At 42.3% G+C, this 57,671-nt stretch carries 58 protein-coding genes, 1 tRNA gene, 2 rRNA genes and 1 riboswitch (2 of these 62 running past the window's edge); of the genes, 5 read left to right on the top strand and 56 right to left on the bottom strand.

Annotated elements, in window-relative coordinates:
- The 30 genes from pabA to pth form a co-directional block, all read right to left on the bottom strand.
- Positions 1 to 41: the beginning of an aminodeoxychorismate/anthranilate synthase component II gene (gene pabA, locus EHS13_RS01650; RefSeq protein ID WP_155698707.1), read on the bottom strand. It extends 547 nt beyond the left edge of the window; the window shows 41 of its 588 coding nt (coding positions 1–41); it begins with the start codon at positions 39 to 41; the stop codon falls past the left edge of the window.
- 6 nt (positions 42 to 47) lie between these two features.
- Positions 48 to 1,571: an anthranilate synthase component I family protein gene (locus tag EHS13_RS01645; RefSeq protein WP_155698706.1), complete on the bottom strand. Its 1,524-nt coding sequence runs from the start codon at positions 1,569 to 1,571 to the stop codon at positions 48 to 50.
- Positions 1,572 to 1,723: 152 nt separating this feature from the next.
- Positions 1,724 to 2,662 (bottom strand): cysteine synthase A, encoded by a 939-nt coding sequence (gene cysK / locus EHS13_RS01640; protein WP_155698705.1) that lies wholly within the window; start codon positions 2,660 to 2,662, stop codon positions 1,724 to 1,726.
- A gap of 93 nt (positions 2,663 to 2,755) precedes the next feature.
- Positions 2,756 to 3,700 carry a peptidyl-prolyl cis-trans isomerase gene (locus EHS13_RS01635; protein ID WP_155698704.1) on the bottom strand — a complete coding sequence of 315 codons (945 nt, stop codon included), beginning with the start codon at positions 3,698 to 3,700 and terminating at the stop codon, positions 2,756 to 2,758.
- A 30-nt stretch (positions 3,701 to 3,730) separates the two neighbouring features.
- Positions 3,731 to 4,603, bottom strand: a complete 873-nt coding sequence (gene hslO, locus EHS13_RS01630) for an Hsp33 family molecular chaperone HslO (RefSeq protein ID WP_155698703.1) — start codon at positions 4,601 to 4,603, stop codon at positions 3,731 to 3,733.
- A 53-nt stretch (positions 4,604 to 4,656) separates the two neighbouring features.
- The gene (locus EHS13_RS01625; protein ID WP_155698702.1) at positions 4,657 to 5,424 is read right to left on the bottom strand and encodes a type III pantothenate kinase; all 768 of its coding nucleotides are present in this window, start codon (positions 5,422 to 5,424) and stop codon (positions 4,657 to 4,659) included.
- Positions 5,421 to 6,290, bottom strand: coding sequence for a carboxylating nicotinate-nucleotide diphosphorylase (gene nadC / locus EHS13_RS01620; RefSeq protein WP_155705189.1), 870 nt, complete (start codon positions 6,288 to 6,290; stop codon positions 5,421 to 5,423). The genes EHS13_RS01625 and nadC overlap by 4 nt, the downstream gene beginning before the upstream one ends.
- On the bottom strand, positions 6,283 to 7,896 hold the full coding sequence (nadB, locus tag EHS13_RS01615) for an L-aspartate oxidase (RefSeq protein ID WP_155705188.1): 1,614 nt from the start codon (positions 7,894 to 7,896) through the stop codon (positions 6,283 to 6,285). Before nadB ends, nadC begins: the two co-directional genes overlap by 8 nt.
- Positions 7,897 to 7,949: 53 nt before the next feature.
- Positions 7,950 to 8,888 carry a quinolinate synthase NadA gene (nadA, locus tag EHS13_RS01610; protein ID WP_155698701.1) on the bottom strand — a complete coding sequence of 313 codons (939 nt, stop codon included), beginning with the start codon at positions 8,886 to 8,888 and terminating at the stop codon, positions 7,950 to 7,952.
- A gap of 446 nt (positions 8,889 to 9,334) precedes the next feature.
- The gene (gene ftsH / locus EHS13_RS01605; protein WP_155698700.1) at positions 9,335 to 11,368 is read right to left on the bottom strand and encodes an ATP-dependent zinc metalloprotease FtsH; all 2,034 of its coding nucleotides are present in this window, start codon (positions 11,366 to 11,368) and stop codon (positions 9,335 to 9,337) included.
- A 30-nt stretch (positions 11,369 to 11,398) separates the two neighbouring features.
- Positions 11,399 to 11,938 (bottom strand): hypoxanthine phosphoribosyltransferase, encoded by a 540-nt coding sequence (hpt, locus tag EHS13_RS01600; RefSeq protein WP_155698698.1) that lies wholly within the window; start codon positions 11,936 to 11,938, stop codon positions 11,399 to 11,401.
- Positions 11,939 to 11,950: 12 nt separating this feature from the next.
- Positions 11,951 to 13,384 carry a tRNA lysidine(34) synthetase TilS gene (gene tilS, locus EHS13_RS01595; RefSeq protein WP_155698696.1) on the bottom strand — a complete coding sequence of 478 codons (1,434 nt, stop codon included), beginning with the start codon at positions 13,382 to 13,384 and terminating at the stop codon, positions 11,951 to 11,953.
- Entirely contained in the window at positions 13,381 to 14,304 is a 924-nt protein-coding gene (locus EHS13_RS01590; protein ID WP_227013748.1) for a protein kinase domain-containing protein, read from the bottom strand. The genes tilS and EHS13_RS01590 overlap by 4 nt, the downstream gene beginning before the upstream one ends.
- Entirely contained in the window at positions 14,288 to 15,031 is a 744-nt protein-coding gene (locus EHS13_RS01585) for a vWA domain-containing protein (RefSeq protein WP_155705187.1), read from the bottom strand. Before EHS13_RS01585 ends, EHS13_RS01590 begins: the two co-directional genes overlap by 17 nt.
- Positions 15,032 to 15,100: 69 nt before the next feature.
- Complete coding sequence (locus EHS13_RS01580) at positions 15,101 to 15,757, bottom strand: phosphatase PAP2 family protein (protein WP_155698695.1); 657 nt, start codon at positions 15,755 to 15,757, stop codon at positions 15,101 to 15,103.
- A gap of 316 nt (positions 15,758 to 16,073) precedes the next feature.
- Entirely contained in the window at positions 16,074 to 18,482 is a 2,409-nt protein-coding gene (gene spoIIE, locus EHS13_RS01575; protein WP_155698693.1) for a stage II sporulation protein E, read from the bottom strand.
- A gap of 158 nt (positions 18,483 to 18,640) precedes the next feature.
- Positions 18,641 to 18,717 (bottom strand) — tRNA-Met (locus tag EHS13_RS01570).
- 38 nt (positions 18,718 to 18,755) lie between these two features.
- Positions 18,756 to 19,313: a S1 domain-containing RNA-binding protein gene (locus EHS13_RS01565; protein WP_155698692.1), complete on the bottom strand. Its 558-nt coding sequence runs from the start codon at positions 19,311 to 19,313 to the stop codon at positions 18,756 to 18,758.
- Between the two features lie 101 nt (positions 19,314 to 19,414).
- The gene (locus EHS13_RS01560; RefSeq protein WP_155698690.1) at positions 19,415 to 19,741 is read right to left on the bottom strand and encodes an FtsB family cell division protein; all 327 of its coding nucleotides are present in this window, start codon (positions 19,739 to 19,741) and stop codon (positions 19,415 to 19,417) included.
- A gap of 16 nt (positions 19,742 to 19,757) precedes the next feature.
- Positions 19,758 to 20,252 carry a spore cortex biosynthesis protein YabQ gene (gene yabQ / locus EHS13_RS37450; RefSeq protein ID WP_155698688.1) on the bottom strand — a complete coding sequence of 165 codons (495 nt, stop codon included), beginning with the start codon at positions 20,250 to 20,252 and terminating at the stop codon, positions 19,758 to 19,760.
- Positions 20,249 to 20,530 (bottom strand): sporulation protein YabP, encoded by a 282-nt coding sequence (gene yabP / locus EHS13_RS01550; RefSeq protein ID WP_155698687.1) that lies wholly within the window; start codon positions 20,528 to 20,530, stop codon positions 20,249 to 20,251. The genes yabQ and yabP overlap by 4 nt, the downstream gene beginning before the upstream one ends.
- A 103-nt stretch (positions 20,531 to 20,633) precedes the next feature.
- Positions 20,634 to 20,897 (bottom strand): RNA-binding S4 domain-containing protein, encoded by a 264-nt coding sequence (locus EHS13_RS01545; protein WP_155698685.1) that lies wholly within the window; start codon positions 20,895 to 20,897, stop codon positions 20,634 to 20,636.
- Positions 20,897 to 21,172 carry an HU family DNA-binding protein gene (locus EHS13_RS01540; RefSeq protein WP_155698684.1) on the bottom strand — a complete coding sequence of 92 codons (276 nt, stop codon included), beginning with the start codon at positions 21,170 to 21,172 and terminating at the stop codon, positions 20,897 to 20,899. Before EHS13_RS01540 ends, EHS13_RS01545 begins: the two co-directional genes overlap by 1 nt.
- 101 nt (positions 21,173 to 21,273) lie before the next feature.
- Positions 21,274 to 22,758, bottom strand: a complete 1,485-nt coding sequence (locus EHS13_RS01535; protein WP_155698683.1) for a bifunctional methyltransferase/pyrophosphohydrolase YabN — start codon at positions 22,756 to 22,758, stop codon at positions 21,274 to 21,276.
- Between the two features lie 63 nt (positions 22,759 to 22,821).
- Complete coding sequence (locus EHS13_RS01530) at positions 22,822 to 24,471, bottom strand: putative polysaccharide biosynthesis protein (protein ID WP_155698682.1); 1,650 nt, start codon at positions 24,469 to 24,471, stop codon at positions 22,822 to 22,824.
- A 107-nt stretch (positions 24,472 to 24,578) separates the two neighbouring features.
- Positions 24,579 to 25,121 carry a stage V sporulation protein T gene (spoVT, locus tag EHS13_RS01525; RefSeq protein WP_155698681.1) on the bottom strand — a complete coding sequence of 181 codons (543 nt, stop codon included), beginning with the start codon at positions 25,119 to 25,121 and terminating at the stop codon, positions 24,579 to 24,581.
- Positions 25,122 to 25,293: 172 nt separating this feature from the next.
- Positions 25,294 to 26,415, bottom strand: a complete 1,122-nt coding sequence (locus EHS13_RS01520; protein ID WP_162462918.1) for a peptidylprolyl isomerase — start codon at positions 26,413 to 26,415, stop codon at positions 25,294 to 25,296.
- Positions 26,402 to 29,923 carry a transcription-repair coupling factor gene (gene mfd / locus EHS13_RS01515; protein ID WP_155698679.1) on the bottom strand — a complete coding sequence of 1,174 codons (3,522 nt, stop codon included), beginning with the start codon at positions 29,921 to 29,923 and terminating at the stop codon, positions 26,402 to 26,404. Before mfd ends, EHS13_RS01520 begins: the two co-directional genes overlap by 14 nt.
- A 78-nt stretch (positions 29,924 to 30,001) precedes the next feature.
- Entirely contained in the window at positions 30,002 to 30,232 is a 231-nt protein-coding gene (locus EHS13_RS01510; RefSeq protein WP_155698678.1) for an anti-sigma-F factor Fin family protein, read from the bottom strand.
- A gap of 116 nt (positions 30,233 to 30,348) precedes the next feature.
- Entirely contained in the window at positions 30,349 to 30,909 is a 561-nt protein-coding gene (gene pth, locus EHS13_RS01505; RefSeq protein ID WP_155698677.1) for an aminoacyl-tRNA hydrolase, read from the bottom strand.
- Positions 30,910 to 31,060: 151 nt separating this feature from the next.
- On the opposite strand from pth, the gene EHS13_RS01500 reads away from it, so the two are divergent.
- Positions 31,061 to 31,261 (top strand): hypothetical protein, encoded by a 201-nt coding sequence (locus tag EHS13_RS01500; RefSeq protein WP_155698676.1) that lies wholly within the window; start codon positions 31,061 to 31,063, stop codon positions 31,259 to 31,261.
- On the opposite strand, the gene EHS13_RS01495 is transcribed toward EHS13_RS01500, so the two are convergent.
- The 12 genes from EHS13_RS01495 to EHS13_RS01440 all read right to left on the bottom strand — a co-directional run bounded on the left by EHS13_RS01495 (position 31,258) and on the right by EHS13_RS01440 (position 40,935).
- The gene (locus tag EHS13_RS01495; protein WP_155698674.1) at positions 31,258 to 32,208 is read right to left on the bottom strand and encodes a ribose-phosphate diphosphokinase; all 951 of its coding nucleotides are present in this window, start codon (positions 32,206 to 32,208) and stop codon (positions 31,258 to 31,260) included. The genes EHS13_RS01500 and EHS13_RS01495 overlap by 4 nt on opposite strands.
- A gap of 8 nt (positions 32,209 to 32,216) precedes the next feature.
- Complete coding sequence (gene glmU, locus EHS13_RS01490) at positions 32,217 to 33,614, bottom strand: bifunctional UDP-N-acetylglucosamine diphosphorylase/glucosamine-1-phosphate N-acetyltransferase GlmU (protein ID WP_155698673.1); 1,398 nt, start codon at positions 33,612 to 33,614, stop codon at positions 32,217 to 32,219.
- A 102-nt stretch (positions 33,615 to 33,716) separates the two neighbouring features.
- On the bottom strand, positions 33,717 to 34,001 hold the full coding sequence (spoVG, locus tag EHS13_RS01485) for a septation regulator SpoVG (protein ID WP_155698672.1): 285 nt from the start codon (positions 33,999 to 34,001) through the stop codon (positions 33,717 to 33,719).
- Positions 34,002 to 34,131: 130 nt separating this feature from the next.
- Positions 34,132 to 34,521 carry a RidA family protein gene (locus EHS13_RS01480; protein ID WP_155698670.1) on the bottom strand — a complete coding sequence of 130 codons (390 nt, stop codon included), beginning with the start codon at positions 34,519 to 34,521 and terminating at the stop codon, positions 34,132 to 34,134.
- On the bottom strand, positions 34,514 to 35,353 hold the full coding sequence (purR, locus tag EHS13_RS01475) for a pur operon repressor (RefSeq protein WP_155698669.1): 840 nt from the start codon (positions 35,351 to 35,353) through the stop codon (positions 34,514 to 34,516). The genes EHS13_RS01480 and purR overlap by 8 nt, the downstream gene beginning before the upstream one ends.
- Before the next feature lie 151 nt (positions 35,354 to 35,504).
- Positions 35,505 to 36,359, bottom strand: coding sequence for a 4-(cytidine 5'-diphospho)-2-C-methyl-D-erythritol kinase (gene ispE, locus EHS13_RS01470; protein ID WP_155698668.1), 855 nt, complete (start codon positions 36,357 to 36,359; stop codon positions 35,505 to 35,507).
- A gap of 237 nt (positions 36,360 to 36,596) precedes the next feature.
- Positions 36,597 to 36,779, bottom strand: coding sequence for a small, acid-soluble spore protein, alpha/beta type (locus tag EHS13_RS01465; protein WP_155698666.1), 183 nt, complete (start codon positions 36,777 to 36,779; stop codon positions 36,597 to 36,599).
- Between the two features lie 121 nt (positions 36,780 to 36,900).
- Positions 36,901 to 37,176: a biofilm formation stimulator Veg gene (gene veg / locus EHS13_RS01460; protein ID WP_155698664.1), complete on the bottom strand. Its 276-nt coding sequence runs from the start codon at positions 37,174 to 37,176 to the stop codon at positions 36,901 to 36,903.
- Between the two features lie 94 nt (positions 37,177 to 37,270).
- Positions 37,271 to 38,110: a sporulation peptidase YabG gene (yabG, locus tag EHS13_RS01455; RefSeq protein WP_155698662.1), complete on the bottom strand. Its 840-nt coding sequence runs from the start codon at positions 38,108 to 38,110 to the stop codon at positions 37,271 to 37,273.
- 102 nt (positions 38,111 to 38,212) lie between these two features.
- Positions 38,213 to 39,103: a 16S rRNA (adenine(1518)-N(6)/adenine(1519)-N(6))-dimethyltransferase RsmA gene (rsmA, locus tag EHS13_RS01450; RefSeq protein WP_155698660.1), complete on the bottom strand. Its 891-nt coding sequence runs from the start codon at positions 39,101 to 39,103 to the stop codon at positions 38,213 to 38,215.
- On the bottom strand, positions 39,104 to 39,649 hold the full coding sequence (gene rnmV / locus EHS13_RS01445) for a ribonuclease M5 (RefSeq protein ID WP_155698658.1): 546 nt from the start codon (positions 39,647 to 39,649) through the stop codon (positions 39,104 to 39,106).
- A 107-nt stretch (positions 39,650 to 39,756) separates the two neighbouring features.
- On the bottom strand, positions 39,757 to 40,935 hold the full coding sequence (locus tag EHS13_RS01440; protein WP_155698656.1) for a resuscitation-promoting factor: 1,179 nt from the start codon (positions 40,933 to 40,935) through the stop codon (positions 39,757 to 39,759).
- A 242-nt stretch (positions 40,936 to 41,177) separates the two neighbouring features.
- Positions 41,178 to 41,357, bottom strand: a riboswitch (cyclic di-AMP (ydaO/yuaA leader).
- 277 nt (positions 41,358 to 41,634) lie between these two features.
- Between EHS13_RS01440 and EHS13_RS01435 the strand changes: the two genes are divergently transcribed.
- On the top strand, positions 41,635 to 42,378 hold the full coding sequence (locus tag EHS13_RS01435; RefSeq protein ID WP_155698655.1) for an ABC transporter ATP-binding protein: 744 nt from the start codon (positions 41,635 to 41,637) through the stop codon (positions 42,376 to 42,378).
- The gene (locus tag EHS13_RS01430; protein WP_155698653.1) at positions 42,375 to 43,592 is read left to right on the top strand and encodes an ABC transporter permease; all 1,218 of its coding nucleotides are present in this window, start codon (positions 42,375 to 42,377) and stop codon (positions 43,590 to 43,592) included. Before EHS13_RS01435 ends, EHS13_RS01430 begins: the two co-directional genes overlap by 4 nt.
- Here EHS13_RS01430 and EHS13_RS01425 read toward each other — a convergent pair.
- Both EHS13_RS01425 and EHS13_RS01420 read right to left on the bottom strand, forming a co-directional pair.
- Positions 43,584 to 44,351, bottom strand: coding sequence for a TatD family hydrolase (locus EHS13_RS01425; RefSeq protein ID WP_155698651.1), 768 nt, complete (start codon positions 44,349 to 44,351; stop codon positions 43,584 to 43,586). The genes EHS13_RS01430 and EHS13_RS01425 overlap by 9 nt on opposite strands.
- Positions 44,352 to 44,381: 30 nt before the next feature.
- Entirely contained in the window at positions 44,382 to 45,668 is a 1,287-nt protein-coding gene (locus EHS13_RS01420; protein WP_155698649.1) for an HD domain-containing protein, read from the bottom strand.
- Positions 45,669 to 46,008: 340 nt separating this feature from the next.
- On the opposite strand from EHS13_RS01420, the gene EHS13_RS01415 reads away from it, so the two are divergent.
- Positions 46,009 to 46,263 carry an AbrB/MazE/SpoVT family DNA-binding domain-containing protein gene (locus tag EHS13_RS01415; RefSeq protein ID WP_155698648.1) on the top strand — a complete coding sequence of 85 codons (255 nt, stop codon included), beginning with the start codon at positions 46,009 to 46,011 and terminating at the stop codon, positions 46,261 to 46,263.
- Positions 46,264 to 46,406: 143 nt separating this feature from the next.
- Here the strand turns inward: EHS13_RS01415 and rsmI are convergent, their stop codons facing one another.
- The 10 genes from rsmI to EHS13_RS01365 form a co-directional block, all read right to left on the bottom strand.
- Positions 46,407 to 47,318: a 16S rRNA (cytidine(1402)-2'-O)-methyltransferase gene (gene rsmI / locus EHS13_RS01410; RefSeq protein WP_155698646.1), complete on the bottom strand. Its 912-nt coding sequence runs from the start codon at positions 47,316 to 47,318 to the stop codon at positions 46,407 to 46,409.
- Positions 47,305 to 48,024, bottom strand: coding sequence for a tRNA1(Val) (adenine(37)-N6)-methyltransferase (locus tag EHS13_RS01405; RefSeq protein WP_227013745.1), 720 nt, complete (start codon positions 48,022 to 48,024; stop codon positions 47,305 to 47,307). The genes rsmI and EHS13_RS01405 overlap by 14 nt, the downstream gene beginning before the upstream one ends.
- Before the next feature lie 109 nt (positions 48,025 to 48,133).
- Complete coding sequence (locus EHS13_RS01400) at positions 48,134 to 48,469, bottom strand: initiation-control protein YabA (RefSeq protein WP_155698643.1); 336 nt, start codon at positions 48,467 to 48,469, stop codon at positions 48,134 to 48,136.
- Between the two features lie 23 nt (positions 48,470 to 48,492).
- Entirely contained in the window at positions 48,493 to 49,299 is an 807-nt protein-coding gene (locus tag EHS13_RS01395; RefSeq protein ID WP_155698641.1) for a PSP1 domain-containing protein, read from the bottom strand.
- Between the two features lie 2 nt (positions 49,300 to 49,301).
- Positions 49,302 to 50,282 carry a DNA polymerase III subunit delta' gene (gene holB / locus EHS13_RS01390; protein ID WP_155698640.1) on the bottom strand — a complete coding sequence of 327 codons (981 nt, stop codon included), beginning with the start codon at positions 50,280 to 50,282 and terminating at the stop codon, positions 49,302 to 49,304.
- A 142-nt stretch (positions 50,283 to 50,424) separates the two neighbouring features.
- Positions 50,425 to 50,871 (bottom strand): YaaR family protein, encoded by a 447-nt coding sequence (locus EHS13_RS01385; RefSeq protein ID WP_155698638.1) that lies wholly within the window; start codon positions 50,869 to 50,871, stop codon positions 50,425 to 50,427.
- Positions 50,872 to 50,886: 15 nt separating this feature from the next.
- On the bottom strand, positions 50,887 to 51,216 hold the full coding sequence (locus EHS13_RS01380; protein WP_155698636.1) for a cyclic di-AMP receptor DarA: 330 nt from the start codon (positions 51,214 to 51,216) through the stop codon (positions 50,887 to 50,889).
- Positions 51,217 to 51,241: 25 nt separating this feature from the next.
- Positions 51,242 to 51,895, bottom strand: a complete 654-nt coding sequence (gene tmk / locus EHS13_RS01375) for a dTMP kinase (RefSeq protein WP_155698634.1) — start codon at positions 51,893 to 51,895, stop codon at positions 51,242 to 51,244.
- A gap of 19 nt (positions 51,896 to 51,914) precedes the next feature.
- A complete protein-coding gene (locus tag EHS13_RS01370) occupies positions 51,915 to 53,405 on the bottom strand; it encodes an aminotransferase class I/II-fold pyridoxal phosphate-dependent enzyme (RefSeq protein ID WP_155698632.1) in 1,491 nt (496 codons plus the stop codon).
- 114 nt (positions 53,406 to 53,519) lie between these two features.
- On the bottom strand, positions 53,520 to 53,705 hold the full coding sequence (locus EHS13_RS01365) for a sigma factor G inhibitor Gin (protein ID WP_155698630.1): 186 nt from the start codon (positions 53,703 to 53,705) through the stop codon (positions 53,520 to 53,522).
- 188 nt (positions 53,706 to 53,893) lie between these two features.
- Between EHS13_RS01365 and EHS13_RS01360 the strand changes: the two genes are divergently transcribed.
- The gene (locus tag EHS13_RS01360; RefSeq protein ID WP_155698628.1) at positions 53,894 to 54,421 is read left to right on the top strand and encodes a hypothetical protein; all 528 of its coding nucleotides are present in this window, start codon (positions 53,894 to 53,896) and stop codon (positions 54,419 to 54,421) included.
- A 970-nt stretch (positions 54,422 to 55,391) separates the two neighbouring features.
- On the opposite strand, the gene rrf is transcribed toward EHS13_RS01360, so the two are convergent.
- A 5S ribosomal RNA gene (gene rrf / locus EHS13_RS01355) occupies positions 55,392 to 55,508 on the bottom strand.
- Positions 55,509 to 55,617: 109 nt separating this feature from the next.
- Positions 55,618 to 57,671, bottom strand: a 23S ribosomal RNA gene (locus tag EHS13_RS01350); it runs 872 nt beyond the window's last position.

The raw sequence follows: 57,671 nt of genomic DNA, 5'->3' as shown, positions 1-57,671 counted from the left end.
TTGTAAGTAAACGAATCATAGTTATCTATTACAAGAATCATTCCGACTCACCCCTTCTTTATATTGGTTTTAATCCTTTGTTCACTAAATTCAATCGCTTTCCATAATGCTTTGGCTTTATTAATGGATTCAATGTATTCCTTCTCAGGGTCAGAGTCAATAACAATTCCTGCACCTGCTTGAATATACGCCGTTTGATCCTTAACCACCATTGTACGTATAACCATATTAAATTCTAAATTACCGTTATAGTCAATCCACCCGATAGCTCCCGTATAAGGTCCTCGCCTTACTGGTTCCAATTCTTCAATAATTTCCATTGTGCGAATTTTCGGTGCACCGGTTATGGTACCTCCAGGAAATACAGCTGCCAGCACATCATAAGCATCTTTGCCTGCAGCGACCTCGGCTTTCACCCCAGAAACAATATGCATCACATGTGAATAATACTCAATGACCATAAACTCATCCACTTTAACTGTACCGTATCGGGCAATTTTGCCTAAGTCATTGCGTTGCAGATCGACTAACATGACGTGCTCCGCGCGTTCTTTCTCATTATGGATTAGCTCATCTGCAAGCCGGTTATCCTCATCCTCGTTTAAGCCACGAGGTCTAGTCCCCGCAATCGGACGTGTCCGAACTTGATTATTCTCCACTTGAACCAATAATTCAGGCGAGGCTGACACAAGCTGAAAATCTGCAAAACGCAGGATCCCCATATAAGGAGATGGATTCAATAAACGGAGCCATTCATAAATTTCCTCTGGTGTAATCCGCTCCTCGATTTCATTAAGGGTAAGCTTACGGCTTTGTCTAACAGATAAATTAACCTGAAACACATCGCCCTGGCCAATATACTGTTTGACTCGATCTACAGCTCTCATATAATCCAGTTTACCAAAAGCTCGCTCAACATCGGGGATTTTATCCACATCTATTTGTAAATTCCCAGTCTGAATCGCCTCTTGATAAAGTGATTTGCGTGCTTGTGAGTTTTCGTTATTCCCACCTGCTACAATAGTGTCCCATTGCTGCTTCATTTTTTCTGTTTCATGTGAAGCCGTATCATATAGCTGCTGAAGTACATGCTTTTCAGTGAATGTGTAGGTATGACTGGCGCAATATAAGCTTAGTTCCTGATGATCGATGATCCAAAGCTGATCAAACCGCATCATCGCGAAATCAGGCAAATCCAAGTCATCTTCTGCTGTTTGGGGTAACCGTTCTAGAGAACGTACGGTATCATAACCTAAAAAGCCGATACATCCGCCAATAAATTTAGGAGCCCCCTCCACATAAGGAGAGTTAAACGGTTGCATCCATTGCTTAATTTTCATCAACGGGACATCTGTATATTTTCCACGAATGCTTGTTGTCGGTTTGATCCCAAGAAAGCTATATCGCCCGCCTTTTCCACTTTCCAGTACAAAAGAAGCTTCACTTGCTTGCTCCCAAGCCATCTGCCAGTCAGCTACTCGTGTTTCTAATAAATCGTATTTTCTAACAAAAGGCAACATCGTGTAAAGCTCTGCCCATTCTTGCCATTGTTTATATGCTGTAACAATCAAGGGACGAGCCTCCTGGTTCCATACTAATTAACGAGCAACAAACATGTAAAAACTGCCCATTACCCGTACAATTATAGCGAAAAAAAACCAAAAGCAAAAGCCCCTCCATGTCGGAGAGGCTTAAATAAGCTATTTTATAAGGATAAAACCGATTAATCTTCGAATTGATATAGTGCTGTACTAAGGTAACGCTCCCCATTACTAGGGATAACAGCAACTACTCTTTTACCAGCGCCTAATTCTTTAGCTACTTTTAAAGCTGCAAAGATAGCAGCACCGGAGGAAATTCCACCTAGAATACCTTCTTCTTTAGCTACACGACGTGCAGTTTCGAAAGCTTCTTCATTATCAACGGAAATAATTCCATCATAAATCTCTGTATTCAGAATGCTTGGAATAAAGCCTGCTCCAATACCTTGAATTTTATGAGGACCAGGTTTACCGCCAGCAAGTACGGGTGAGTTTGTTGGTTCAATTGCATATATTTTGATTCCTGGAAAGCTAGCTTTTAGAACTTCGCCTGCTCCCGAAATAGTTCCGCCCGTACCAACACCTGAGATGAAAGCATCCAATTTACCATCATAATCATTGATAGCTTGCACGATTTCAGGACCTGTAGTTTCACGGTGAACTTTAACGTTAGCTGGGTTATTGAATTGCTGTGGCATAAAATATTCTGGGTTTTCCGCTTGTAGCTCTTCAGCACGACGAATTGCGCCTTTCATACCTTCTGCTCCTGGAGTAAGCACCAATTGAGCGCCATAAGCCTTCAACAAGCTGCGACGTTCAATACTCATCGTTTCAGGCATAACTAGAATGGCTTTATAGCCTTTAGCTGCAGCTACCATTGCAAGACCAATTCCTGTGTTACCGCTGGTTGGCTCAATAATCGTTGCTCCTGGTTTAAGTAAGCCCGCTTGCTCAGCAACTTCTACCATGCTAATAGCAATACGGTCTTTAACACTTGCTCCTGGATTCTGAAATTCAAGCTTCAAGTAAATTTCTGCACTGCCTTCTGGAACTACACGATTCAAACGGACTAACGGAGTATCACCAATCAATTCTGTAATGTTCTGAACTAATCTTGCCATTTTTATTATCCTCCTCAAACTATTCCCGAGTCTTTTAGTGGGTTTTAACTATAATAATCTTAACAATCCAAGAAATCGTTGTCAACATAAAATTCATTTTAGCTGTGGATCAAGGATGACTGTTTTTCTTTTATTACGTAATTCTTGTGTTAAATCCTTAAGCGGCTGTGCTTTTTGTAAAGCTAATTGCTTGCGGAGCGCTGCATCGATTTCTTCAAGAGTGCCTTTGCTATTTTGTTTAAAATCCACTAACCGCACAATATAGTACTTCTTATCCACTTTAATCGGCTGACTTACTTCACCAACACCTAAGACTTTAGCGGCTTGAAGAATAGGTGCAGGAATGAACGGGTCATCTTCTTCCACCCAGCCCAAATCGCCACCGTCCGCTGCTGTCGCTGTATCCGTTGAGTTCGCAATAGCCACACTTGTATAATCATTGCCATTATTCAAAAGCTCTAAGACTTTTAAAGCAGCTGCCATACTTTCTACTTCAATTTGCTCAATATGAAGCTGCACCGTATTCTTAAACTCTTCACTGTGCTCTTTCTTATAAGCTGCGATTTCTTCATCCGTTACATCTATATCCTTGGTTGCTATTCGTTCAAGCAACAGCTTATAATTCACGTCCTGTCGGAGCTCAAGCTCACTCATCCCAACTTGTTCCTTCATCGATTTGTAGAATAGCTCTTCACTTTCATAGCCTTGCTGCATGCGTTTTAATTCGTCATCAATGTCCGCGCGCGTTAGCTTAAAGCCCAGCTCATCCGCTTCCATTTGAATGGCATAACGGTCTAACATTTGATTGATTAGCTCCGCCCCATGCGTTGTATATAAATTATTAGCCAGCTCACTTTGCTTGATTAACACATCACCAATTTGAGCTACCGTTTTATCTGTTATTTCGTTAGTTTCATGTTGAACAATATCAGGAGCAGAACGAAACAACACTTCGCGATAACCAAAAAGCGCCGTCTCCGCAATAACAACAACTAATAATAAACCAATAGTAGCGCGTAAAACTTTAATATTCTTCATACCTATTCTCCTTATTTACTCCGCGCACTCCTACGATATTTTTGATATTAGCTCTTGCAGCTGCTCTCCCTCAAATACATAAGGCTCATTACAATATTGACACACAACTTCAGCATTCCCATCTTCCAGCAAAATAGCTTCAAGCTCACCTATGCCCAAGCTAATCAGTGTCTGCTCTACCCGTTCTCTAGAGCACTGGCATTTAAATATCACGTCCATTTGATCCCAAATAACAACGTCACTAACGATGGACGTTAAAACTTCTTCCAAGGTTGCACCTTGATCCAGCAACGTACTGATTGGCTTTAATTGACCCAAAACAAGTTCCATTTGAGTGATCTCTTCATCCGTCATTCCAGGCAATAATTGAATAATGAAACCACCTGAGGCTTTCACAGTTTGATCTATATCCACTAGCACACCAAGTGCTACGCAGGATGGAGTTTGTTCCGATTTAGCAAAATAATAAGTAAAATCCTCAGCTAGCTCCCCTGAGATAATCGGTGTGCTTCCACGGTAAGCTTCTTTAAGTCCTTGGTCTTTAATGACATAGATAAAGCCTTCTGTACCTACGATACCTGCTACATCCATCTTGCCTGCTGCATTCAATGGGAGCTCTGCCTCTGGATGATCAACATAACCTCTTACTTCTCCGTTCGCATTAGCATCAACCATAATTTGCCCTAATGGACCGTCGCCTTTGACTTGAATTGTTAGCTTATCATTTCCTTTAAGCATAGCTCCCATCATCAAAGCTGCCGAAACCGTTCGTCCTAGGGCAGCCGTTGCTGTGGGTGAAGTTTGATGTCGTTGCCTTAGCTCTTCGACTATAGCTGTGGTTTGTACAGCAAAAGCACGGACCTTGCCCTCCATAGCAGTTGCCCGCAATAAATAATCATTCATCCTATTCCTCGCATTCTTTATATTCATGTGCAATTACAGTAATACCCGTAATCTCACGCTTGGTTTCGCTCATATATAATTTGTAGTCCTTGTAAGGTCAGAAGAGGATTAACGATCTGGATGGATTTGGATTCGGAAGAAATAAGCTCTGCCAAACCGCCTGTTGCTACAACGGTAGGAGATGAAGCAAATTCTTCACGCATACGATCAACGATTCCATCTGCTTGACCAGCAAAGCCAAATATACTGCCTGCTTGCATGGACGTAACTGTATTACGGCCTACTGTCGTTTTTGGTCGCACGAGGTCAATACGTGGCAATTTAGCCGCATGCTGATAAAGTGCCTCCATTGAAATTCCAATCCCTGGTGCAATAGCGCAGCCTAATAAATGACCCGCTTCATCGATATAATCGAAGGTTGTAGCCGTCCCAAAATCAACAATAATTAACGGAGCTCCGTAAAGCTCGATTCCTGCAATTGCATTTACAATCCGATCTGCCCCCATTTCACGAGGATTTTCAATTCTTATGTTTAAGCCTGTTTTGATCCCAGGCCCAACAATCAAAGGGGTTTTCTTTAAATATTTAGTACTCACTCGCTCCAACGTAAACATGAGAGGCGGCACCACGGAAGAGATAATCACACCTTCAATCTCATCTACACGAATCCCAGCTATCTGAAACAAATTAAAGATCATAATTCCATATTCATCCGTAGTTGCTGAACGGTTCGTGCTTAGGCGCCAGTGATGCAGAAGGTCCTTACCTTTATAGACACCTAAAACAATGTTCGTGTTACCAACATCTACAACAAAAATCATCGTTGTGTCACCTTCTGTTCATTCAAATCTAAACTAATGTCTAATGCATGAACAGAATAGGTTAACCTACCTACTGATATAATATCCACACCTGATGCTGCAATAGCTTGAATGGTCTCCAAGGTAACTGTACCCGAAGCTTCTACAAGAATATGCGGAGCTTTATTTTTAATGATATCTACTGCTTGGCGCATGTCCTCTGGCAGCATATTATCCAACATAATAATATCTGGCCCTGCATTTAAAGCTTCATGCAATTGCTCAAAGCTTTCGACTTCAATTTCAATTTTCATCGTATGGGGAATGGAATTCCTCGCAGCCTCAATAGCAATGGCAATCCCGCCTGAACCTTTAATATGGTTATCTTTGATCATAACGGCATCATATAAACCAAAACGATGATTATGGCCTCCACCTACACGGACCGCATATTTCTCTAACAAGCGGTGTCCAGGTGTTGTTTTGCGAGTGTCGACTAGTCTCACCTTGTAATCCTTTATTGCGTCCACATACTGATGTGTTCTTGTTGCAATGCCAGAAAGACGCTGCATTAAATTAAGCGCTAACCGCTCGCCTAGCAAGATGCTTCGTGTATTTCCTTGAACTTCTGCTATGATAGTTCCTTTTTCGACAAAGCTGCCTTCTTGTACTTTCGCTGTAAACTTCAAGCCAGGGTCAACCACTCCGAATACAGCCTCTGCCACAGGCAAGCCCGCGAGAATTCCCGATTCTTTAACATGTATGATAGCTTTCGATTGCTGGTCGGATGGTATGGTTGTTAAGCTTGTGATATCCCCATTACCGATATCTTCTTCCAACCAAAGACGAATGGATTGTTGAATGGCAGAACGATTTAATTCATACATCATCAATGTGCTCCTCTATAACACCGTGCTCACGGTTAAATACAATATGTTTACGCCAAACCAAGTCATCTCTTTCCGGGAAATCTATCCGGAAGTGACCGCCGCGGCTTTCTTCACGCCTAAGTGCAGCCTGCATCGTCAACATAGCGCATGTCAGCAGGTTAGCAAATTCATATTCTTCACGTTTCGTTAGGATAGATTCAAAAATTTGTAGCTGGCGACACAGCTCTTCATGGCCTTTTTCCAAACCTTTTGCAGTGCGGACCAATCCAGCATAGCGCAGCATAATTTTTTGCAGCTTTAAGCGTTTTTCAACAATCGGCTGTTTAAGCTGCTCTAATCGATGTGTTGTTGAACTAAACTCTGGCGTTTGCCCAACAGGATCCAGCTTAGCGATTTCGTCAATAATTCTTCGTCCGAATACGATCGCTTCTGATAACGAATTGCTCGCAAGGCGATTTGCCCCGTGAACACCCGTGGATGATACTTCGCCGCATGCATACAAGCGATTAACCGAAGTTTCTCCATGTAGGCCCGTTTTTACTCCACCCATCATATAATGAGCAGCAGGAGCGACTGGAACCCAGTCTGTAGTTAAATCGAGACCATATTTCAGACATTGCTCATAAATAGTCGGAAAACGATGCTTTATCTTTTCTGCTGATTCATGTGTAATATCTATGTAAATAAATGTAGATTTGGTAAGCTCCATCTCGGAAACAATTGCAAGGGCAACAACATCACGTGGAGCAAGCTCCAGCTGCGGGTGGTAACGATCCATAAACCGCTCGCCTTTAATGTTGCGCAGTACAGCGCCTTCCCCGCGAACTGCTTCAGAAATCAAAAACCGCGGCGCACCTGGATAACACAATACCGTAGGGTGGAATTGAATAAATTCAACATCGCGAATTTCCGCTCCTGCCCGATAAGCTATGGATATCCCATCTGCAGTCGCGATTTCTGGATTAGTTGTATATCTGTATAGCTGCCCAGCTCCGCCTGAACATAGAATGGTCGCATCGCCTAAGGCAAGCACCTTAGTACCATCTGGCTTCTGCACCAAAGCTCCATAACAATCATTATCCTGCGTAATTAAATCGATAACAAAATGATCATCCCAAACCTCAATATTCGGATGCAGCATAGCTTTCTCGGATAAAGCACGCACAATTTCAAAGCCGGTTGCATCTCCATGCGCATGCAGAATTCGACGTTGGCTGTGTGCCCCTTCTTTCGTTAAAGCAAGCTCACCATTCTCAAAATCAAATTGGGTACCCATTCGAATCAGCTCTCGAACACACTCTGGTCCTTCGTGAACCAAAATTTCAACGGCATCGTGGGAACATAAGCCAGCGCCAGCAATTAGTGTATCTTGTCGGTGATACGCAAAGGAATCCTCGTCAGAAATAACGGCAGCGATCCCGCCTTGTGCATATCGCGTATTGCTTTCTAACAATGATTTTTTGGTAATCATTAATACTTTCTTGGTTTCCGCAGCACGAATGGCGGTAAATAACCCGGCAATGCCTACACCGATAACGATAACATCGGCATAAACACGCGGGGTTTCTTTAAAATCAATATCGGATAAATAACGTGGAATCAAATGCATTCACCATTTTCTATTATTCTCTCTTATAAGTTGAAAAATAACGCATGTTACTTCACAAGTAACATGCGCTCTAAAGATGCTCTAGCTTGATCTGCAACGTGCGGTGGTACATAAATTTGCGGCGAGAGGGTTTCCAAGCATTTCGCCACTTTCTTCAAGTTATTGACCTTCATATTGGGACAGACCAAGTATTTGGTCGCAAAGTGAAATTGTTTATTCGGGCTGTCTTGACGCAATTGAAAACCAGTTCCGTCTTCCGTACCAACGATAAACTCTTGGCAAGGTGATTCCTTGCAATACTTGAGAATCCCGGTAGTACTTCCCACGAAGTCACCTAGCTTAACCACTTCAGGGCGGCATTCTGGATGAACCACAAATTCTGCGTTCGGGTATTGTGCTCTCATTTCAGCAACATCCTTAACTGTAAGCATGTCGTGAGTATTGCAATAACCTTCCCAGAGAATCATCTTCTTTTTAGTGAATTTCTGAACGTAATCGCCCAAATTCTTATCTGGAACCCAAATCACTTCATCCGAATCCACAGACTCCACTACTTTAATTGCATTAGCAGAGGTACAGCATATATCCGTTTCGGATTTAACTTCTGCCGAAGTATTAATATAAGCAACAACCTTTGCGTTCGGGTGTTTCTTCTTCAGTGCGCGCAACCCATCTACATTTACCATGTCAGCCATAGGGCATCCCGCACGTTCGTCCGGAATTAGTACCATCTTATTAGGGGCGAGAATCTTTGCGCTTTCTCCCATAAAATGAACCCCACAGAAAACAATCACATCTGCATCTGTCGTTGCTGCTTTTTGTGCTAATAGAAAGGAATCACCGCGAAAATCAGCAATATCCTGGATTTCATCTCGTTGATAATAATGAGCTAAAATGATGGCATTTCGTTCCTTCTTAAGTTGCAGAATGCGCTCTTTCAGCTCCCGATTTTGTTCAGCTTTTCTTTCCAGTGCTAAGGCTTCCAAACAAATCCACTCCTCTCTGAGCATTGACACTCATTATACCACTTTCATTTTTCATAAGAAAGCCGGATTTCATTAGAATGTTATGGGGGAGCTATAAGAAATTTATATAGCTGGATTTGTTGAACTAAGAACAATCTCACTCTTCGAGTGATTAACCGTTGAGAAATTTTAGATCGTTGCAGATCTACATGTTGGTTCCAGCCGCTCTTGAAATTGCATCCTTTTTTATTGAAATAAAACAAGTGGTAACGATGCAATATTCAAAGGCGGCACGTAAACTTTCCACTCAACATGTAAATCTTCCACTTTTGGTTTCTCAACCGTTTTACTTCGACTAAGTGAGCTTTATTCTAAAGCTCCCCCTTCACTTCATTCTTAGAAAAGTGGTAGGCAGCTAAAATCCGGCCACACAGAATCGTGTTAGCCGGATCGTATTGGAAGGCTTATTAAGCTTCGGTTGGATCTTTATCGTCTTTAGGACCTTTCTCGTCCTTAGCTTCGTTCTCATCTTTCTTTTCCCGCTCGAATTCAAGCTTGTTCGCATCCGCCTGTTGATCTTGGCTTTGAATGGTCACTTTAGGCTCATCTTCTTTCACAGGATCAGCAGCTAATAAAGCTGCTTTTGCGCTATCCAATGCATCTAAGCTGCCTGTTTCGATCAACTGAACGATTTGATCTTTATCCAAAGTTTCTCTTACCAACAAAGTGTTGGCAATCAGCGCTACTTGGTCCGCATACTTAGTCAGAATTTCTCTAGCACGTTCGTAACAAGCACGTGTTATGACTTGCATTTCTTGGTCAATTTCAAATGCAATCGCATCACTGTAGTTCTGCTCATGTCCGAAATCACGTCCCAAGAAAACTTGGCCTTGCTGCGCTTGACCGAATTGCATAGGTCCAAGCTTATCGCTCATTCCATATTCAACAATCATTCTACGTACAATAGCTGTAGCTTTACGGAAGTCATCATGTGCGCCTGTACCGATTTCACCAATGAATAGTTCCTCAGAAACACGACCGCCCAATAAACCAGTAACCGTATCTAACAACTCTGACTTAGTCACTACTAAAGGATCTTCACTGTCTTTAGGAAGCATCATCACATATCCGCCTGCGCGGCCTCTTGGGACAATAGTAACCTTGTGCACCATGTGTGCGTTTCTTTCGTGATAACCAATAATCGCATGACCCGCTTCATGAAAGGCCACTGTCTTCTTATCACGATCGCTAACAACACGGCTCTTCTTCTGAGTCCCCACAATTATGCGGTCAAAAGCTTCTTCAACCTCGCTCATCGATATATCCTTGCGGCTTCTTCTTGCTGCGATAAGAGCTGCTTCATTTAGAAGGTTTTCCAAATCCGCACCTGTAAATCCAATGGTGTAACGAGCTAATGTATCAAGCTTCACATCTTTAGCAAATGGCTTGTTGCGTGCATGTACCTTAAGAACAGCTTCACGTCCTTTAACATCTGGACGATCTACAGTAATTTGTCTGTCGAAACGACCTGGACGAAGCAAAGCCGGATCTAGAATATCTGGACGGTTAGTAGCAGCGACAATAATGATACCTTCATTAGCGCCAAATCCATCCATCTCAACTAGCAATTGATTGAGCGTTTGCTCACGTTCATCATGTCCACCACCTAAACCTGCGCCACGTTGACGGCCAACCGCATCAATTTCATCGATGAAGATAATACAAGGTGCATTCTTCTTAGCATTCTCGAATAGATCACGAACACGAGAAGCTCCCACACCAACGAACATTTCCACAAAGTCAGAACCGCTTATACTAAAGAATGGTACGCCAGCTTCTCCTGCTACAGCACGTGCTAGCAAGGTTTTACCTGTACCTGGAGGACCGACTAGCAAGACCCCTTTAGGAATTCTTGCACCAACTGCTGCGAATTTACGTGGATCCTTGAGGAATTCAACAACTTCAATAAGCTCTTGTTTCTCCTCATCTGCTCCCGCTACATCCTCGAAGGTGACTTTCTTCTTTTCTTCATTGTAAAGTCTGGCTCGGCTTTTGCCGAAATTCATCACTTTACCGCCGCCGCCCTGTGCTTGGTTCAATAAGAAGAAGAACAGGATGAAAATAATGACGAACGGAATGATCGAAGTAAGGAAAGAAATCCAGATGCTATCGCCAGCCATTTTCTCAACATCAATGATTTCGATTTTACTCTCGTCTAGGATATCAAAAACCTTATCTGTAAAGGGTAACCGGGATTTAAAAACCTTTCCAGAATCATATTCCCCTTTTACTAAATAAGTATAGCCTTCAAATTTAACAACAACTTTATGGATTTTCTTGTCTGGCGATGTAGCTGTTGCTGACTCAGCAAGTTGAATACGGAACTCACTATAAGGAAGCACTGTTTCAGCTTCATTCTGACTGCTAATGAACTTGACGATTCCAATCACAACTAAAAAAATAAGTAGATAAAACCCAGTATTGCGGAGGACACGGTTCATCCTCTACCCCCTCTCAAGCGGCGCGCTTCGTTAGTTTGAATACACTTTTTCTTTTAAAATACCGATGTATGGAAGGTTCCGATACTTCTCAGCATAATCTAATCCATAGCCGACCACAAAAGCATCCGGCAGTGTATATCCTTTATAATCCGGTTCAAGATCGACTGTTCTTCTAGCTGGTTTATCAAATAAAGTTACAACAGCAATAGAAAGTGCATTTCTTCTCTCTAATACGTCGATTAGGTAGCTAAGCGTTAACCCGCTGTCGATGATGTCTTCAACAATCATCACATCGCGACCTTCAACTGGAATATCCAAGTCCTTGATAATTTTCACAACGCCTGAAGATTTGGTTGTTACTCCATAACTAGACACTGCCATAAAATCAATTTCAAGCGGAATATCCATCGCTTTAACTAAATCTGCCATGAAAATAAATGCACCTTTGAGTACGCAAATGACGAGTAAGTTACGTCCTGCATAGTCAGCTGTGATTTGTTTCCCTAGCTCCTTGACCTTTAATTGAATTTCTTCTTCTGTGAACAGTATTTCTTGAATGTCTTTATGCAACAATGACGCCTCCTACTTTGTTCTATGAAGCTCCATACATAATAACTGCGTTGTAGTGGATGATGCAATCGCATGTACAGAACGGCGAAAGCCTGGAATCCATAAAACTCGCTTCGCTGCATCTACGATCAGAGGAACCTGATTGCGCAGGCGCAGGGGAAGTTTAGCATCAATGAAGATATCTTTTACTTTTTTGGAGCCATTTAAACCGTGGATCTCCATGCGGTCTCCATCTTGCCGACTGCGTACTTCTAAGGGGAAATTCACTAAATCTAAATCAAAATAAGCTGTTTCATGCGAACGAGATAGCTTTGGTTGGCTTCTATCGGCAGCATTGGAGACCGATACAAAGTAACTTAAAAGCATCCCATCGGGAAGTTCCATCTTGCCTTCTCCCGATTCAAGGCTAAACTGATAACCACTCGACACAGTGGAGGTTAGTCGAAAGTACATTTGCTCATACTCTCTTGTAAATATAATATTAGCACCTAAACTTAAAGATAAAGTTGTTGGAGTATCCTGCGTAATAGCATAACGTACTTTTTCTGTCGTTAAAAAGTCGAATGAACTCGCATTTGGAGCAAGATAGCTTAATATTAATTTAATCAATCGCCTTTGTAAAGCTGGGTGCAATAAGGCAAATCCACTTCTCGGCAATCGTATACCATTTGTTGCTTCGACGACTAGCTTCTGATAAGCCGCATCTACCTCCTGCTTAAGATAATCATCTTCCAGCCCAATCACATCCGCCAAACGATTTAAAGCTTCCGGAAGCTGCGGATTATATTGCTTTAATAAGGGAATCAGTTCGTTTCGAATTTGATTACGAACATATTTATTATGTGTGTTGCTACTATCCATACAGAAGCTTAATCCTTGCTGCTCGCAGTGTTGTAGCACTTCCGACTTGTATATACGTAGAAGCGGACGAATTAGTTCCACATTTTTTACCCATCGCCTAATCGGGATTCCTGTTAATCCTAAAGTGCCTGTTCCGCGTATCATCCGCATCAAAATGGTTTCCGCTTGATCATCCGCATGATGGGCTAAAGCAATACGTCTTGCCTGATATTTATTAGCTACTTCTAACAAAAAATCATATCTTAGCTCCCTTGCAGCAGCTTGTCCATTCATGTTAGTTTCTTTAATATAATCGGGGACATTAATCACACCCATTTCAAATGGCAGCCCCAGCTGTCGCGCATACGCTGCCACAAATTCAGCTTCACCATCTGATTCTTCTCCACGAAATTGATGATTGACGTGAGCCACGACCAACCGCCATTTATTAGCTTCTGCAAGCAAAAAAAGGATATGCAGTAAAGCCATCGAATCAGGTCCGCCTGACACAGCGACAACGATGCTATCCTCCACATCCAGCAAATGCTCATCTTTAATTATTTGATCTACTTTATGAATTAAGGCCATTTCTAGAAATCCCTTCATGAGTAGAAGTACCAGACAGATATGAATAAAACCACAGAAGCAATAAAACCTGCTTGAATCCAAACTAGCGTATTCCCTTTGACAGGCTTTGATGGGAAGGGCTTCCCACGCTTGTAGAATAAAGCTTTCCAGGCAGCATAAGCCTGAATCGATGAAGTAAATTCACCATCTAAAGCCTTGCGTAAAAAAGGCACATACACCTGCAGCTCATTATTCGGCTCCTGCTGAAGCTTCTCTTTAAGCAAATCAAGGGTACGATTCTGTGGCAGCAGATGTCTCGAAAACCAATCATGAGCATGGTCAGAAAGCTGCATAAAAAGGATAGCAAAAGCAAATACATCATAAGCCTCATCGGCAATGCGCGTTCCTGCGCCCCAATAGCCACGGTCATATATCTCTGTAAATTGTTTAACGGCCCGCCCTTTTTGGGTGACCCCGCCAAAATCAATTAATTCTACTGCGCCATAGTCACTCACTAGAATATTTTCCATTTTTATATCGCCAAAAACAAAGCCATTCGCATGAAGGTAGGTCAGCTTCTTTAAGAGATGAAGTCCCAGCAGCCCAAGCCACTTCTCTCCTTTAACCTGCACAAAATCAGTGATCTTCAAGCCTTTTATGTATTTCATTACATAGAAGGGGTAGTCTTTACCCCCGCTATGATAGTCGTCTACATCAATAAGAAAGCGATTAAATGGGCTGTCACTTTTGGTTAACTGCTTCAAAACATTAACTTCAGATTGATGATCGACCGGATCAAATCCAAGCTTCATAGCAAAAAAAGCCGATCCTTTTTTAACAAGATAGACTTTTCCATTCTCGCCTTCGCCTAAACTACGTTCAACGCGATATAGGTTCTCGTTCCATTTCCCTTTAACCATGGTGCCGGTCGTTAGGTTTGCATCAAACGACGTAGTCACTTAACATCCCATCCTTGTCGCTATGCGAAGTATCATCCTTCACATGCTTCGTACTAGAGCGATGCTCTTGAATATATCGAATCACTTGAAGTAATGCGGGTCCCGTAGGTGTCATCCCCTTCATGTTTAATTTATAGAATAAATTCGGCAATTTTGCAAGCTCCTGCGTCCAACCTGTATCCATTTGTGCTTCTTCAGACTTCTCCATTGCTGGAAAGTGAAAGACAGCCAGTTCACTTTTTCCCAGTCTTGCTTGCAAGCTAAGCAGTAAATCCTGCATGGCGTCCTGTACGGCAGGAAGCTTAGATTTCATACTTAAACTCGTATCGATGAGCAAGGCAATTTGCAAATCTGAGGTTTCACTTAACTCATCAATGGTTTGCACTACCTGTGCGCGCTTACTGGGATGCAAGGATTCCAAATCGGGTATTCCCATGATCTGACGCAGCTCTTTATTCACTACCTGCTGGATGGTATGTGAAACTGTTTTTCGAGTCACCATCTGCATAGTCTGCGATAAGAGCTGACTTCGTACAATTCGGCTTATGCCTCCACCTGCTTTAGCGATGTCGCTTATTTCAACCGTGCCTTTTTGACCTAGCTCACCATTATCCATTACTCCAATTACATTTACCACAATACCCTCAGCCAGGGCATGAGCCGCAGCAACAACTGGACTCATCCCCTCGTTGGAGCAACCGTCCGTAACCAAAATGATTTGTCTCATCATACGCTCATCCCTCACCAAAACTAGATTTTTATCTCTAGCTTTCCCGAGAATGCGAGCCCGTAAACGTTAGCCGCGATAAACCTCGCCCAATTTTCTTTGTTTTTCTAAGGATGGGTTCAGCTGATTTTCAATACGCGCAATAACTAGATAAACCATTTCCACTAGAAGAAATCCAGCTAATGCATCCATCATGGCATGTTGTTTCACAAATAAGGTTGATAAAATAATTAAGCTAGACATCCCATAGATAAGTGTTTGATTAATGCGGTTCTTGAATGAGCTTTTGTAAATGGCTTTCATCACTAAATAACAGGAAAAGCAATGAATACTAGGAAAACAGTTATAAGGTAAATCACGGTTGTATACATATTGCGTTAACCGTGTAAATACATCATCTCCAACTAGATTAGGACGAGGGACTGTCGTTTGAAAGAAGGTATAAATAAAATAACATAGGAGTGCACAAAGTGTGTAGATCAATAAGGTTCTATAATAGACTTTAATCTCTTTAATAAAAAAATAAATCAAACAAATATAAATATAAAAAATCCAAATGGAATACGGCAGTACAAAGAAACGTACAAATGGGATGGCATTATCCGCATTAGTCATTAAACTGTATACAGTCACCTTTGGTTGATTGACCCAATGATATAGCATTCCTAAGAATGGAAATATCAGCATAGTCAATATGGGAACTATACGTTTTATAAAGCGATTCAAAACTCACAACTCCCCCTGCTTTAACAAAAAAGCATTTTTATTTTTCTAAAAAAAATCAAACCCCTATGCTTTATTTAATTCTTAAATCCCCCAAAGCGCTACATATTCACCCGAACAAAAATACCAAATTATTCCTAAACACAATTCTATCAAAATCTAACCCGTGTGTCATGTATATTTTATCTCTATATTGCTAACAGACAACAATAATAAGTGGCCCGTTAGCAATCTAATAAATGCAAAAAAAAGCCAACGCCCTCCACAATTTAATGGGACAGCTGCTTGACTTTAATTCCCATACTTATATAAAGTTCCGCTAGCTTACTGTCTTCGGGCGTTCAATTTGATTCATAACAGGCCAGCGAAGCGCCGACCATTCGGGCTGGTAACGCTCTATTTTGGCAACTATGACGGTCATGTCATCGATGATTTCACCATCTAAATGCCGCACAATCCGCTCCAATAAGCAATCCGCCATCTCCTGCGGGCTTTCAACGGCAATTTCTTGAATCATTCGTTTCATCCAGAGATCTTTATTCATCGCGTAGCCCGGAGCATCATAAATCCCATCTGTCATCATGATCAGAATATCGCCAGGCAGCAGCTGAATGCGCAGTAAATCCACTTCAATCTCATGCATAATCCCTACTGGGAGGTTGTTTGCTGCAACTTGAATGACTTCCCCGCCTCTTCTAATAAAGCTTGGAGTAGAGCCAATTTTTAAGAATGTAGTCGATGCATTATATAAATCAATCAATGCCATATCCACGGTAGCAAACATTTCGTCGACCGATCGCAGCATAAGCACTGAATTTACAGACTTTATTGCCAAACGTTCATCCATCCCCGACTGCAGCAGCTGCTGCAGAACAGCTAAGGCCGTACTGCTTTCCATACTGGCTCGCTCGCCATTACCCATCCCATCACTAAGTGCGACAGCAAATTTACCATTGCCCAATTCCTTCGTGCTAAAGCTGTCACCTGACAACAGATCACCACCCTTAGCCGCACCCGCTACTCCTGTTTCCACTCCATATTGTCTCATTGAACCAAACGTAACGGTATAAAAGGCTTCCCCCTTATCGGAGAATTGCTCTTTTTTCACTACAATATTCTCGCCAAGTATATCAGATAATAAAGGGGCAATAATCTTACGGCACTCATCAAAGCCTTTCAAATATTGGTGAACAATCTCAATTTCCACCTTGCCCATCTCCAGGTTAATCACATCAATCCCTGCAATGGCTAAGCCCATCTGCTGCAATGCTTCGCGAATTTGATCCTCCTGCAGTACCATCTCTTGACCTTCACGTTTAATTTCCTTAGCTAAATCCTCCATGACCTGTGAAACACCATCTAGCTGATCCGATACTAGCTTACGACTCTCAACGACTTGTTTGCGCCAATGTAAATTATTGCAGTAGATCTCATATTGCCGCTTCATTTCCACTAGCACCTGATCAGGCTTAATACATGCCTTTTTCCAGCTTGGTTGAATATCACGCTTGTCCAGCTTGCGTCCAGCTTCAAGTCCAAGAATTATTTCCATCATAAATCCATAGGTTTGATTGTATTTCCCTTCCCAGCACTCTTTGCGCTTCCAGCAGGTTGCACATGTCTTATTGGCTACTTCATTCATTAGATGTCCATCTTCGATCTCTCGTTTGACAGCCTCACCTTGGACTGCAATCTGTTTAAAGCTATTAGAAAGCATACGGAATACTTCAGAGAATTGCTCGACCTTACTAGCAGTTAGATCTCTTACCCGTCTCGCATATTCATACTGAGATCTCATATTTTCCTTTGTTCCCGGTATATATTTGGCCAATGTTCGGGGCAGTGAGCGCGACATCAGCATAAATATTACGATAGCCGCCAACGATTCCCAGGTAGAGGCTATGATGTTTGTTTTATCTCCAATGTAAATAGAAAGTATAGATGCCCCTAACAGCATACCCAAGGCGACAGCCAGCTTGCCACCTTCTTTCAATAGACCTGCTAACATGCCTGCAAAAGCCAGCAAACTAATTTGAATGACTGCATTAGTATCTGCCAAGCTTAAGATTAAGCCTGTTATTACACCAACCGACGCACCTAAAGGAGCACCGCCCACAATCGCAAACAATAGGATCAAAAAGCGAGATAACACATGCTCTACGGAGACAGAACCAATCATCCATCCCACAGTCCCCGTCATAACGGAAGCGAGTAGAATAATTAAACAAACAATTTCCTCATTCTTCAAGCCTTGCTTCTTCCAAGAGAGTGTGAATACCGAGACCGCTTGCATAAAAATCAATGTTAAAATTAGGCTTAACAAGCCTTCGACCGTTGTGATCAATAATGTATACCAGCTTAAGCCCACTTGAACCAAATAAGCGAACAGCTGGACTAGAAAAACAGCTACAAACGAGAGGATAGGTACATAGGAGATATCCGCTTTCTCATACTTTTCCAAGCCCTTTTGCAGCAAAATAAACACTAGCATCTCTGTAACAATATAACCGGTATGGATTTGAGGCGAGCATAAACTGCCTACAATAATCGCCATAGTCATCCAATTTAACCAAGCCTTGCGTGAATAATAAACTACCGCGAAGAAAGCTATTGCGAATGGATACAAGTCTTCCAAAATCGTTGCTCTTCCTAGTAAAAACGCCATAACCATCCATAGAATAAAGCCTCTTCTTAATATCCATGTCTGAACTAGCTTGTTAATCTTCATTTTCCTCAAGACACCACCCTACCCATTCGTGTGTCCCTATTATAAGTACAATCTCTTATAAAGTTTGTCGCTTTACGGTTGGTGGCTTAAAGAAACTTTCGACAAAAAAAAAGCCTCCGTAAACGGAGACTTGGTCTAAATATATCATAACGTTATATTGGTAGCGGCAGAGGGGCTCGAACCCCCGACCTTTCGGGTATGAACCGAACGCTCTAGCCAGCTGAGCTACGCCGCCTTATAATGACATGGTTTATTTCATAGCCAAACGTGCTGCTAGTCGCGTCTTGCGCCTCTACCACCGCGTTTGCCTTCCGTATTCTTCTTCAGGGATGAGATGCGTTCTTCGCTGTCTTTCAAGAAACGAGAAACTTTATCCTCAAATGTCGGCTTGCCAGCTGGAGCACCTTTATTAAAGCCGCCACGACCACCACGATCGCCGCCACCTCCACCGCCGCCACGATTGAATCCACCGCCACCACCACCGCCGCCAGAACTGGGACGATCGCTGCTGCCTTCTCTTCTACCTTCTCCACTGCTGCTTGGACGGAATCCAGCAGGACGCTCAGGGCGTGCAGGACGCTCTGGTGCCGGAGGTTTATCAACGGTTTGCTTAATGGATAACCCAATCTTGCCATCTTTATCCACATTGATCACTTTAACTAAAACTTTATCCTCAAGTTTCAGATGATCATTTACGTCTTTTACATAATTATCTGCAATCTCCGAAATATGAACCAATCCTGTGCCGCCCTCAGGAAGCTCTACAAAAGCTCCAAAATGAGTAATACCGGTCACTTTTCCTTCTAACTTACTGCCGACTTCTATTGCCATAAAGTAAAATGTTCCTCCCTTAATTATTAAAAAAGATGGGTACTGCAAATATAGCTGAAGCATAAAACAAGGTCAATCGTGCTTATATGCAACATTTCATTTTAAGGGTTCGTCTTGGGAAGTTCGAACGTCGTTTCCCCCGATTTGCCGAGATTAAGTTGCGTACGCATAATCTCCTCTCTATATTCGGGATCGTTTAAACGTGCAACTTCCTTAATCATCGTCGCTTTCGTTTGCTCCACAGCCGTTTTCTGCACCAGCAGCGCATTCATTTTACCTGTCTTATCGTTAAGTTTACCCGATTGGTCCCATACTGTAATTCCTGCCCATATGAGCAAGCACACTATGATAAAAATCAGCATACGAATACGGCGGCGCATGCCTGAATCCGATGACAGTGGTCTATTAAGTGTCTGGTCTCGAGACATGATTGTGTGCAGCCTCCTACGACAAATGAAATAATCTTTGGATGATTCTGATTAACCTACGCGTTAAAAACTGCAAAGGGTATGACAATTGTAGCATAAGTTTATAAAAGAAAATAGTCAACACCTTGAAAAAACCAAAAAATATCGTTAAGATGCTATAAAATAATTGCACGGGTCTAACTATGAGCAGGTTCCATAGCCATTCTAACCCCTTAATTAGGTTAAAAACGAATTGAATAACCAATTTGCTAAACCACTTATAATATAAATAAATACCCAGGATCAATGCAACAAATATAAAAAATCTAAGTTGTCCATAATTACTGTAATAAAGCACTCGAAATACAGCCACAGCAGCAATTAGCCCATACATGATATCCAAGATGGAGATTATCCAACGACTTAGTTTAAGTTTATCCGTTAGTACGCGATAAATATCAAAAAACACACCTAATCCCAGACCGCAGCCTATCATCAGAGCCATAGTTAAAAACTGGTGGTTTAGATTCATTTAAACAACTTGCCTAGCAAACCTTTGGAGCCACTTTGAGCATTGGTTAGCTGGTAAGCTAATTCATCAATAGTCCCCTCAATAGCCACCAGGCCCTGCTCCAGGCTTAAATTTTTAATATGTAAATTCTGGCCTTTGATTTTCAGGGTTCCACATTCCGTCTCCAATAAAAATTGCACGCTATTGAAGCTTTCTACCTTGGTTACCCCAGATATCTCCAACAGCTTACGATTGAGCATTTTAATTTCCTGTCTCTTGACTTTAACTGGATCCAACATTTCACTCACCTCTTGATAAACTTTATGGGGGGATGTCCAATTTTAGAACAAAAAAGCTGACCTAAGTAGAATAATCTACTTCAGTCAGCTTCCTCCACAAACCTTATTCGGTTTTATGAGATTCTTCCAGCAAGACCGTATACATCAAAGCAGCTTCGTCCTTCTTGGTCGTTTCCACAATACGCTCTACAAGAACAGTAATGCTTTTCTGGCCAAAACGTACTTTAAGCTGATCTCCGACTTTAACCGTACTGCTTGCTTTGGCTTCTCTCTCGTTAATCCACACTCTGCCTTGGTCTGAAACATCCTTAGCCACCGTGCGTCTCTTGATCAAACGAGAAACCTTTAAAAACTTGTCTAAACGCATTATTTTACAGCTTCTTTAAGCTTAGCGCCTGCTTTGAATGCAGGAACGGTTGATTCAGCGATTGTGATTTCTTTACCTGTTTGTGGGTTGCGTCCTGTGCGTCCTGAACGTTTGCGAGTTTCAAAAGTGCCGAAGCCAATTAGTTGTACTTTATCGCCAGTTGATAATGCATCTGTAACTTCACCTAAAAATCCGTTAAGCACAGCTTCGACATCTTTCTTCGACAAGCCGCTTTTTTTTGCAATGTTGTTAACCAAATCCGTTTTGTTTACCATTGAAAAATACCTCCTAGATAATTTAAATTCCTATTGATACAGTGGACATCCCTTATGTATTCTTTATTTTACAAGGAAATCCTGCTAAGCGCCTAGCTTTTTCAAAAAAAACTTTTCGTTTCCTGCCAATATTGTTCCATTTCTATTAAATCAGTTTGGTCGAAAGTTACGTTTTTTAAACGTAATTGCTCCTCGATATAACAAAATCTGCGTATAAATTTATTATTCGTTAAAGCAACTGCCTCTTCAGGATCCAATTTGAGAAATCGTGCTAGATTTACTATAGAGAATAATAGATCGCCTAGCTCCGCTTTCTGAGCGTCCACTTCACTAGATTTGGCAATTTCCGCCTTTAATTCAGCTAGTTCTTCATCGATCTTGGCAATCACGTCATCTATATTTGTGAAATCAAAACCAACCTGAGCGGCTTTCTTTTGCAGCTTCCATGCTTTTAGCAGCCCCGAGAAATCCCGAGGAATCCCGGACAGAATCGAAACATGCTCCAAGTCGATCCCTTTCTGGCGCTTTTCCTCTTGTTTGATTTGCTGCCAATGAACCAAAGCTTCTTCCGAATTGCCTGCAGATCGTGTGCCAAAAACATGAGGATGACGGCGAATCAACTTCTCATTAAGGCCTTGAACTACGTCATAGACGTTAAAAGCTCCTGTTTCATCTTCCAGCTGTGCATGAAGCATGACCTGCAGCAGCAAATCGCCTAGTTCTTCACACATAGCATCAGGATCATCGTCATCAATCGTCTCGAGCACCTCACACGCTTCTTCAATCAAGTTCTTGCGTAAGCTGGCATGAGTTTGCTCGCGGTCCCAAGGACAGCCCTCTGGGCTCCGTAAAATGCTAACTATTTCCTGCAAGCGGCCAAAGGAGCGATTCTGCAAGCTTTCTTCTACACTGCGCGGAATCCAAACCAGAGACAAATTACCGTAGCCCTGCACACGATCTAGCTCGTATAAAGGGATCGTTTGAATACTTTCTTCACCTGCGACCCCCAAAGCATGTCCCACGACCACTGGAAAATCATCCGGATACCAAGCCATTAAGCCCAGCTTAACATCTGACGCGGTAAAAGTATCATAAACTTGGGCGACTATCGTATGGATACGCGGGTTAAAAGGATTATCCAAGGGCTGAGAGCCATCCAATAATTGAAACCCTTCAATAGGATCAAAACCAAAGCGTAAAAAGGCTTGGTCCAGGAAGCTTTCACCCCCGAGGAATTGAAGCTCAATGCCTTCATCTGGACACTTCTGTTTAAGTAATTGCGAGGTCTGTTCGGCAACCATTGGGTGACCCGGTACCGCGTATATTATTTCCTGCTTATGCTCATGCACGGCTGCAATTAACTTATCTGTGATGGTCTCATAGACATCTGAGAAAGCATTATTTTGCTCGTAAATGTGATCAAATGATTGGAATGGGAGATTATTCTCTTGCAGCAGCCGAATAGCAGGATGTTCAGCCGTTCTAACATAAATGTGCGAGCTTATCTGCAGTTTGCGCCAAATCCCTAAGGTAAGCTGGTCTTCACTGCCTGAACCGAGACCGACAACTGTAATCTTCAAAGACATAAGTAATAGCTCCTTTTTATTTAAATTAACATATATGAACACAGTGTTCGCGATGCTCTAAGGTTAGAGCAAGCGAAGCCTTTGAATAAACGGAAGCACCTTCGATTCAAAGCCTGGGATTAGCAGAAGGTCCATCTTGGTAATTGCCTTTAATCGCAGTAACATTACAAAGTAAGTAATGGCTGCTAAAACAATTGCAACCAGCCCCACTAGCGTCTCCATGATCCGGTAAGATAAATCTACGAAAATGTGTGTAAAGAGCCATTCCAAACCTTCTATGGAACCCCACAATACCGCACACATGACGCCAATAGCAATTAGCGGACGCTTTAGCTGCACAAGTGCTAGCCCCGTTTGCGTACTCTTGCGTAAATCCCATAGATTCAAGAAGCATGCAGCTCCAAAAGCAATCACAGCGGCAATTGCGGCTCCCCGGATACCGTATATGGGCACGAGAACTAGATTTAGAATCACCTTAAGGACTGCCGCGATTAATAAATTTCTCACAGGTGCCATAACTGCTCCTAGCCCTTGCAGTATACTGCCAGATACAACGTTGATGGAGCTAAGCACTGCTGTAAAGGCAATAATCGATATCACTTGCCAGCCTTCCGCTGACTTGTAAAGCATCACATTAATCGGCAATGCTGCTGTTGCTAACCCAAAGGATGCTGCCAAGCCGATCAGCCATGTCATTCGTAAGGCCTGTTCCGTACGAGTACGAATTGCTAGATCCTGTCTTCGGAGTTTGGCTTCTGCTATCGAGGGAACCAGCGCAACAGACATGGAGGTTGCAATCATCGCAATGAGCTGGACAAGGGGTAATCCGTGATTATATATACCGAAGAGATGCATGGCACCACTTTCTGAAAGCCCATCTGATTTCAACAGACGCGGCATAGTAAAGGTGTCCACTAAGGTTAGAATGGGTAGTACGATCGAACCTAAACAAATAGGCAACGCATATCGCAGAAATTGTCGAATGATTGACGCAGCACTCTCTCTGATCGGAGGAATCACATCCAGGATTAAGCTAATTTTTCCCTCACGCCTCCAATAATAAATCATGACTAGCCCACCTGCGATAGCGCCAGCTACAGACCCGAAGGTCGCTCCTGCTGCAATTGTCCCTTTATCATAACCCAATCTTGTAAAATATAAGAGCAAACCAACCATCATGATAACTCGGAATAGCTGTTCAATCATTTGAGAAATTGCTGTTGGCACCATATTCTGCAAGCCCTGAAAATAGCCTCGCAGGCCCGCGATAAAGGGTACAAGCAATAATGCAAATGAAATACTTTTGATTGCAGCCGCAGAAGATTCAATACCTATCAACCACGCAAACCAATCGGCTCCATAATATAGTAAGCCAAAAAACAGAATTCCCAATACAAATAGGACCCAAGTGGCCAATCGCAGAACACGTTTAGCTTCACTGAGTTGACCTAGAACTGTACGTTCTGCAACAAACTTGGAAATAGCAATTGGCAATCCTGCTGTAGCCAAAGTTAAAATAAGTATGTAGAGAGGATAAACCGCATTGTATATGCCAAATACCTCATCTCCTGCAATATTCTGCAGCGGGATTTTTTGCATTGTGCCTAATAATTTCGAGACAATTGCAGCTATCCCGAGAATAGCGGCCCCTTTCAGGAGGCTAATGCCTACAGCACTTTGGTTGGATTGGTCGTTCATTGTATTTCCTTTCATTTCCCACGTTGCCCCTATTATAGCTTACTTACACACAATTAAAAAAGCTTCCTGGCGAGAAGGTAAGTTTACCCTCAAGCTGGAAGCCTATTTGATCCTGCTTAAATTTACTGCTCCATTTGTTTAGCTAAAAAGCCCGCAGCCGTTTCAGCCATCTTCACTTCCATGTTCCCCATTTTCATGCCTTCCTCTTTACTAATGAGAATTACGGACCCAATGGGATCTCCGCCAGCGATTATAGGTGCAACGGTAATAGAACTGTAGGTTTCCGATAAATCTTTAATGATCTCATATTGCCCAGGTGTCGCTTCCATTGCGGCTTTACGACCTTCCATACACCCTTCTACAAGCATGCCTATTTGCTTGTCCATATAGTCCTTTTTGGAAGCTCCAGAAACCGCAATAATGTTATCGCGATCCGAAATCATGGTGATATGCCCCGTGCCTTCAGAGATGGATTCTGCGTATTCCTTAGCAAAGTCCCCTAATTCACCGATGGGGGAATACTTCTTGAGTATGACCTCACCATCCCGATCTACAAAAATCTCCAAAGGATCCCCTTCGCGAATTCTCAATGTGCGTCTTATTTCCTTAGGAATTACTACTCTGCCTAAATCATCTATTCTTCGAACAATACCTGTTGCTTTCATTTCTCTTGATGCCTCACTTTCATTGGAAATGTACTACTCCTAGTATGATCTGTTTGTTTCAGCTTCATCCATATTCATCTAATAATTATCACAATAAGCGGTTCCTTAGCCATTTATATAACAAAAAACAGGACCCTTTTTAAAGGTGCCCTGTTCTCGCGAATATTATTTTTTATTTAACTGGCGTTGCTGAAGGTGAAGCTTCTGTTGACGGTGCCGGTGTAGCTACAGGCGTTGGTACTGGTGTTGGAATATTAGATTTGTATTCATTTTTTGGTAATTCTTCTAACATAAACTTTTGCAGCAAGTCCGATGCTAAGCTTTGCTTAATCGGTTCTTTGATTTCTGCTAATGTTTTAGTTTTTCTGGACTCTACCTTCATAATGTGATAACCGAATTCAGTAGCAATGGGATCACTTATGGTGTTTAAAGGAAGAGTTGCTGCGGCATCCCTAAATTCAGCGACAAATTTACTGATTTCTGCATCCACATATTGCCCGCCTGATTCTTTAGAGCCTGCATCATCTGTATATTTTTTGGCAAGGGTAGCAAAATCGCCGCCTTTGGTTAGCTGATCTTTAACATCTGTTGCTAATTTTAAAGCCTCATCTTTGGTACGAAGCTCTTTAACCCCAGTTTGATCTGCGGGATCCTTGGTTGCAATAAGAATGTGATTTAATGTTGCCGTAATTAAGCTGGTCGGGTTTTCTTTAAGCACTTTATCATAAAAGTCTTGAGCTTCCTTATCTGTTACCCGACTAACCATTTCAAATTGAGGAACGGCTTGTAAAGTAATAAACGCTTCCAAATCCTCGGATTTTAAGTTTGCCTCTTTTAGAGCTGTTTCAAATTGTGTCTTTTGGTCACCAGTCAAAGCTTTAAGTGTAGCCATTTGATCTTTTACCGCTTTGCTTCCTTCGGTTTTGGCCTTTTCTGACGCAGTGGCTGATATAAGTCTAAAAGTAATGATTCGTTTTAATGTTTCCTCTTGGTATTCAGGGATGTCTTTGTATTGGGCAACCTGTGGATCTGAAAACACAGAAACCGCAATAAACTTGTTCAGGTCTCCATAGGTAACTTGTCCACCTTTGTAAACGGCAGCAATATCTTTATCTTTATGACCTGGGGTTGCAGCAGGCCCTGCAGATGCTCCCGGTGCTATTGATGCTCCTGGTTCAGCGGACGCAACCACATCGTCCTTCTCTTTTCCGCAAGCGCTTAACATCGTAACGATCATAACCAGAATAAGCAATATCGACCAGCTAGCTTGTCTTTTTTTATTATTTGGCAACATTTTGCAACTCTCCTTTTGTTTTAAGTACATCTTGATAGCCGTGCAGGAATCTCTCCAATAATTGGACAGCTTGATCTGCAGCTAGATTCTTGCAGCGTAATTCTATAAGGATATGTGGACCTGGAATGACCTTTAATCTGCCCTCAAATTGAGTAGATAGCGCTACCAGTTTTTTCCCATCGATATTCCCACTTTGCTCTGTATGGATTTTAATCTGGTAATCATCCCCTTTTTGACTTATCGATTCAATGGCATACAAGGATCCGTAAACTTTAATTCTTGCAACCGCCAGCAAGTTATCAACCGCTGCAGGCAAATCTCCGAATCGATCAACCAATTCCTCATGCAGGTCCGCCACTTCTTCTATAGTTGTTAAATTAACTACTTTTTTATAAATCTCAATCTTCTGCATACTATCATAAATGTAGTCCGAAGGTAAATAGGCATCAATTTGCAGCTCTAGCAATGTACTCCATGGTTTGGCTTCTACCTTGGCTTCACCGCCCATTTCCGCTTTACGCGTGGCGATTTCTTGTGCGAGCATTTGCGAATAAAGATCAAAGCCAACAGAAGCAATAAACCCATGCTGCTCCGCTCCCAATAAATTACCTGCTCCGCGAATAGATAAATCTCGCATAGCAATTTTGAACCCGGAACCCAGCTCAGTAAACTCTTTGATCGCCTGCAGCCGCTTCTCCGCAACTTCATTTAATATTTTATCCCGTTGGTAAGTAAAATAGGCATAAGCAATTCTATTGGACCGACCGACACGTCCACGCAGCTGATAGAGTTGGGACAGCCCCATCTTATCTGCATCATGAACAATCAGCGTATTTACATTGGGTATATCCACGCCTGTTTCAATAATACTCGTACTAACCAAGACATCATATTCGCCTTCCAGAAAGTCGAGAATCGTGCGCTCTAGCTCTTGTTCAGGCATTTGACCGTGGGCTACAGCTACTCTGGCATCGGGAACAAGCATGGAAAGCTGCTCTGCAATCTGATGTATGCCTTGGACACGATTGAATAAATAGTAGACTTGCCCTTCGCGAGCCAGCTCTCGCTCAATCGCTTCTCTGGCCAAAGCAAAGCTGTGCTCGACGACATAGGTTTGCACCGGAAAACGATTCTCCGGAGGCGTTTCAATCACGGACAGATCCCTAACACCTAACATAGACATATGCAGAGTTCTCGGGATCGGTGTAGCTGTTAGAGTGAGAACATCCACATCCATCTTCAACCGTTTAAGTTTTTCTTTATGGGAGACGCCAAAACGCTGTTCTTCATCTACGATCAGCAAACCCAATTCTTTAAATTGAATATCACTGGAAAGCAACCGATGTGTGCCGATGACGACATCGACTGTCCCTTTTTTAATCCCTTTGATCGTCTCGGTTTGCTCTTTTTTGGAGCGAAAACGGCTGAGCACTTGGATTTGGATTGGATAACCGGAGAATCGCTCGCGAAATGTTGCATAGTGCTGTTGAGCCAGAATCGTAGTAGGTACAAGCACAGCGACTTGTTTGCCATCAATAGAAGCTTTAAAAGCTGCACGTATGGCGACTTCCGTTTTCCCATAACCCACATCGCCGCATAATAAACGATCCATCGGACGTGGTTTTTCCATATCTTTCTTGATCTCGTCAATGGCGCGCAATTGGTCTCTTGTTTCATCGTATGGAAACAAGTCTTCAAACTCACTTTGATAAGGGGTATCCGGATTAAATCCATAACCGGTTGTTGCTTGGCGTTCCGCGTAGAGCTGAATCAATTCATCAGCAATATCCTTGACTGTTGAACGAACCTTACTCTTAACCCGTGCCCAGTCGGATCCGCCTAATTTATAAACCTTAGGCTCTTTCTCTTCCGATCCCACATATTTTTGAATCAAATCAAACTGGTCAATAGGTACAGACAGCTTATCGCCACCCGCATAAAGAATATGCAAGTAATCCTTGTGCATCCCGTTGATTTCTAAGGTGCCAATGCCTATGTACTTACCAATCCCATGATTGACATGAACAACATGATCGCCGACCTTCAATTCTTGATAATTCTTAATCCGCTCTGCATTTTCAATTTTTTTATCCATCTTCCGAACCTTGCGTTGCTTTTGAGTAAATAATTCCCCTTCGGTTACAACAACAAGCCGAATAGAAGGCAGCTCAAACCCGCTTTGCAAATTGCCATTTAACAGAATAGGCTCATCAATTTGATAATCCTGCAGAATACGCTTAATCCGCTCCATCCGCTCATCACCGTTAGTGAGCAGCAATACGGTACAGCCTGTTTTCTTCCAACGGTCCATTTCCGCTTTGAGTAAATTCATCTGCCCATGGAAATTCTGCATCGAGCGGCACATAAAGTTTACGATATTCTGCGGCTGAGTTTGCGGTACCTGACGCAAGAAAAGCGAGAGATAGAGTGTCGGAAATGGCTTGCGATGCAATAGGGTATCGTAAGTTTTAGCCATCACAAAAGAAGGCAAGCATTTACCCTCTTGCAATAGGTTGGTTATTAATTCAGCTTCATCCCGCTCCATCTGCTTCGAGGTTTCCAGTAAACGCGCTGGTTCATCAATCAAGAGCAAGCTATCTTTAGCTACATAATCTAGCAAGGTTTGCCGTTCCGGGTACAACAAAGAAATGTATTTATAAATGCTGGGAAAGTGGTGATGCTGTTCCAGCTGCGCTATTTCATGGCCAATTTCTTCTTTTAGCTTAGTCTTCGCTTGTTTATCGGTCATTTTCTCTAATTGCTGCTGCAATAGCTCCGATGCATGCTGTGCCGCGTTCTTATACCTTCTTTGATCGGCTATTATTTCTTTGCAGGGAAGAATGGTTAGATTAGTTAACTTCTCGATCGAGCGCTGATCCACAACATCAAAGCTGCGTATAGAGTCAACCTCTACATCAAAAAGCTCTATTCGATATGGAGTCTCTGCAGTCAGCGGAAATACGTCAATAATGCCTCCACGCACACTCATTTCACCTTTGGCTTCAACTCTTTCAACTCGTTCATAGCCGATTTCCGTCATTTTCAATAAGAAATCTTCAACCTGCAAAGTTTCCCCAACGGAAATATGGATTTGTGCTTCTGTGTAAATCTCACTTAGAGGAAGCAGCTTCCTCAATCCGGCAAAAGGGGTAATAAAAATACCACGAAAGCCGCTCGCCAATCTACTTAATGCGTCGATTCGTTGAGCTAGAAGCTCTGGGCTAGCAATAGCCGCTTCTGTTAACATCAATTCTTGTGCAGGGTATAACAGAACTTCTTCCGCAGAAAGACATTCAATTAGATCTTCGGCAATCTTCTGGGCAGAGAACATATTATGTGTGAGAATCACGATAGGCTGGTTAAGCTGCTCTTTCATTGCACTTATCATGACTTGTCGTGATGAACCGGACAACCCTGAAACGAGCTGCTCCCGCATACCCGATTTGAACCCTGAAACGATCGTTTGAAAATCCATATCCTCTGAAAAAGCTTTAATTAATTGCTTCAAGTAGTCCACCCCTTCCATCCATCGAAAAAGAAGCCAAGGCTTAGCTGCCAAGGCCATATATTATGCATTTACAACTTGTTATTGCAATGGGCTACCAATTAACATTAGCTCCGGGTTAGCTTCTAAAGCCTCTCCGCAGTAATTGCAAACCACTTTGACTGTCACGTCGCCATTTAGGTTATACGATATTATATCGCTGCGTTCTTTTGGGGTCAAGAAATGAAAGCCTAATTGGTATTCACTTACTTGATTGCTCACAATTTCACCGATTGAAGTCTGGCAATATCGGCAAATATATTTTACTGACATTAGTATGCCTCCCTGCGTTTTCATATACCAAATTTACTTTAACAGCAATTGCCTGTTCGTTGTATTAGTATGCCCGCTTATGAATAAAATAAGCGAGGAAAACGCTAAAAACCACTTTAGCCATTAAATTTAGCCATAGTTTGTTCAAATGGATGCTCCAAGCTGAAATGCATAGCCTCTGCGCTTAGCTCAACGAATGGCTTGAGCTGTTTAACTTCATCTTTTAGAAAACCGGATAATACATAGTCTGCGATGTCATAACCTGGTTTCGGTCTTGAAACACCCATGCGAATCCGATTAAATGTTTGGGTCCCCGTATGCTGGATTAAAGATTTAATCCCATTATGGCCGCCTGCGCTTCCTTGATAACGCAGTCTAACTTGTCCAAACAACGTATCCAAATCATCGTAGATGACGATCATATCCTTCAACTCGGCTTTATAGAAATCCATAAATGCACGCACGGATTCTCCAGAGAGATTCATGTAAGTCATCGGTTTAAGCAGCATGACCTTAGTCCCTTTGACATTTCCCTCCCCAACCAATCCCTTGCATTTACTTGATTTAAATGAAATCCCTGCTTGCTCTGCAAAATAATCCAATGCCATAAATCCAATGTTATGCCGAGTTGATGCATATTCACTCCCTGGATTTCCCAAACCTACAAACCATTTCATAAAACCACCCTTTTCTTACCCATAAAAAAAATTTTTTTTTAATTTGGAATACTTTTATGCAACTCTCGTTATTTTAAACGTGTCCTACTAAATATACAGCAAAAGAAAGCGTTTTCTTGGAGAGCAAATATTTATTGTGAGGTGTATTTACATGTATTCATTCGGTCAAACTATTTCCGGCGATAGTCAGTTCTACGATCACATTGAACATGCCATACCTATTCAAATATACCAAGACCAGAATCATACGGATATCGGATACATAGATGCTTACTCAGATAATTTTGTTAAGGTCAATCAAACCTATTACTGTCGCAAACAATTTACATTCGTTTCACGACCTGGTTATTAATCCTCGAATAACTTGCTTACGGATAGCTGTTCGTGAATTCGAATGATGGCTTCCCCCATAATATTCGCTATCGATAATATTTTAATCTTGCTTGAAGGATTTGGATGCGTGATTGGAATCGTATTAGTCACCACTAATTCTTGAATAGGAGAATCTTCAATCCGCTGCATGGCGGGTCCAGATAATACAGCATGAGTCCCGCAAGCATAAACCGCAGTTGCCCCATATTGCATCAACGCATTAGCAGCTAACACCATCGTGCCTGCTGTATCAATCATATCATCAATTAGAATAGCCGTCTTTCCCTCGATCTCGCCAATAATATTCATTACTTCGCTCATATTAGGCTCTGGACGTCGTTTATCAATAATCGCTAGCGGGGCACTTAAGTAATCCGCAAGCCTTCGTGCACGAACCACACCACCATGATCTGGTGAAACCACTACTACATTAGGCAGCTTTTTGGCTCGATAATATTGGCCTAGAATAGGCACTCCCAACAGATGATCCACCGGAATGTCAAAAAAACCTTGAATCTGCATGGCATGCAAATCCATGGTAATGACGCGGTGCGCCCCAGCGGTTTCAATTAAATTGGCAACCAGCTTAGCTGTAATAGGATCTCGTGATCTTGCTTTGCGATCCTGACGGCCATAACCGTAATAAGGCATAACGACATTAATGCTTTTAACCGAAGCACGTTTCAAAGCATCAATCATAACTAGCACTTCCATCAAATGATCGTTAACCGGATAACAGGTTGATTGAATTAAGAAAACATCACAACCACGAACACTCTCATTAAGTCGGATTTGAATTTCACCATCGCTGAAGCGAAATACTTCTGCATCACCTAGAGCAACCCCTATGTAATCCACAATTTCTTGGGCAAGCGCTGGATTTGAATTACACGTAAAAACCTTAAGCTTTGTATCTAAGTAAGCCATTATTTACCTCACTTCTGCGTGCTATTTTTTTTGGCTTGCATCTTACTGCGCAGTTTACTTGCGTATCCCGGCTTATTGGTTTGACGTTGTCTCGCAATAGCCATATCCTCATCCATAACTTCGTCCGTTATCGTCGAGCCCGCAACAATATAGGCATTCTTACCAATTTTAACAGGGGCAACCAAATTGGAATTGCTGCCTACAAAGGCATTATCCCCAACCTCTGTCCGCTGTTTATTGAATCCATCATAATTGACCGTGATCGCTCCACAGCCAAAATTAACATTCTTCCCAATTGTAGCATCTCCCACGTAGCTTAAATGTGAGACTTTCGTGTCGTTGCCCAGTGTAGCATTCTTTATTTCTACAAAATCGCCAATCTTAACACGCTCTCCAAGCTTAGCACCTGGGCGTAAATAAGCAAACGGACCAATTGTGCACTCATTCCCCACAACGGCATCGCTTAAAACGGATTGTTTAATTTGCACGCGTTCCCCTATCTGGGAATCTAATATTTCTGTATTAGGACCTATTGTGCAATCAGCACCTATAGTCGAATTACCGCCAAGTGAACAACCCGGTAAGATCACAGTATCTGCTCCAATTACAACCTCATTATCTATATAAGTGTTCGCAGGATCAATTATGGTCACTCCATTCAACATATGCTTACGAATAATTCGACTGCGCATATGCCCTTCAGCCTCTGATAGCGCCACTCGATCATTAACACCTATCACTTCTGCCTCATCTTGCGTACAGTAGCCGATAACCTTCTTACCCGCTTTTTGCATAATCCCAATAACATCCGTTAGATAGTATTCTTGCTGCACATTCTTGTTTTCAACCTTACTTAAAGCCTGGAATAAACTACGGTTATCAAATATATAGGTTGCCGCATTAATTTCCCTAATAGCAGCTTGTTCAGCTGAACAGTCCTTCTGTTCAACAATCCCTATAACATTACCTTCAGCATCACGCACTATCCGACCATAGCCTTGTGGACTTGCCACCTCAGCTGTCAATATTGTAGCAGCCGCTTTCTGAGCTGAATGCACCTCAAGCATCCTTTGTAAGGATTCTACCCTAACTAAAGGTGTATCCCCGCAAATGACCACCGTGATTCCCTCAGCATCCTGCAGCAGCTCTTTAGACTGAAGTACTGCATGCCCTGTACCCAGCTGCTCGGATTGCAAGGCGTATTCCGCTCGCGTACCTAGATAGCTTTGTACCATCTCAGCACCATGACCAACAATTACAACTTTGCGATCGACTTGCAATTGTTCCAATATATCTATAACATGCCCAACCATGGGTTTACCACAAACCGGATGCATGACTTTATATAGCTTAGATTTCATTCTTTTGCCCTGTCCCGCAGCCAAAACGATTCCCATCAACGTCATTATACACTCTCCCCATTACCAATCAGTCTGATTTATTATTGACTATATACCATCTTTTACAAAAAGAAAAGAGAGCCCAGAGGCTCTCCAAGATACATAAAATTATGCTCCTTCTTCTATAACTTCTTCCTCTGTTGCCGCTTTCTCGTACTCCGACAAAACTGCTGCTTGGATTTTCTCGCGTGTGGAAGAGGAGATTGGATGTGCGATATCTCGGAATTCCCCATCAGGAGTACGTTTGCTTGGCATTGCGACGAACATTCCATTGTTTCCGTCGATGACTCGTATGTCGTGGACAACGAATTCATTATCAATGGTGATCGAGGCAATCGCTTTCATCCGACCCTCAGAGTTGACGCGGCGGAGTCTAACATCTGTTATTTGCACTTAGTGTTCACCACCTTTTCCTCAAGAAGACTTGGTGTATAATTCCACATTTATGTGCAAATTCCTTCTTCAAATCAAGAATATTTTGGAAATTTATAAAATAAATTTTTCCATTTAGATACTTTCGACATTAACCGACACTAACTGACACAACAAGTTCGATTTCGACAAAAACATCTCTAGGTAAACGAGCTACTTCAACGGTGGAACGGGCTGGTTTATGATCACCAAAATAGCTCGCATAGACTTCGTTCAACGCTGAAAACTGATTCATGTCTTTAATAAAAACGGTCGCTTTAATTACATCACTCAAAACACAGCCAGAAGCTTTAAGAACCGCTTGTAAATTTTGAAACACTTGATGCGTTTGTTCCACAATTCCACCAGCTACAACTTGTCCGTCTAAACCAAGTGGAATTTGTCCGGATGTGAATAATAAATTGCCAAAACGAACGGCTTGTGAATACGGTCCAATTGCTGCTGGTGCCTCATTGGTTGCTATGATTTCTAATTTACTCATTCTGCACTTCCTCATTATCAAAATAATTACCTGGTACTACGGCTATATGTTTGGTCTTAGCATCCATTTCAGTTAGTCTTGCCAACGATATGTAATCTTCAACCAAATGCTCCACTACTTCTCCAGACTCTACAAAAACACCTACACCCTTCAAGGTCGCCCGAAACTCCTTAAGCAGGTCCATCATCCCTTGAATCGTTCCTCCTGCACGCATGAAGTCATCTACAATCAAGACTTTGGACTCTTCTTTCATAGCCCGCCTTGCCAATGACATGGTTTGAATTCGTTTGTTGGATCCAGACACATAGTTAATGCTAACCGCTGAGCCTTCCGTCACTCGATTATCCCGTCGCACGATCACTACCGGTAAATTTAAGTAAGATGCCGTTGCATAAGCCAAAGGAATCCCTTTTGTTTCTACGGTCATCACAACATCAATATCCCTGCCCGCAAATGCGGAGGCGAACATTTTGCCAACTTCATTCATAATCGAAGGCTGCCCCAAAATATCGGACATATAAATAAATTCACCTGGTAGAATTCGTTCTGGTTGAGCTAGTTTCTCACATAGCTTCTTAATAAATTGCAAGGAAATAGCTTTAGGAACTTTAGGAATGAATTTCACTCCACCAGCTGCGCCAGCCATAGTAAGTAATTCACCTAAGCCTTCGAGCTCGAATACTTCTTTAATTATGGCAAGATCCTCACTGATTGAGGATTTCGCAGAGCTGTAGCGATCAGCAAAAGTGGTTAACGGAATTAATGTATGGGGACGAAATAATAGATATTGTGTCATTTCAACCAATCTTGCGCTACGCTTTAACTTTTTCATCAAGCCCCTCCTATACCTCAATGTAGATACGATAAAAACCGAATATTATATAGTAAATATAACATTTTTATACGTGTTTACACAAGTTTTATATAGGGATAATCCGTTTAACACTAAGTATATTACGCTTTTTACTCTTTTATCCGTTATGCTAAGTTAACATCCTTACAGCGTATACCTCTTTGCAAAATCCCCTTAACCCATTATAAATCCGTTTTGCCTTGACCTCTTTGGAAACAATTCCAAAAACAGTCGGTCCGCTGCCAGACATCAATACACCATCTGCGCCTAAATTCTCCATGCATTGTTTAAGCTGGCGTACAACCGGATACATACCAAGCGTCACTTCTTCTAGCACATTGCCCATGGAATGGCAGAGCTTGTCCAAGTTCTTAGTACGAATAGCTGCCAATAAATCCTCGGTAGCTGGATGTGACTTAATTTGTTTAGCATTTAACTTAGTATAAATATCTGAAGTAGAGACGTTAATCGGCGGCTTAACGAGGATAACCCAGCATTGTGGCGGTGCTTCAATGGCTTGCAGTAGCTCTCCTCGACCTGTAGCCAACGCTGTTCCTCCACCAATACAAAAAGGTACGTCTGAGCCTAAGATTGCGCCAAGACGCTGCAGCTCCTCCATAGGGATTCCTAATCCCCACAGCCGGTTCAAACCCCTCAAGGTTGCAGCAGCGTCACTGCTCCCACCCGCTAGTCCTGCAGCTATTGGAATTTTCTTATCTATATGGATATGAACTCCTTGGCGTACTTGGTATTTCATTTTAATTAGCTTAGCTGCTTGGAAGGCTAAATTCTTCTCATCTAACGGGATGTAGCCAGACTGACTGGAAAGTGTGATTTTATCCTGTGGCTGTTCTTGAATCTCAAGCCGATCTGCTAAATCGACCATAGTCATGATCATCTCCACTTCGTGATAACCATCATCCCTTTTATGTAAAACATCCAACGATAAATTTATTTTGGCAGAAGCTTTCTCTAGTATCTTCATTATGCACACCTTCTCAACCTAATTGACAATCATAACCTTACACATTATAACAAAATGTCACTACAAAAACACCACTGCATCCTAGCAAGGTTAAACAGCTACACCTTCTTTCCGAAGGAGGACAGTGCGTTTGTCCGGAATACTAAGATAAGTATAGTTAATAAAACTATACTTATCTTAGAATTCAAGAAAAAAGCTAAAGCAGGGTTCACTCTAGCTTCATTCTTGTTCATTTCCTTAACGGGGTGGTTTAACCAAGCTATTCTCTGCAATTTGAATGGCCCGCTTGATCATATTTCCTGCATCTTTGGAGCGAATTCCGCCCCAGCCTTCACGATCCACGGTTTCAGCAAAACCTAAATCTTTGGCAAGCTCATACTTAAACTCTTCCGACATCGTGCTTCGCCTTCGACGGCTCATTTAAGCTAACCTCCTTTTTATTCGTCATGCCAAGGTAGTATGCGATGAATGGACAAATAAAAAACAGCAAAATCGATGTCGATTTTGCTGCAATTGTATAATTGACCCATGTATGTGGATTCTACTGTTGAAGATACGAAATGCGAACTTGTCCATCATCATTGCATACAGTTACTTCAACGGACTCTGTTAAAATATCCGCATAACTGTAGGAAACTCGTTTAAAAGCATGTTGTTCTTGATCTAATTTAACAATAAACACTGAAGGGTAGGTCTCTTCCAAAACACCAGAACGTTCAATGGTCTTACGACGACCGCCATTTGCACGTAACATAATCTTTTGCCCGACGTGGGGCTCCAAACTGCGTTTGATCTCCAATAGCGCATTTTTAGCCATTGTATGATACCACCTCTTTCTTAGAGAATTATACCTCATCTAGGGGGTGGAAGTCAAACAAGCCAAATATTATAACAGCGATCCAATCAAATTGTCAACGGGAAATGAAGTTAAGACCTGGAATGCCTATACGATGGCTGCCTCGAGTCTCCATACCGCCTAATCCTTCTAGCCCGCTCATCGTATGTTGAACAATATCCTTCATTTGCACAGTGTCTTTAATCGAGGTGAAAGAAACCTTAGCTGCGATATAAAGCGGGTCAAGGGCGTGGATCAGAACTCTTGCAGGCGAGCTAGCGAAATTCGCTCCTGCTTGCAGTAAGGCCTCATAAAAAGATTGGCAAGCACCTGCAATAATAACGAGTGAGTCTCGATTTCGTTCGTACTCGCGTGCTACCTGAACGGCTTTGACGAAATGATGGGAATTCTTATAGCTTTCTAGATTGTGCAAATCACTGCTGCTACCATCCTTCACAAGGCCGTCATGTCCCGTTATAACTAAGATGTCCGGCTTTTTTTGCGGCAATAACTGAGTTAAGGCATCCGCCATGTTCGACTCGGACACATAAAACCCTTCTGCCGGGACACGCAGCTGACTATATAAAAGCAAACTTTTACGCAAATATAAAGGGTCTCCATCCAAATGCAGCACTTTGCCTGGCACTTCAAAATAAGAATATCCGCCGCTCGCTTCCTTCTCTCTAAGCTTACGATATTGTGAAATGCTGCGCATGGCCTCTGAGGTCTTCAAACCTATAGCCGGATCCGTAATATAGGAATCTGCCTGAACCTCGCTTAAATCGTAAATAGGCGAGTCTGCAAGCAGTCGATATTCGATACCTTTGAGTAATGCATTCTGCGAATTGAGCTCTTGGATTTTGAAAAGCACATCTCCGCCATACGATTTTCTAACGACCAGGTCACCTTGCCTCATAAAAGTAATCGCCTCCTGCTCTATCGTATGGGTAATATAGGCGTTTGGTGTCAGACAAAAGAACCCCTCATTTGAAATCAAGGGGTTTATAGCTGAGTTATGTTAGGGTTTGTAAGCCAGTAGAGCGTTGCTCAATCGTGCATATTCAGACAGACTTAACGTCTCGCCTCGGCGAATGGGGTCAATATCGCATTGCTGCAAGATGCCGTTAAGCTCATCTCGGGTGTCTTTGGTGAAAAATCGAGCTAATAAATTATTGGATATGGTTTTGCGACGTTGGGCGAAGCAGGCTTGGACTACTTCAAAAAACCAAAGCTCATCTTCAACTTCCACGGGAGGCTTTGTACGAACCTTAAGCTTGATAACGGCCGAATCTACATTAGGCTGAGGGATAAACACAGTTCTAGGTACGATCATAACCAATTCTGGCTCACAATAATACTGTACCGCGATACTCAAGCTTCCATAGTCTTTACCGCCCGGAGGGGCTGCCATACGAAGTGCAACTTCCTTCTGGATCATGACTACGATATTCTCTAAGGGTAACCGCGTTTCCAGTAATTTCATCACAATAGGTGTAGTGACGTAATATGGCAAATTAGCAACTACGCTAACTTTGGTACTCTGATCGAATTCCTGAAAGATCTCTTCGAGCGAAAGCTTGAGCACATCCCCATGAATAACCTTTACATTGGGATAAGCTTGCATGGTTTCCTCAAGAATAGGCAGTAAACGCTGATCAATTTCTACAGCTACCACTTTACCTGCCGCTTTAGCTAATTGTTGGGTCAATGCCCCAATACCAGGCCCTATCTCTAAAGCGCCTTTTTGATCATCCAAATCAGCCGCAGCTACGATCTTATGCAAAATGTTCTGATCGATGAGAAAGTTCTGCCCAAGGCTTTTTTTCAGCACAAGCTTATGCTTTTTTAGCATTTCATTTGTTTTACTAGGTGAAGCTACTTCATCCTGATTGTTAACGTTTATGCTCATTTACGACCCTCTTTTATCAAATTGCGCCAAGGCTGCATTAAATTCTATTTTGGTAATTTGAAACATCTGACATCGCTTATGAAACTGCTTGCCATTAGCATACCCTATCCCCAACCATTTGCCCATCTCTAATCTCCTCTGAGCGGCCTGAGGATGAACGATAAGCCCTGCAGCAATTAAATCCTCCCATTGGATCTCGGCTTCGCTCCGCTCTTGCTCAGTCCTCACGTTAGCCAATGCTTTGCGGATGAGGTCTGGTGATGCATTCTCTACTCCAATATCGCCTTTGTATGATGCTTCCTCTTGCGTGAGGAAAGCATGCTTACAGCCAGGTATGCGTTCACTGATTAATTTACGCAAGCGCTCACCCGCGTGGTCAGGATCCGTGAAGATAATAACACCTCTACGCTGCTGAGCCAATTCGATTTTGCCGTAAATTTCGCGGTTGATAGCTGAGCCTCCTGTTTCAATGGTCTCTGCTTCAACGGCTCTGCGAATGGCTGTGGTATCATCCTTACCCTCGACAACAATGATTTCCTTAATCATGCCGCACTCTCCTTGCTCGTCTTTTTGAGCTTCTTCATAGCAAAAAGAAGAGGAGACTCCCTCTTCTTCTACTTTCCCCTTGTTGCATTCAATTGTCAATCAAGCCATTAATCGCTTGTTGGTTTTTTGGGTCCGATGACATAAACCGTATAACCACGTTTTAGTCCAAACTTATTCACATAGTCTGAGCTTTCAAAGTATATATCAATTTTGTTGCCTTTAATCGCGCCACCTGTATCCTCAGCACGACGGAAACCTATGCCATCAATGTAGACCCACCAACCAATTGGAATGACATTCCTATCTACTGCAATGGTTCTGCCTTCTTTCACTATCGCTCCGGAGGAAGTAACACCAGACTGCGGATCAGAGGCTTCCTTGCCTGTAGAAGCAAAATCAGCGGAATAAGCTGTTAAAGTTACGTTATTGATAACTTGTTTATAGGCAAACTCGATTCCATTTTTAGAAACGTTGTCCACTTCAGGAGATGTAGCGGACAGCCTTTTAATTTTAACCGCAGGCTTTTTAACCGATAACTTAGCGACCTCAGGCTTCTTAGTCCCAACAGCTACTAATTTCTTAACGCTTGCCAACTGTACCACTTCACCCACAACGTGTGTAGCAACGAGAGTACCGTCTTCATAGACCTTTTGCTTGTGAATCAGCTTAGTTCCAGCTTTACCCTCTTGAATGGTTTTTTCTTTCCCTTTAAGCAAGGTGCCGTCACTCTTCTGCTCCGTTGAGAAAGCAATAGCTACTGTTTGACTTTCTTGTTCCTTCTTCACGCGAACAATTTTGATCGGTGCATAATCTGAAACCTCTGTGTACAGAGCAGGGAACACTTTATCTTCGTTCCCTATAGATATGCTTAGGTCTTTCAACGCACTCTCAACCGTTTTTCCGGTTGTGTACATAGTTTTCGTCTTTCCATCAGCTGTCAGTTGAATTGGCGATGTTGTGTCAATCGTTATTATTTCCCCGTTTTTAATTGTTGCATCCAACTGGGTAGAAACCCGATCGTGCTCGCCAACTGAAATGGCTTGTTCATCCAGTAAATGTTGTAGGTCAGATTCCCGAGTTAATACCGAGATTTCTTTGCCGTCCAACACTACGGATACGCTTTTGATAGCCGTACCGTACAACAACATGAAAAACATGATAAGCAAAGCGCTTGAGATTAAAGCTATTATAGCAATCAAGCGCACTCTTTCATGCTTCCAACGCAATGCGAAGGTCATGCTGGATGATCGTTTTACATGGGTTCCGTCTTGCTGGATTGTGCCCACTTCTTCGGTCCTCCTTCAAAGCCTCGCCGTCAAGTATTATGCATGTTAGAAATGACGCGACTTAGGTTTTTTATTTTTTGATGCGGTTTACTTACTGCTACTTTGAGCTTCCACCTCCGTTATTAACATGCAATCACCGGTTCCACCTGGATCCAATAGCCGTTTTAGAGAAAACAAAAAAGCCACAAGAAGAGGAACTCTTCTCGTGGCTTTGGGATCAACAAAGTTATCACACGACAATCGTTTCCTCTCTCTTTACGCTTACGAGGTTAGCTGACGGATTCGGACGTGAGAGTCGCCCTACTTAGGTAAATGATGCATTACCTATGATTCACCCCTTTAACCGTAAATCACTCCATTTCTGGACATGAGTTACTTATGGTTCCCCCGTTTCCCTAATGGAAACTCAGCGAATTGGAAAATTGGTAGCAGTATTTAGTTATCTTGAATGTATATTACGCTGTCTGGCTCAACCTGTAAAGGGATAAAAGTTCAGATATACGGGATAAATCCCGTCTAATTCTACCAAATACAGGCATTTGAGTGAGGAAAGTTAAGTTTTATCTTTAGTTTACTCTCTCTAACGCGGTATTAAGACCATAATCGATAAAAATTGTGAATAAAGGCCTATAAGATTATAATGATTTAAGGATTTATTTGATTTTATTATGCTTATCCGGCAGAAAGAGGTGAAAATAATTGGAAGCTATTTTGCAGCTGGATCAGTTATTTGGAGGCTACTTTATTCATAAGCCTTTTTTGAAAAATATTTCATTTTCGGTGCAAAAAGGTGAAATGGTTGGGCTCATTGGATTAAACGGAGCAGGAAAGAGTACAACCATTAAAAACATCCTTGGGCTGCTTAAACCACAGCAAGGTCATATTCGAATTAAAGGCATTGAACTGGAAGAATCACCCCAAGAATATCGCTCCTCGTTTGCTTATGTACCTGAAAGTCCGGAGCTGTACGAAGAACTTACCATTCAAGAGCATCTTGAATTAACTGCCCTCGCATATGGAATTGAAAAAAAAGAATTCACAGAGCGTTCTCAACGATTAGCCAAGCTTTTTCAAATGGAGAAAAAACTTAACAGCTTTCCCGCCCATCTCTCAAAAGGAATGCGGCAAAAGGTGATGATTATGAATGCCTTTTTAATTGAGCCGCCGCTTTATATTATCGACGAGCCCTTCTTAGGTCTCGATCCACTAAGCATTCGCGCATTGCTTGAGCTGATGGTGCAGGTAAAGAAAACAGGTGCAAGCTTCTTAATCAGCTCCCATATCCTGTCCACCATTGAGAAATATTGCGAACGCTTCATAGTCATGCATCAAGGAACGATGATTGCTTACGGGACTTTAGATGAAATTCGTGCACAAGCCAAGCTGCCTAATGCATCGTTGGACGACCTGTTCTGTGAGCTGGTAGGGAGTGAGGTGCAGTGAAACGAATTGAACACCTTTGGTTTGCTAGATGCGCTGAATTCTGGAAAGAGGCTTTACAATACGGGTCTTATGTGGCGCGAAGCGGATTTACAGCTTTTCTTTTCGGGATTTTTATTGTCGGGATTTACTTTTATAACAAAGTCTTAGAAACCCTGCCAACTTCATTTCCTTATGCTTGGATTACAACACCTGTGATCCTGCTTGCGTTAGTGATAAGTCCAATACGAACCTTTATTAAGACTGCGGATGCTGTATTCTTGCTTCCAGCTGAGAAACAGATGAACGATTATTTTCGCAAATCTTGGATTTATAGTTTTATGATCCAATCCGCTTTTGTTATTATTGCCTGTTTAGCGGTATGGCCCTTATATCGGCATTGTCTCGGCGAGAGCAAAGAGCCCTTATGGGCACTTCTATTGTTTCTCTTGCTGAACAAAGCACTGCATTCGGTAATCAGTTGGCAGGAAGGACGCATGGTCTATAAACGTCACCGTGACCAACTGAAAGTTTTGCGCTGGCTGCTTACCTTGATAATCGTTTATAGTTTGTTCGTGTATGGACTCCTGCTTGCATTGGCGGCATTGCTGCTCAGCAGCTGTATTATATGGATTACGCTCAGGGGGACACCCCTGCACACCATAAACTGGGATCACCTGATTAAAACCGAGCAAAAGCATCTAGCAGCTCATTATTTATTCTACAGCTGGTTTATTGATGTTCCACAACGTGTAACACCACCCAAGCATCGAGCACTTTGGTCGCAATGGACCAAACTATATGCTTTTCTGTCCAGCAATACTTTTTTGTACCTTTACACAAAAACTCTTTTGCGCAGTGAACTATTCGGAATTATACAACGGCTCACTTTGCTTGGTTTAATTCTGCTTATCACAACACCCAATGTCACCGCTAAAATCATTATTTATGGTATCGTGATTTTTATTAGTACTGTGCAAACCTCATCTTTAGACCAGCAGCATCGTTATTCCTTCTGGCTGCTCTTATACCCGCTTCAGCCTGAATGGAGGACTCAAGCGTTAGCCAAAATTCTTTTCTCGACGACAGCCTTTCAAAGCCTTTTACTGACAATAACTCTACTGTGCGTTAATGTTTCGTTCCTACTAGCTGTCTTCTGTTTATCCCTAAGCTGGCTATTATGCGCATTGTATAGTTTTGTCATATATCCACGAAAATTGCGTCGCAGATTATTTTAACCCTAAGAGCCGAATCGCATTATTTGTCGTAATTTGAGCTATCTCTTCTAATGATACATGATGGATAGCCGCTGCAGCTTCTGCTACAAGCTTTACATAAGCCGATTCGTTACGTTTACCACGATATGGATGCGGAGTTAAATAAGGCGAGTCTGTTTCTAATAGCAAACGATCCAATGGTACAAGCGCGAGCACCTCTTTAGGCTGCTTCGCGTTTTTATATGTAACTGGACCTCCAAAGGAAATATAAAAATTCATATCCAAGCAAGCTTTCGCTGTTTCCCAGCTCCCCGAAAAACAATGCATAATTCCTCCAACCTCAGCCGCTTGCTCTTCTTTTAGAATCTGTAAAATATCCTGATGAGCCTCACGATTATGGATCACGATAGGCATCTTTACTTTACGCGCCAATTGGATCTGTTCACGAAACACGCGCTGCTGAGTTTCCTTTGGTGATGTATCCCAGTGGTAATCTAAGCCAATTTCTCCGATAGCTACTACTTTTTCATGCTTGCATAACTCTTCGATCCAAATAAGATCCTCCGGCAGCATATCCTTAGCATCCTGGGGGTGCCAGCCAACCACGCCATAGATGAAATCATAAGCTTCAACCAATTGCATGGTTGTTGGGATCGTTTCACGGTTAAAGCCAATATTAACCATGCGTGTAACTCCGTTATCTACAGCCCGTTGAATAGTTTGAGCACGATCCTCGTCAAAATCTTTGGAGTCTAAATGGGTATGAGTATCTATTAACATAATTTGAATAATCTCCTTTTGTGCTTTTTATTAATTTTTTTGAGTTAATAATTGTCGAATGTGAGGCGGTAATGTATTGTTCAAGAGAATTTCTTCTGGATAATAAAGTTTATGCTCTCCTCGGTGCATTCCCGTGATGGAACGTACAATCTCCGATTGCTGGGAAATTTCAGTTAACTCGTCCCGGGAATTAAGCAAGACTATCGGCAGCTTCTCATCCGACTTTCCAGGCAGATAGACATCATAGGGAAGATCACTTGGATAATCGACCTGCAAATAATAATCTGCTGGTAAGCCAATATGGTCCATGTAAGCGCGAATTTGTTCCAAAAGCTCCGGTTCGACTTCTTCATAAGCTGCATATTTAAATAACCTGCGATTCATAAATCGGCTGCATAAATCAGCGAGGATTACATCCTTTTCAAGCTGCCATTGCATGAATAACGCCTGCATTAACGCCTCATCTAATTGTACGTATCCCTCTAAAGTCAAACGATTCGCTAATAAACACTCAATAGGATGCACAATAAATCCAAAATGATAAGCTTCTTCATAAAGAACCTTTGCTCGCTGTAATATTTTGGCCAATAAAATCTCTGCACTTCGAGTTACGGGGTGAAAGTAAACCTGCCAATACATTTGATAGCGGGACATCAGATAATCTTCAATGGCATGCATTCCGCTTTCTTTAACAACGATACGGCCTTTAAATGGTCGAACTACACGTAGAATACGCTCCAAATCAAACGTTCCATAGTGGACTCCTGTAAAATAAGCATCTCTCAGTAAATAATCCATACGATCTGCGTCAAGCTGGCTAGAGATTAAACTGATAACAATTTCTTTGGAATAGGTTTTATTAATAACTCCTGCAACCTTCATCGGAAAATCTTCATCTACACGCCTCAATATAGCATTGACCTCTGTGTTTTCCAGCACCATTCTAACCGACCAATCCTCATGATTGGTTTCAAATGTCTTTTCTATAGAATGCGAGAACGGGCCATGGCCAATATCATGCAATAAAGCCGCGCATAAACACAACAGCCTTTCTTCCTTCGGCCAATCCTCATACCCATAACGTTCAAATTGCGAGATAATCTTACGCGTAATTTCATATACTCCTAAAGAATGGGAGAATCGACTATGCTCTGCGCCATGGAAGGTCAAGTAAGATGTGCCCAATTGACGAATGCGGCGTAGTCTTTGGAACTCACGTGAATTAATCAAATCCCAAATGGTTTGATCTTGGACATAAATATATTTGTGAACAGGGTCTTTAAATACCTTTTCTTCCGCTAAAATTATACCTTCCATAATCATTTACACATCCTTTACATTACTTTCGACTTAATTCGACATTTTACGACATTATTCTTATTTCTACGCGCAATTCCACTTGCGTTAATTCCCAATTAATTTGCTTTATCGTGCAATCTTATTTTGTGAGTAATTGCTTTTTTTGATGGAAATCCACAATAACACACCTAATTACCTTGAATACTAGCATATTTTCCGTAGAATTAGGCGTATTTTCAAAAAATTCATTTCATTTCTCTGTATAAGCAGGGTTGACTATTATGGGAATCGTTGGTATCATAAGAAATAAGAACTTTGTCGAATAATGACGAAACATGTTGAGAGGAGAATTACCACAATGTTAAAATCTACCGGAATTGTAAGAAAAGTTGACGAATTAGGTCGTGTAGTAATTCCAATTGAATTGCGACGCACTTTAGGTATTGGCGAAAAAGACGCATTGGAAATTTATGTAGACGGCGAGCGCATCATGTTGAAGAAATATGAGCCAGCTTGTATCTTCTGCGGCAATGCAGATAATGTTTCTTACTTCAAAGGAAAAATAATTTGCCACATTTGTTTGTCTGAAATGCCAACACCTGTGACAAAATAATTAAAGTAGTATATAATGGTATTACAACCACATTTACTCGAACCTTTTATCATACTCCTTATGATCCCTAAGCATACACGTAGGCGCATTGCCTGCAGCTTAGGGATATTTTTTTCGAAGTATAAGAATGTATAAGTTTCATATTATGTCCGATGCAATTCGTTATAAACTTCCCGCTTAGGCACTCCGCGATCTATCGCGGTTTTTTTTATGGCTTCTTTCGGATCAACGCCTAAATTCTCATAATGTTCCGTGTGCTCATGTACAGTGAGATCAGCCCACCATGCATTATCTGCATCCAATTGAGCTTGTGTCTGCACATAACCACCGACCACCAGGCAATACTCCCCAAGCGGAGGATGATTCTCTAAGAATAGGCGAGCATCTGCAATAGTACCTCTAACCATCTCTTCATAACGTTTCGTTAATTCTCTAGCAAGAACAATCTCACGATTACCCCAAATAGTCTCCATAGCCGTTAATGTCTTAGCAACCCGATGAGGTGATTCATAGAAGATTAAGGTTTCTTCACGCGTTGCCAGCTTCTCTAAGGCTTGCTGGAGATGCTTCTTATCACGGGGCAGAAAGCCAGCAAAGGTAAAGCGGTCTGTAGGCAAGCCTGAGACGATTAAAGCAGAGAGGGCTGCATTCGCACCGGGGATTGGAACTACCGGGATATTGTCTGCTATGGCTAGCTTGACCAACTCGTAGCCGGGATCGGATATCGCCGGTAATCCTGCGTCAGATACTAAAGCTATCGATTGCCCCGTTAATAACAGGCGGACGAGTTCAGTACCGCTGTGTAGCTTATTATGTTCATGGTAGCTAACCATACGAGTAGGTATCTCATAATGAGTCAGAAGCTTACGGGTTTGGCGTGTATCCTCAGCAGCAATCCAATCCACTTCCTTTAAAGTTCGAATGGCGCGGAAGGTCATATCCTCGAGATTGCCAATCGGTGTCGCTACTAAATATAATGTTCCCATACTATTAGAGGATTGATAGCTTTTTTGAATGTTTAACGCTTTATCAGACACACCTTCACTCCTTTCCATAGAATATTTGCATCAGCTCATCGCTATATTCATTCTTATTCTTGAAGGCAATTACGGGAGGCAGCATCCGCACCTCGGGTTTGCCATCTTTTAGAGCTTCAATAAGCACCATGTTAGCCTCTTCATCTACTCGTGGATGCACAAAGCGAATACGCTTCGGCTCCAGACGATATTGCCGCATCAGCGTCATGATATCCACTAAACGCGCAGGGCGATGCACCATGGCTACCTTGCCACCTGCCCTCACAAGCTTAGCGCAAGCAGCAATCACTTCCTCTAGGTTGCAATGGACTTCATGACGCGCGGCAGCAAAATGCTCATTTGTATTCTGTACACCATTAATTACAGGTAAATAAGGTGGATTGACCGTCACAAGATCAAAATACCCATGGCCAAACGTCTCATGAGTTTGTCTAAGATCGCCTCTTATAATATGAATTTGCTCCTGCAGCTCATTCATAATGACACTCCGCTCTGCCATATCTGCCAAGCGTTCCTGAATTTCAATTGCATGGATGATCGCTTTGGTCCGTGTCGTTAATAATAAAGGGATGACGCCATTGCCTGTGCACAAATCCATAATTTTGCCTCGCAGAGGCACTGTACAAAAGCGCGCAAGCAATACTGCATCTAGCGAGAAACTGAATACCTCGTCACTTTGGATAATTTTTAATTGATGTGTCATTAAATCATCGATACGTTCCATCTTTCTAAGCCTCACCTTATACTGCCTCATATTTTCAAAAAAAACCGTAGAGCCTACTATACGGTTAACGGGATTGTTGCCCGTTCTCCGTATATCTCTACGGTATCGCCTATTTATTTAAAAAAGATATACAGAACATACAATCTCCCTCAGTACGAAGATGACCATAATATACGTTGCAAATGTGGAAGCCTTCATAATAGAGTCTAGCTAAATTATCATAGCCTTCACCAATCATTGGATTTTCTTTATCCCCTTGGGCGGGCAAAGCAGGATCTGCCTCTCGCTTCAGCAGCTTACGCAGCTGTTGATTCTCAATGCTTAATCGTTGATTTTCTTCCATCAGCTTAACAACTGTTTTCTTGAAGGTAGTAAAATTAGCAAAGGCAATGCCAAGCTCTTCCTCCATATTTTCTACTTGTCCAAATATATCTTGTTTATCCACAATCCCACCCCAGCCTATGTCCCCTACTCCTGATCTACTACTACATCGTCCGAAGGCAGCTCAAGCACTTTACCTAGATCGAATATTTGTACCTTAACGACACGTTCTGATGCATTTAAACCAACTACCTTGCCGTGACCCAAAGAGGTCATAACCAATTTACCGATACGAGGAAGGTCTTCTTTAGCGCTCTCATAATTGTCATGCTCGTATTTCAAGCAGCACATCAATCGACCACATAAACCTGATATTTTAGTGGGGTTTAAAGAAAGGTTTTGATCCTTAGCCATCTTAATGGAAACCGGCTCAAAATCACCTAAGAAAGTCGAGCAGCATAGCAATCTGCCACATGGGCCAATTCCACCAAGCAGCTTTGCTTCATCACGCACGCCAATCTGTCTAAGCTCAATGCGCGTACGAAAAATACTGGCTAGATCCTTGACCAATTCACGAAAATCAACTCTACCCTCAGCTGTAAAGTAAAATATAATTTTGTTACGGTCAAATGTATATTCAACATCAACTAATTTCATTTTTAGTCCATGCTCTTTTATTTTGTCTTGGCAGGCTGTAAACGCGTCTCTAGCCGCTGTTTTGTTGCCTTCCACTAATTTAGCATCTGCTTCATCTGCAATTCGAATTACTTTTTTTAATGGCAATACCACATCGTTCTCAGCAACTTCTCTTTTACCTATTACCACATTACCATATTCTAAGCCTCGTGCTGTATCCACGATGACACTACTGTCTTTTTCCACAGGTAAATCTATAGGATCAAAATAAAATATTTTGCCTGCTTTCTTAAATCGTACACCTACGACTGAATACATGGTTAATCCCCCCTTTGTATGTCAATGATCCACTTCTCCATAGCTAACTGTGCGTTAGCATTAAATCGGAGTCTCTTTTGCAATTCTATGGTATGTTCCATACAGGCAACCCAATATTGAATTTCGCGAGAAAATGCATGCTGTCTTATCCAGTCTATTCGATCTAAATAGATCATACTATCTTCTCGTCCGCAGATAAAATGTACCATATCTTTAAACCAAAGAATCGACAAATCAAGAAATATTGGTAAATGCTCGACCCATTCAGCTTTTATTACCTTTTGTTGGATGGATAGCAGTGCTGCCGGATAACTGGTCAACGCCTCCATAACCAATTGTATCATTACATTTCGTGCTTCGGCAAACCAATTCCCCTGAATAAGCTCTCTAGCAGCATCTAAGCCTGCAACAATATGAACCGCAGGTAATACTAAAGTCGCAGAAAGCCCCTCTGCAATTAGCTTTTGAGATAGCTCTTGAACCCCTAGTGGGGTAAAAGGAACCCATTGGGCACGTGATTGAATGGTAGGCAGAAGAGCATGTCCATTCTCAGCAATTAGAATCGCCAAAACGTCGGATGTTGGTTCCTCTAGAAATTTAAGCAAGCTGTTAGCCGCTTGAGTAGTCATTCGGTCCGCATTCTGAAGTACGTATACTTTAGTCTGCGAGGTGGTCGAACGATAAGCAAATTGCTTCTGCAGCTCACGAATTTGTTCGATCTTCAAGCTAGCCCCATCTGGTTCAATCCAATGTAAGTCTGGATGGTTCTGATGAGCTACTTTGCGGCAATTCAAGCATGTACCGCAAGCATCATCTTTCATTTCCAAACAATAAACTGCTTGTGCTAGTGTGAGCGCCATCTGTCTGCGCCCAGAGCCACTAGGTCCACTAAAAATATATGCATGCGACAGCGTCTCATGCTTTAAACCATTCTGCAATAAACGTTTTACGCGATCTTGACCTACTATTGTAGCAAATGACATACCCCGTTCGCCTCTTTAAGGATAACGACTATACCGTCTTACAATACTAACAAGTAACAATTCCTCGTTAGCATTACAAGAAAACGTGCGTTTGTCCGGAAATTTAAGTCTGTATAATGTGAAACTTATACTTTCTCATATTTTAAAAAAATAAGTTAATCAGCATGCCGCGTATTTCGCCGATTTTTTGTAGAATCTCAATGCGGCCTTGCTCATGCTCTAGCAGATCGTCTGCCATAGCTAATAAATTCTCATCAATTTCTTCTAACAGCTTATAGCGCTTACTTCGTCCACGGCGGTCCCAGCCCCTTGTATCCCGTAACTGGACACCTCGTCGAGCTGTTTCTTCCAAGAACTTTTTAATCAGAAGCTTATATTGACGCAGCTCACGAACCGTCATCGATTTACTTAGACGTTCGCCTTGCATTTGGATTTGCTCTAACATCCGGTTAAGCTCAGTTACAGCTGTTTTCCCGTCGTTTTGCTGCATCATTTCAGAAAATGTTTTCTGTTGTACTTGATTAGCAGCTATATTATCAGGCAGCTTGACCTCTTTATTAAGCGGACGCCACCCTGGGTTGATTTTCACTTGAATACACCCCGTTTAATAATGTTCGAATCGTTCAACTGGCATAACGAAAACCGCGGCGCCGCCCACTTGAACCTCTACAGGGAAAGGGATGTAGGAATCCGTTGTTCCCCCCATAGGTGAAACCGGGGTTACCAGCTGTTCTCTTACCTTACAGTTGGCTTTAATAACCACCATAACTTCCTGCACTCTATCATCTTCAATCCCTATCATAAACGTAGTATTCCCCGCCCGGAGGAATCCACCTGTACTGGCCAGCTTTGTTGCACGAAAGCCTTCTTTAATTAAAGCATTCGACAAACGGCTGCTGTCCTTATCCTGAACCACGGCTATTACAAGTTTCATAAAAAGACTCCTCCCTTAGTATACCTTATTTTTTAAGAAAATTTGCGAAAGATTGTTGAAAGTCGTTTTCGATGTCAGCAAAGATGACTTCTTTATCACGATCTCCATTTATAAGACAGACACGGTTTGGTTCCTTCTCAGCAATTTCAAGAAACGCTTCACGCACTCGATTATGATAATCGCTGTCCTTTTGCTCGATCCGATCCAAAACTAGATGAAATTCGCTATGGGCACGCTGCAGCAATCTTTGTTGACTTACTTCCACAGGCACCTCAACCATGTAGGTTCGATGCGGTTTTAATCCTGAGGTTGCAAATTGATTGATTGCTCTAACCTCGGCTTCCTCCATACCCGAACCAAAAGCTTGATAAGCTACACTGGCGTCAACAAACCGATCACACAAAACGATATGCCCTGCAATTAAAGCGGGAATTATCTTCTCATGTACATGCTGTGCTCTAGAAGCTGCATACAATAAAACCTCGCTTTGCCCTATCATAGCACTATTGTCAGGTGACAGCACGATCTTGCGTATCTGATCACTGATCGAGGTCCCTCCAGGCTCACGAGTTACAATCACTGAAAAGCCAGCTTGCTGCAACATATTTGCTAATTTCTTTAACTGTGTGGTTTTTCCTGATCCATCTGGTCCTTCAAAGGTGATAAATAATCCTTTCACTGGTTCCTCCATTACAAGCCTATTCTATAAAAACAGTAATATGGTCTAATTGTGGTTCTTTACTCCCCTGAAAAGCAGCTCCTTGTTTCGCAATCCATTTAATCTGTGAAACGGCATTCTCTGTAACCTCTTCCCCTACATATAACAAAGGAATCCCAGGAGGATATGGAATAACCATCTCTGCCGATATAGATCCGATTGCCATTTCAAGAGGAACCGCTTTCACCTTTAAAGAGTTCTTTTGCTGTTGGAGATTCATAGGGATAGGTGCTGAAATTTGAGTAAAAAGCTGTACATTATTGTTATTCGCGATTTCTAGTGAAAAATCCTGCTTTTTGATGTTTAATACAGAGAAAATATCCGATAATGCCTTAAATAGACGCTCTGCATCCCTTTCATCCGAAGCTAAGCTGAAATGAAGCAGCACATGTCTGGCATCTGCCATTTCCGCATCACAGCCCTCTTGCTCAAGCTTATCTCTTAGCTGATATCCGCTCCATGTCCCAGTTCGATCACTTATTGTTAATTTAAAAGGGTCCAAGGTTTCATAAGCTAGGTTATTGGCTGCCCTCTCCAGTATGGCTATAGCTGGAAGCTTGCTCTGGATCTGCTCACGTAAATGCTTAACAATTTGTAAGCTTTGTGCTAACTTATGCTCGCCCTGCTGATATATCCATCTACGGCACAAATCCAAGGACGCCATAATGGGATAGGATGGGCTTGAGCTTTGCAGCATGCCTAACCTTTGTTGAATCAATTCACTATCCACTCGATTCCCCTGTATATGCAGCATTGCCCCCATCGTCATGGCAGTTAACATCTTATGTGTGGATTGGACCACAATATCTGCACCACTTGCTAAAGCCGATTGAGGCAATAGTGGGTGAAAACCAAAATGCGCACCATGTGCTTCATCCACCAATAGAGGTATACCTCGGGAATGCACAGTATCTGCTATCTCCGATAGATGAATACCCATTCCATAATAATTGGGATTGCTAAGCAGTACTCCCTTTGCATTGGGGTATTGATTCATAGCCGTTAATATATCTTCAAGATTAACTCCGGTAGCTAACTGGCTTGCAGTATCCCAACGTGGAGGTAGGAATACTGCTTTTGCCCCTGCTAACATTAATCCATGAATAATCGATTTATGAACATTGCGTTGCACAATTAGAATCTCATCTCTTGCACAGGCCGCTAAGATCATTGCCAGATTACCTACCGTACTGCCGTTAACCAGAAAAAAGCTCTTTTCCGCCCCAAAACAATCCGCTGCCAGTTGCTCTGCTTCAAGGATAACGCCTGTCGGATGATGTAAATCATCTAATGAAGGCAGCTCTGTGTAATCAATACTCATAATGGCGGAAAAGCTATCGATTCCCTCAGGATCAAGCCCATTCCCATTCTTATGGCCAGGTACATGAAAGCTAGCTCGTCTTTGAAAACGGTGTGCGTGCATTTTTTCATATAAAGGTGCTTTATTTTGATTTAATTTCCCTCTTAACATTCCATAACCTCCATAGCAAAAAAAGGATAAGCACTAACCTTACCCTATTTACTATATGAAAAAAACGATTGGATATAAAGTTTTTCTTTTCCCAATTGATAGCTGAAGCCGCGTTTAGGCATTCTTTCGATAGAGGATTTGCTTCATTTGATGAATAAAATAAGGGTATTTAACATCCTGTACATCCGTCTGAACCATCTCCGCTTCACAGCCTTCACATATAAACTCCGATAGGATTCGAATTCCATTGGGTTTCATTTGTCCGCATATAATGCAGGACGTTTCTATATATTCTTCCATCTGTCAGGCCTCCTTATTCTACTCTTTTATTTTTCAGTATACCCATTCCTGTTCTTTCTATAATCATATGAAGCAATTATCAATTAGGTGTATGTACTACAAAATCATAGGCTTGGATTATATTTAGGGTTTAACTTTAATAAACCGATGTATTTACCGATATATACTATGAATCAGGAGGGATATAATTGAAAGATCAGAAAATCGCCGAAAACTCCACTTTCTACAACTACACGCTTATAAAAAAGATATCCATGACCCGTTCGTTTATTATATTTTGTCTATATTTTAACATTTTCCTGCTAGCTTGTGATGTGATTTATTTTCGTTTAGACGGTTTAATTGCATATTTAATCAGTATTCCCGCTATCGCTTTACTCCAATTTATTCTAATTTCTATTGTTCTGCAAACCACTAATGATTCTTCACGCAGGCACTGGGGGATCAGAAAGGGGTTACCTTTTGTTGGTTATATGCCTACGGGTTTTGTTGCTTTAAAGAGCCTTTACAGAGTCCATGCCCATTTGTTATTGGTCGGCTCCGCAATCATTGGTATCCTTTATATTTGGATTCCTCCTGCATATTTCAACAGTTTTATGTTTGTCCATCTAGGCTTGTTGCTTCCGCGTTTAGTCACCCTTTGGAGATTTAAAAAATTAAAGCCTTCCGGGCTTGTAAAATTTAATGAGAAAGATGTATCTTATTACACAACGTGATGCTAAAAACAAGGTGATTTAGAGCCTACATTTTGAAGCTGGATGAATAAATTATCCTTAAAATAGTACCCGTTTCTGGCGCTACAGAGCTGATTGAGCGCTCGATTTACACAATAACACCAGCTTTTTGGTGTTATTGCTCTGCTCGAGGGGATCAGAAACAGAACAAAACACACTCACGAGTGATTGAGTGGCTGGAAAGCAACTTTCAACGGAATAAAAACCAAAGGTAATGCTTGTTTGGTTCATTTACTTTACTGGAAAATGTATCGATAATTTCTGCGTATAAGACTTTTACGACCTTTTAGCTGGAAAAACTCAGGCTGTTGAGAAAGTCTTTGCCACACCTCGAACCTCAAAAACATTAACTCCTAGCACCTAAACTACTTTTTTACTTTCACAAAATCCATTCTCTAGAGACATTTTGCCAATAATCGCATATTATTATTGCTACAACTGGAATCCCCCCGTTAATATTCATTATTACGACAATTTTAGTGAATAACTGGAAAAGATCCATCTAAAAAAGGGCCTTTAGCTGTTTTAAGGCCATTTTCACTGAATTATCAGGAGGAAATCCATCTAAATCATAAAAACCTACCTGAATACATTTATTTACGGGAGAAAATCCATTTAATTCATCTAAGTGGTAGGAGTCATGATCTCTATATATTGACTTTCTCAACAACCTGAGAAGCCCCTGTTAATTGTATCCTAAAATTGATATTTCAGAATAATCGCTGAATAAGGGGTCTCCATTTAATACAAAAAAAATTCAGTTTTTTCAAACTAGCTTAATCAATTTAACCACAGTAATGAGTTGAAACTCGTACTGATTAAAATCAACCCGTGGATAACCAACCCACTTATCCACAGGTTATCAACATTTTATCAACAGAAGTCAAAAATAATAACTTCCTAGACAAATAAAAAGCCTTCTGGGAATAAACCCAAAAGGCTTCTTTATTTTGCTTGGCAACGTCCTACTCTCCCAGAACCCTGCGGTTCAAGTACCCTTGGCGCTGGAGGGCTTAACGGTCGTGTTCGAGATGGGAACGCGTGGTTCCCCTCCGCCATCATTACCAAACGCGGTGCAATTCAAGGATTATTCCCTGAAAACTAGAAACGAAGCGAAGAGTTGTGAAACATCCAGGTAACACACTGCTTCTTACACATGACTGCATAACAAGTCTTATTGGGGTAAGCCCTCGACCGATTAGTATTTGTCAGCTCCATACATTGCTGCACTTCCACCTCAAACCTATCAACCTCGTGGTCTACAAGGGGTCTTACATACTGGGAAATCTCATCTTGAGGGGGGCTTCACGCTTAGATGCTTTCAGCGCTTATCCCGTCCGTTCTTGGCTACCCAGCGATGCTCCTGGCGGAACAACTGGTACACCAGCGGAACGTCCATCCCGGTCCTCTCGTACTAAGGACAGCTCCTCTCAAATTTCCTGCGCCCACGACAGATAGGGACCGAACTGTCTCACGACGTTCTGAACCCAGCTCGCGTACCGCTTTAATGGGCGAACAGCCCAACCCTTGGGACCTACTTCAGCCCCAGGATGCGATGAGCCGACATCGAGGTGCCAAACCTCCCCGTCGATGTGGACTCTTGGGGGAGATAAGCCTGTTATCCCCAGGGTAGCTTTTATCCGTTGAGCGATGGCCCTTCCATTCGGAACCACCGGATCACTAAGCCCGACTTTCGTCCCTGCTCGACTTGTTGGTCTCGCAGTCAAGCTCCCTTATGCCTTTGCACTCTTCGAATGATTTCCAACCATTCTGAGGGAACCTTGGGGCGCCTCCGTTACACTTTAGGAGGCGACCGCCCCAGTCAAACTGTCCACCTAACACGGTCCCTTGCCCCGATTCAGGGGCATAGGTTAGAACCTAGGTAGGATCAGGGTGGTATCCCAACGTCACCTCCACACAAGCTGGCGCTCATGTCTCAAAGGTTCCCACCTATCCTGTACAGATCATACCCAAATTCAATATTAAGTTACAGTAAAGCTCCATGGGGTCTTTCCGTCTTGTCGCGGGTAACCTGCATCTTCACAGGTATTAAAATTTCACCGGATCTCTCGTTGAGACAGCGCCCAAGTCGTTACGCCATTCGTGCGGGTCAGAATTTACCTGACAAGGAATTTCGCTACCTTAGGACCGTTATAGTTACGGCCGCCGTTTACTGGGGCTTCAATTCATAGCTTCGCCTTGCGGCTTACCACTCCTCTTAACCTTCCAGCACCGGGCAGGCGTCAGCCCGTATACTTCGCCTTACGGCTTCGCACAGACCTGTGTTTTTGCTAAACAGTCGCTTGGGCCTTTTCACTGCGGCCCCCTCGGGCTATTCACCCTACCGAGGCACCTCTTCTCCCGAAGTTACGAGGTCATTTTGCCGAGTTCCTTAACGAGAGTTGTTCCGCGCGCCTTAGAATACTCTTCTCGCCCACCTGTGTCGGTTTGCGGTACGGGCACCTTCTCCCTGGCTAGAGGCTTTTCTTGGCAGCTTGAGTACATGATCTTCGGTACTGTAATTTTCCCTCCGCGTCACAGCCTAGCCTAACAAAGTGCGGATTTGCCTACACTTTAGCCTCACTGCTTGCACAGACACTTCCATCCGTCTGCATCTTTCCCCTTCTGCGTCACCCCATTGCTCATAACGGTTCACGGTGGTACTGGAATTTCAACCAGTTGTCCATCCACTACGCCTTTCGGCCTCGCGTTAGGTCCCGACTTACCCTGAGAGGACGAGCCTTCCTCAGGAACCCTTAGGCTTTCGGCGGACAAGATTCTCACTTGTCTTTTCGTTACTTATACCGGCATTCTCACTTGTCTACTCTCCAGCGCTCCTTACGGTACACCTTCTCAGCATAGACAACGCTCCCCTACCAAACAACACCATAAGTGTTGAGTCCATAGCTTCGGTGGCGTGTTTAGCCCCGTTACATTTTCGGCGCAGAGTCACTCGACCAGTGAGCTATTACGCACTCTTTCAATGGTGGCTGCTTCTAAGCCAACATCCTGGTTGTCTTTGCAACTCCACATCCTTTCCCACTTAACACACACTTGGGGACCTTAGCTGATGGTCTGGGCTGTTTCCCTCTCGACAATGGATCTTAGCACTCACTGTCTGACTCCCGAGATTCGAGTTTATGGCATTCGGAGTTTGACTGGACTTGGTAACCCTTGGCGGGCCCCGCACCCAATCAGTGCTCTACCTCCACAACTTATTCTCGAGGCTAGC

Source organism: Paenibacillus psychroresistens, assembly GCF_009728935.1.
Taxonomy (GTDB): Bacteria; Bacillota; Bacilli; order Paenibacillales; family NBRC-103111; genus Paenibacillus_AC; species Paenibacillus_AC psychroresistens.
The sequence above is the reverse complement of the archived record's forward strand: the minus strand, read 5'-3'. Positions and strand labels throughout refer to the sequence as shown.

What these genes read in the sequence shown, in the direction of transcription:
- cysK (WP_155698705.1), bottom strand. Translation starts at nt 2,662, where the DNA reads ATGGCAAGATTAGTTCAGAACATTACAGAATTGATTGGTGATACTCCG.
- EHS13_RS01635 (WP_155698704.1), bottom strand. Translation starts at nt 3,700, where the DNA reads ATGAAGAATATTAAAGTTTTACGCGCTACTATTGGTTTATTATTAGTT.
- hslO (WP_155698703.1), bottom strand. Translation starts at nt 4,603, where the DNA reads ATGAATGATTATTTATTGCGGGCAACTGCTATGGAGGGCAAGGTCCGT.
- EHS13_RS01625 (WP_155698702.1), bottom strand. Translation starts at nt 5,424, where the DNA reads ATGATTTTTGTTGTAGATGTTGGTAACACGAACATTGTTTTAGGTGTC.
- nadC (WP_155705189.1), bottom strand. Translation starts at nt 6,290, where the DNA reads ATGTATGAATTAAATCGTTCTGCCATTCAACAATCCATTCGTCTTTGG.
- ftsH (WP_155698700.1), bottom strand. Translation starts at nt 11,368, where the DNA reads ATGAACCGTGTCCTCCGCAATACTGGGTTTTATCTACTTATTTTTTTA.
- tilS (WP_155698696.1), bottom strand. Translation starts at nt 13,384, where the DNA reads ATGAAGGGATTTCTAGAAATGGCCTTAATTCATAAAGTAGATCAAATA.
- EHS13_RS01585 (WP_155705187.1), bottom strand. Translation starts at nt 15,031, where the DNA reads ATGAGACAAATCATTTTGGTTACGGACGGTTGCTCCAACGAGGGGATG.
- spoIIE (WP_155698693.1), bottom strand. Translation starts at nt 18,482, where the DNA reads ATGAAGATTAACAAGCTAGTTCAGACATGGATATTAAGAAGAGGCTTT.
- EHS13_RS01565 (WP_155698692.1), bottom strand. Translation starts at nt 19,313, where the DNA reads ATGGCAATAGAAGTCGGCAGTAAGTTAGAAGGAAAAGTGACCGGTATT.
- EHS13_RS01560 (WP_155698690.1), bottom strand. Translation starts at nt 19,741, where the DNA reads ATGTCTCGAGACCAGACACTTAATAGACCACTGTCATCGGATTCAGGC.
- yabQ (WP_155698688.1), bottom strand. Translation starts at nt 20,252, where the DNA reads ATGAATCTAAACCACCAGTTTTTAACTATGGCTCTGATGATAGGCTGC.
- yabP (WP_155698687.1), bottom strand. Translation starts at nt 20,530, where the DNA reads ATGTTGGATCCAGTTAAAGTCAAGAGACAGGAAATTAAAATGCTCAAT.
- EHS13_RS01545 (WP_155698685.1), bottom strand. Translation starts at nt 20,897, where the DNA reads ATGCGTTTAGACAAGTTTTTAAAGGTTTCTCGTTTGATCAAGAGACGC.
- EHS13_RS01540 (WP_155698684.1), bottom strand. Translation starts at nt 21,172, where the DNA reads ATGGTAAACAAAACGGATTTGGTTAACAACATTGCAAAAAAAAGCGGC.
- EHS13_RS01535 (WP_155698683.1), bottom strand. Translation starts at nt 22,758, where the DNA reads ATGTCTTTGAAGATTACAGTTGTCGGTCTCGGTTCAGGCAGTGAAGAC.
- EHS13_RS01530 (WP_155698682.1), bottom strand. Translation starts at nt 24,471, where the DNA reads ATGAAAGGAAATACAATGAACGACCAATCCAACCAAAGTGCTGTAGGC.
- spoVT (WP_155698681.1), bottom strand. Translation starts at nt 25,121, where the DNA reads ATGAAAGCAACAGGTATTGTTCGAAGAATAGATGATTTAGGCAGAGTA.
- EHS13_RS01520 (WP_162462918.1), bottom strand. Translation starts at nt 26,415, where the DNA reads ATGTTGCCAAATAATAAAAAAAGACAAGCTAGCTGGTCGATATTGCTT.
- EHS13_RS01510 (WP_155698678.1), bottom strand. Translation starts at nt 30,232, where the DNA reads ATGTCAGTAAAATATATTTGCCGATATTGCCAGACTTCAATCGGTGAA.
- pth (WP_155698677.1), bottom strand. Translation starts at nt 30,909, where the DNA reads ATGAAATGGTTTGTAGGTTTGGGAAATCCAGGGAGTGAATATGCATCA.
- EHS13_RS01500 (WP_155698676.1), top strand. Translation starts at nt 31,061, where the DNA reads ATGTATTCATTCGGTCAAACTATTTCCGGCGATAGTCAGTTCTACGAT.
- EHS13_RS01495 (WP_155698674.1), bottom strand. Translation starts at nt 32,208, where the DNA reads ATGGCTTACTTAGATACAAAGCTTAAGGTTTTTACGTGTAATTCAAAT.
- glmU (WP_155698673.1), bottom strand. Translation starts at nt 33,614, where the DNA reads ATGACGTTGATGGGAATCGTTTTGGCTGCGGGACAGGGCAAAAGAATG.
- EHS13_RS01480 (WP_155698670.1), bottom strand. Translation starts at nt 34,521, where the DNA reads ATGAGTAAATTAGAAATCATAGCAACCAATGAGGCACCAGCAGCAATT.
- purR (WP_155698669.1), bottom strand. Translation starts at nt 35,353, where the DNA reads ATGAAAAAGTTAAAGCGTAGCGCAAGATTGGTTGAAATGACACAATAT.
- ispE (WP_155698668.1), bottom strand. Translation starts at nt 36,359, where the DNA reads ATGAAGATACTAGAGAAAGCTTCTGCCAAAATAAATTTATCGTTGGAT.
- EHS13_RS01465 (WP_155698666.1), bottom strand. Translation starts at nt 36,779, where the DNA reads ATGAGCCGTCGAAGGCGAAGCACGATGTCGGAAGAGTTTAAGTATGAG.
- veg (WP_155698664.1), bottom strand. Translation starts at nt 37,176, where the DNA reads ATGGCTAAAAATGCGCTATTGGAGATCAAACGCAGTTTGGAGCCCCAC.
- yabG (WP_155698662.1), bottom strand. Translation starts at nt 38,110, where the DNA reads ATGAGGCAAGGTGACCTGGTCGTTAGAAAATCGTATGGCGGAGATGTG.
- rsmA (WP_155698660.1), bottom strand. Translation starts at nt 39,103, where the DNA reads ATGAGCATAAACGTTAACAATCAGGATGAAGTAGCTTCACCTAGTAAA.
- rnmV (WP_155698658.1), bottom strand. Translation starts at nt 39,649, where the DNA reads ATGATTAAGGAAATCATTGTTGTCGAGGGTAAGGATGATACCACAGCC.
- EHS13_RS01425 (WP_155698651.1), bottom strand. Translation starts at nt 44,351, where the DNA reads ATGTTAATAGATACTCATACCCATTTAGACTCCAAAGATTTTGACGAG.
- EHS13_RS01420 (WP_155698649.1), bottom strand. Translation starts at nt 45,668, where the DNA reads ATGGAAGGTATAATTTTAGCGGAAGAAAAGGTATTTAAAGACCCTGTT.
- EHS13_RS01415 (WP_155698648.1), top strand. Translation starts at nt 46,009, where the DNA reads ATGTTAAAATCTACCGGAATTGTAAGAAAAGTTGACGAATTAGGTCGT.
- rsmI (WP_155698646.1), bottom strand. Translation starts at nt 47,318, where the DNA reads ATGGAAAGGAGTGAAGGTGTGTCTGATAAAGCGTTAAACATTCAAAAA.
- EHS13_RS01405 (WP_227013745.1), bottom strand. Translation starts at nt 48,024, where the DNA reads ATGGAACGTATCGATGATTTAATGACACATCAATTAAAAATTATCCAA.
- EHS13_RS01395 (WP_155698641.1), bottom strand. Translation starts at nt 49,299, where the DNA reads ATGTATTCAGTCGTAGGTGTACGATTTAAGAAAGCAGGCAAAATATTT.
- holB (WP_155698640.1), bottom strand. Translation starts at nt 50,282, where the DNA reads ATGTCATTTGCTACAATAGTAGGTCAAGATCGCGTAAAACGTTTATTG.
- EHS13_RS01380 (WP_155698636.1), bottom strand. Translation starts at nt 51,216, where the DNA reads ATGAAACTTGTAATAGCCGTGGTTCAGGATAAGGACAGCAGCCGTTTG.
- EHS13_RS01370 (WP_155698632.1), bottom strand. Translation starts at nt 53,405, where the DNA reads ATGTTAAGAGGGAAATTAAATCAAAATAAAGCACCTTTATATGAAAAA.
- EHS13_RS01365 (WP_155698630.1), bottom strand. Translation starts at nt 53,705, where the DNA reads ATGGAAGAATATATAGAAACGTCCTGCATTATATGCGGACAAATGAAA.